36 protein-coding genes and 1 tRNA gene (1 of these 37 running past the window's edge) are annotated in these 43,372 nt (G+C 64.2%); 10 read left to right on the forward strand and 27 right to left on the reverse strand.

Annotation, left to right across the window (positions count from 1 at the left end):
* The 5 genes from gmd to AC1DOQ_RS16885 all read right to left on the reverse strand — a co-directional run.
* On the reverse strand, positions 1–528 hold the beginning of the coding sequence (gene gmd / locus AC1DOQ_RS16865; RefSeq protein ID WP_477366563.1) for a GDP-mannose 4,6-dehydratase. It extends 588 nt beyond the left edge of the window; the window shows 528 of its 1,116 coding nt (coding positions 1–528); it begins with the start codon at positions 526–528; its stop codon lies beyond the left edge, outside the window.
* Between the two features lie 164 nt (positions 529–692).
* Complete coding sequence (locus AC1DOQ_RS16870) at positions 693–2,072, reverse strand: undecaprenyl-phosphate glucose phosphotransferase (protein WP_477366567.1); 1,380 nt, start codon at positions 2,070–2,072, stop codon at positions 693–695.
* Positions 2,073–2,092: 20 nt separating this feature from the next.
* Positions 2,093–3,301: an XrtB/PEP-CTERM-associated polysaccharide biosynthesis outer membrane protein EpsL gene (gene epsL / locus AC1DOQ_RS16875; protein ID WP_477366570.1), complete on the reverse strand. Its 1,209-nt coding sequence runs from the start codon at positions 3,299–3,301 to the stop codon at positions 2,093–2,095.
* Between the two features lie 39 nt (positions 3,302–3,340).
* Positions 3,341–4,066 (reverse strand): CAAX prenyl protease-related protein, encoded by a 726-nt coding sequence (locus tag AC1DOQ_RS16880; RefSeq protein ID WP_477366573.1) that lies wholly within the window; start codon positions 4,064–4,066, stop codon positions 3,341–3,343.
* A 47-nt stretch (positions 4,067–4,113) separates the two neighbouring features.
* Entirely contained in the window at positions 4,114–6,042 is a 1,929-nt protein-coding gene (locus AC1DOQ_RS16885; protein ID WP_477366576.1) for an ATP-binding cassette domain-containing protein, read from the reverse strand.
* Positions 6,043–6,186: 144 nt separating this feature from the next.
* On the opposite strand from AC1DOQ_RS16885, the gene AC1DOQ_RS16890 reads away from it, so the two are divergent.
* Together AC1DOQ_RS16890 and AC1DOQ_RS16895 are read left to right on the forward strand one after the other, a co-directional pair.
* A tRNA-Arg gene (locus AC1DOQ_RS16890) sits at positions 6,187–6,261 on the forward strand.
* Positions 6,262–6,436: 175 nt separating this feature from the next.
* Positions 6,437–6,676: an Arm DNA-binding domain-containing protein gene (locus AC1DOQ_RS16895; protein ID WP_477366579.1), complete on the forward strand. Its 240-nt coding sequence runs from the start codon at positions 6,437–6,439 to the stop codon at positions 6,674–6,676.
* Positions 6,677–6,688: 12 nt separating this feature from the next.
* Here AC1DOQ_RS16895 and AC1DOQ_RS16900 read toward each other — a convergent pair.
* From AC1DOQ_RS16900 to AC1DOQ_RS16955, 12 genes are all read right to left on the reverse strand, one after another.
* A protein-coding gene (locus AC1DOQ_RS16900; protein WP_477366582.1) for an IS3 family transposase occupies positions 6,689–7,812 on the reverse strand; the annotation gives its coding sequence in 2 pieces (ribosomal slippage) (positions 6,689–7,560 and positions 7,560–7,812; 1,125 coding nt in all).
* Between the two features lie 80 nt (positions 7,813–7,892).
* Complete coding sequence (locus AC1DOQ_RS16905) at positions 7,893–8,159, reverse strand: PAAR domain-containing protein (RefSeq protein WP_477366585.1); 267 nt, start codon at positions 8,157–8,159, stop codon at positions 7,893–7,895.
* A 3-nt stretch (positions 8,160–8,162) separates the two neighbouring features.
* Complete coding sequence (locus AC1DOQ_RS16910; protein WP_477366588.1) at positions 8,163–9,650, reverse strand: T6SS immunity protein Tli4 family protein; 1,488 nt, start codon at positions 9,648–9,650, stop codon at positions 8,163–8,165.
* Positions 9,651–9,658: 8 nt separating this feature from the next.
* A complete protein-coding gene (locus tag AC1DOQ_RS16915) occupies positions 9,659–11,419 on the reverse strand; it encodes an esterase/lipase family protein (RefSeq protein ID WP_477366591.1) in 1,761 nt (586 codons plus the stop codon).
* A 19-nt stretch (positions 11,420–11,438) separates the two neighbouring features.
* Positions 11,439–14,189, reverse strand: a complete 2,751-nt coding sequence (locus AC1DOQ_RS16920) for a type VI secretion system Vgr family protein (protein ID WP_477366594.1) — start codon at positions 14,187–14,189, stop codon at positions 11,439–11,441.
* Positions 14,190–14,696: 507 nt separating this feature from the next.
* Positions 14,697–16,808: a hybrid sensor histidine kinase/response regulator gene (locus tag AC1DOQ_RS16925; RefSeq protein ID WP_477366597.1), complete on the reverse strand. Its 2,112-nt coding sequence runs from the start codon at positions 16,806–16,808 to the stop codon at positions 14,697–14,699.
* Between the two features lie 109 nt (positions 16,809–16,917).
* Positions 16,918–17,622 carry a response regulator gene (locus AC1DOQ_RS16930; RefSeq protein WP_477366599.1) on the reverse strand — a complete coding sequence of 235 codons (705 nt, stop codon included), beginning with the start codon at positions 17,620–17,622 and terminating at the stop codon, positions 16,918–16,920.
* A gap of 56 nt (positions 17,623–17,678) precedes the next feature.
* Complete coding sequence (locus AC1DOQ_RS16935; protein ID WP_477366602.1) at positions 17,679–21,995, reverse strand: hybrid sensor histidine kinase/response regulator; 4,317 nt, start codon at positions 21,993–21,995, stop codon at positions 17,679–17,681.
* Positions 21,996–22,056: 61 nt separating this feature from the next.
* Positions 22,057–23,838, reverse strand: a complete 1,782-nt coding sequence (ggt, locus tag AC1DOQ_RS16940; protein ID WP_477366605.1) for a gamma-glutamyltransferase — start codon at positions 23,836–23,838, stop codon at positions 22,057–22,059.
* Positions 23,839–23,969: 131 nt separating this feature from the next.
* Positions 23,970–24,737, reverse strand: a complete 768-nt coding sequence (locus tag AC1DOQ_RS16945) for a 3-hydroxyacyl-CoA dehydrogenase (RefSeq protein ID WP_477366608.1) — start codon at positions 24,735–24,737, stop codon at positions 23,970–23,972.
* A 94-nt stretch (positions 24,738–24,831) separates the two neighbouring features.
* Positions 24,832–25,632 carry a hypothetical protein gene (locus tag AC1DOQ_RS16950; protein ID WP_477366611.1) on the reverse strand — a complete coding sequence of 267 codons (801 nt, stop codon included), beginning with the start codon at positions 25,630–25,632 and terminating at the stop codon, positions 24,832–24,834.
* Between the two features lie 75 nt (positions 25,633–25,707).
* Positions 25,708–26,094: a VOC family protein gene (locus tag AC1DOQ_RS16955; RefSeq protein ID WP_477366614.1), complete on the reverse strand. Its 387-nt coding sequence runs from the start codon at positions 26,092–26,094 to the stop codon at positions 25,708–25,710.
* Positions 26,095–26,231: 137 nt separating this feature from the next.
* Between AC1DOQ_RS16955 and AC1DOQ_RS16960 the strand changes: the two genes are divergently transcribed.
* Both AC1DOQ_RS16960 and AC1DOQ_RS16965 read left to right on the forward strand, forming a co-directional pair.
* Complete coding sequence (locus tag AC1DOQ_RS16960; RefSeq protein ID WP_477366617.1) at positions 26,232–27,530, forward strand: acetyl-CoA hydrolase/transferase family protein; 1,299 nt, start codon at positions 26,232–26,234, stop codon at positions 27,528–27,530.
* Positions 27,531–27,620: 90 nt separating this feature from the next.
* Positions 27,621–28,145 carry a DsbA family protein gene (locus AC1DOQ_RS16965; protein WP_477366620.1) on the forward strand — a complete coding sequence of 175 codons (525 nt, stop codon included), beginning with the start codon at positions 27,621–27,623 and terminating at the stop codon, positions 28,143–28,145.
* Here AC1DOQ_RS16965 and AC1DOQ_RS16970 read toward each other — a convergent pair.
* The 7 genes from AC1DOQ_RS16970 to AC1DOQ_RS17000 form a co-directional block, all read right to left on the reverse strand.
* Positions 28,069–30,243, reverse strand: coding sequence for a sodium-translocating pyrophosphatase (locus AC1DOQ_RS16970; RefSeq protein WP_477366623.1), 2,175 nt, complete (start codon positions 30,241–30,243; stop codon positions 28,069–28,071). The two genes, AC1DOQ_RS16965 and AC1DOQ_RS16970, sit on opposite strands and share 77 nt — an antisense overlap.
* A 143-nt stretch (positions 30,244–30,386) precedes the next feature.
* Positions 30,387–31,043, reverse strand: coding sequence for an adenylate kinase (adk, locus tag AC1DOQ_RS16975; protein WP_477366626.1), 657 nt, complete (start codon positions 31,041–31,043; stop codon positions 30,387–30,389).
* A gap of 180 nt (positions 31,044–31,223) precedes the next feature.
* A complete protein-coding gene (gene kdsB, locus AC1DOQ_RS16980; RefSeq protein ID WP_477366629.1) occupies positions 31,224–31,976 on the reverse strand; it encodes a 3-deoxy-manno-octulosonate cytidylyltransferase in 753 nt (250 codons plus the stop codon).
* 8 nt (positions 31,977–31,984) lie between these two features.
* Positions 31,985–32,158 (reverse strand): Trm112 family protein, encoded by a 174-nt coding sequence (locus AC1DOQ_RS16985; RefSeq protein WP_442124309.1) that lies wholly within the window; start codon positions 32,156–32,158, stop codon positions 31,985–31,987.
* Entirely contained in the window at positions 32,139–33,182 is a 1,044-nt protein-coding gene (gene lpxK, locus AC1DOQ_RS16990; RefSeq protein WP_477366632.1) for a tetraacyldisaccharide 4'-kinase, read from the reverse strand. Before lpxK ends, AC1DOQ_RS16985 begins: the two co-directional genes overlap by 20 nt.
* Before the next feature lie 145 nt (positions 33,183–33,327).
* On the reverse strand, positions 33,328–33,780 hold the full coding sequence (locus AC1DOQ_RS16995; RefSeq protein WP_477366667.1) for an ExbD/TolR family protein: 453 nt from the start codon (positions 33,778–33,780) through the stop codon (positions 33,328–33,330).
* Positions 33,780–34,385 (reverse strand): MotA/TolQ/ExbB proton channel family protein, encoded by a 606-nt coding sequence (locus AC1DOQ_RS17000; RefSeq protein WP_442124307.1) that lies wholly within the window; start codon positions 34,383–34,385, stop codon positions 33,780–33,782. The genes AC1DOQ_RS16995 and AC1DOQ_RS17000 overlap by 1 nt, the downstream gene beginning before the upstream one ends.
* Before the next feature lie 1,252 nt (positions 34,386–35,637).
* On the opposite strand from AC1DOQ_RS17000, the gene xseA reads away from it, so the two are divergent.
* From xseA to arsH, 6 genes are all read left to right on the forward strand, one after another.
* Entirely contained in the window at positions 35,638–37,002 is a 1,365-nt protein-coding gene (xseA, locus tag AC1DOQ_RS17005; RefSeq protein WP_477366635.1) for an exodeoxyribonuclease VII large subunit, read from the forward strand.
* 156 nt (positions 37,003–37,158) lie between these two features.
* Positions 37,159–37,737: a superoxide dismutase gene (locus AC1DOQ_RS17010; protein WP_442124304.1), complete on the forward strand. Its 579-nt coding sequence runs from the start codon at positions 37,159–37,161 to the stop codon at positions 37,735–37,737.
* A 229-nt stretch (positions 37,738–37,966) separates the two neighbouring features.
* The gene (locus tag AC1DOQ_RS17015; RefSeq protein WP_477366638.1) at positions 37,967–38,311 is read left to right on the forward strand and encodes an ArsR/SmtB family transcription factor; all 345 of its coding nucleotides are present in this window, start codon (positions 37,967–37,969) and stop codon (positions 38,309–38,311) included.
* Between the two features lie 40 nt (positions 38,312–38,351).
* Entirely contained in the window at positions 38,352–38,831 is a 480-nt protein-coding gene (locus AC1DOQ_RS17020) for an arsenate reductase ArsC (protein ID WP_477366641.1), read from the forward strand.
* 30 nt (positions 38,832–38,861) lie between these two features.
* Positions 38,862–39,599, forward strand: a complete 738-nt coding sequence (locus tag AC1DOQ_RS17025) for an aquaporin (protein ID WP_477366644.1) — start codon at positions 38,862–38,864, stop codon at positions 39,597–39,599.
* A complete protein-coding gene (gene arsH / locus AC1DOQ_RS17030; RefSeq protein ID WP_477366647.1) occupies positions 39,592–40,311 on the forward strand; it encodes an arsenical resistance protein ArsH in 720 nt (239 codons plus the stop codon). The genes AC1DOQ_RS17025 and arsH overlap by 8 nt, the downstream gene beginning before the upstream one ends.
* Positions 40,312–40,354: 43 nt before the next feature.
* Here the strand turns inward: arsH and AC1DOQ_RS17035 are convergent, their stop codons facing one another.
* The 3 genes from AC1DOQ_RS17035 to AC1DOQ_RS17045 form a co-directional block, all read right to left on the reverse strand.
* On the reverse strand, positions 40,355–40,552 hold the full coding sequence (locus tag AC1DOQ_RS17035) for a heavy-metal-associated domain-containing protein (RefSeq protein WP_477366650.1): 198 nt from the start codon (positions 40,550–40,552) through the stop codon (positions 40,355–40,357).
* A 57-nt stretch (positions 40,553–40,609) separates the two neighbouring features.
* Positions 40,610–42,841, reverse strand: a complete 2,232-nt coding sequence (locus tag AC1DOQ_RS17040; protein ID WP_477366653.1) for a heparinase II/III domain-containing protein — start codon at positions 42,839–42,841, stop codon at positions 40,610–40,612.
* Between the two features lie 106 nt (positions 42,842–42,947).
* On the reverse strand, positions 42,948–43,372 hold a 425-nt coding region (locus tag AC1DOQ_RS17045), incomplete at its 5' end, for an IS1595 family transposase (protein ID WP_477366655.1).

Here is a 43,372-nt window from a genome sequence, read left to right on the forward strand (position 1 = left end):
CATGCCATAGGCTTCGCGGTAATTGACCGTGATCCAGTAGGCGTACAGCTTGGCGACCGCGTAGGGACTGCGCGGATAGAAAGGCGTGGTCTCGCGCTGCGGGGTTTCCTGCACCAGGCCGTAGAGCTCGGAAGTCGATGCCTGGTAGAAGCGGGTCTTCTTTTCCAGGCCGAGGAAGCGGATCGCTTCCAGCAGCCGCAGGGTGCCGATGCCGTCGACGTCGGCGGTGTATTCCGGCGACTCGAAGGAGACAGCCACATGGCTCATCGCGCCCAGGTTGTAGACCTCGTCCGGCTTGACTTCGCACATGATGCGATTCAGGTTCGAGGTGTCCGACAGATCGCCGTAGTGCAGGAAGAAATTCTTGTTCTCGACGTGGGGATCCTGGTAGATGTGGTCGATGCGCCCGGTATTGAACAGCGAGGCGCGCCGCTTGATCCCGTGTACCTCATAACCCTTCGCGAGCAGCAGTTCGGCGAGGTACGAGCCGTCCTGTCCGGTCACTCCTGTGATCAGCGCTTTTTTCATGTTCTCGCTTGCCTTTCAGGTAGCAGTCCGCATGGGGCTGCCCCTTAAATATTGCAATCTCAGCAATTATTCTACGCAGCTCAATCAGTCCCGCAAGCGCCGATCCGATTGAATCCACCCCTTTAAGTCAACCTTAAGTAGACTTAATTTCCCTCAAAACACGCTTAAAATGCGTTTTCTCGCGTCAACACGACTTTCACCGTCCTGAGCACGATCCACAGGTCCAGCCACAGCGACCAGTTGCGCAGGTAGTCGAGGTCGTACTGGATGCGCGCTTCCATCTTGTCCAGCGTGGCGGTTTCACCACGCAGGCCATTGACCTGCGCCCAACCCGTAATGCCCGGCTTGACCTTGTGGCGCAGCATGTAGCCCTTGATCACCTTGCGGTACTGCTCGTTGTGCGCAACCGCGTGCGGGCGCGGGCCGACGATGCTCATGCGGCCCTGCAGGACGTTGATAAATTGCGGCAACTCGTCCAGCGAGGTGCGGCGCAGGAAGCCGCCGATCTTCGTCAGCCGGCCGTCGTTGCGCTGGGCCTGGGTGACGGTGGCGCCGTTTTCCATCACGCTCATCGAGCGGAACTTGTAGACGATGATCTCCTCGCCGTACAGGCCGTAGCGGCGCTGGCGGAAGATCACCGGCCCCGGCGAACTCAGCTTCACGGCAATGGCGACCACCAGCATCAGCGGCGCCAGCAGCAGCAGGATCAGCGCGGCCAGCACGACGTCGGAGGCGCGCTTGATGGTGCTGTTCAGGCCCATGAAGGGGGTCTCGCAGATGGCGATCACCGGCATGCCGCCGACGTTGTCGAAGCGCGCCTGCATCAGGTCGAAGATATAGACGTCGGGCAGGAAATAGACCGAGGCCGTGGTGTCCTGCAATTCGTCGATCAGCTTGCGGATGCGTGGCTGGGCCGAGATCGGCTGGCTGATGAAGATCATCTTGATGCCGTGTTCGCGCACATACTGCGCCAGCTCGCCGGTCTTGCCCAGCATCGGGTGGTGCATGCCGGCCGGGATGCGGTCGTCGGTGCGGTCGTCGAAGAAGCCGCGCACCGCCATGAAGAGGTTCGGGTGTTTCTCGACCACGCCGGCAAACTTCAGGCCGACGTCGTTGGCGCCCACCACGACTACCGAGCGCACTTCCTTGCTGCGGTTCGGGGAGTTCGCCAGGCGCGCCGCGATGTGGCTGGTCAGCAGGATCGCAGGCGTCGCGATCGCCCAGGTGGCCAGCACGCGGGCGTCGTAGAAGTACTTCAGGCCGCTGGACGAACCGAGGAACCACAGCACGGCCAGGGTAACGGCCCAGCCGAACACGGTATCGCGCCCGTAGGCCCACATGCGTCCGCTGCGCCAGGTGCGATAGGGATCGATGTGCTGGTACACGGCCGACGAAATGAAGAAGGCCAGGATCATCAGCACCAGCATGTAGCCCGAGAACGGTTCGTGGAACAGCAGCGCGGACAGGTACAGCGTTCCCATGATGATCAGGGGATCGAGTACCCGCTGGAAAAACGATATCAGTGGTATGTCATTGACCGTCATAGGAACCTGTTGAAACTGCCTCAGAACTGGGCGTTGGCCGTCAGCGTCACGCTGTTCGACTTGAAGCTGCCAGTACCGAGGACCACGGAGCCGCTGCGCGACTGGTGCGCCACCCCGCCCTGCACCTGCAGCAGGGGGCGCGGATGCCAGGTCGCGCGCAGGCTGGTCGTGCGGATCGCATCGCGGAGGTTGTCCGAACCGGCAAAGTCGCGACGCGGGTTGTAGTTGCGGCGCTCATAGCGGGCGTCGGCATTGACCGAGATCTTGGCGGTCGCATCCCACTGGGCGCCGACGCTGGCGCCGGTGTTCTGGGTATAGCTGACCACCGTGCTTTCGAGCGGGGCGAAATCGCGCCACACCGCCGCCGTGTAGGTCATCTTGCCGCGCGGCTGGTAGGTCGCGTTGATCTTGCCGGCGAAGCCGCTGGTCTTGCCCTCGCCGAAGGAAGGCTGGTCGCGGCGCGTGTAGCCGACCAGGGCGTCCAGGGTGGTCGAGCCGGTCGCCAGCCATCGCACGCGCGCCTTCAGCTCGTCCTGGGTGAAGTTGTCGTTGAAGGCGAAGGGACCGACCGGACGCGGGAAGGGATACCTGCCCTTCACATGGCGCGCCACCAGGCCGACCGTGCTGCCGCTGCGCGCCAGGTAGTCGAGTTCAAGTTCGGAAGCGTCCTCGGTGCGGTTGTTGTAGCGGTTGCTGAGGGCTTCGTAGGTGTACTTGTCGCGCTGGAAGCCGGCCCGCACCCGCCAGGCCGAGTGGAAGCGCCAGGCGCCTTCGGCGTAGCTGCTGCGGGTGCGGCGCAGGTTGCGTTCGTTGCTGCGGAAATCGGTGTACGGGGCCAGCACCTGCTGCAGCGAGGTGCCGATCCTGCCTTCGAGGTGATTTCCGAGTTGCCAATTCCAGTTCGCCTGCAAGTCCTTGCCGTCGTAGTCGAGCTGCTTGAAGTGATCGAAGTTGGTCTTCGACAGCTTGGCGACGAGCGTGATGCGCTGCCGGCTGTAAGTCTTATCGAAGATCAAGCCTGCTTCACGCGTCCACCACGAATCGCCGCGCGTGTTGTCAAAGGCGGGCTGGTCTTCGGGAATGCGCAGCAGGTTGTCATCGTGACCGTAAGCCACGCCGCCGTAGACATGCAGCGCATCATTGGGCCCGGCGCCGGCCGGCACGGCCGGGATCGCAGCGAAGGCGGAGCAAATCAGCAGGGCAAGGGGACGCACGCGGGAATTCAACATGATTGTTTGTCTTCTTAAGGTTAAACGCGCTGGACGGATTTACCAGTACGACCAGTTACCGGTACGGACGACCCAGATCCCGAGCAGGCCGTTGGTCACGGCGTGCGCCAGGATCGGCGACCACAAGCTGCGGTGACGCATGTACAGCAGGCTGTAGGCGGCGCCCGCGACGATGCCGGCCAGCCACAGGTTATGCTCGAAGCCGAACAGCAGGACGGTGATGATGAAGCTCTTGGGACCGAGTTGAGATGGCTCAACCGACTCGAAATTGGCTGCGGCAACCCAGCGCATCAGGAAGGAGCGCCAGAACAATTCTTCCATCACGGGCACGACCAGGGCCGCGCCGAGGATGCGGATGGCGACCAGCAGCCAGTCGATCCGGCCCTCGCTGCGCGGATCGAAACCGGCAGGAGAGCCGAAGATCATCCAGCCGGCGTCCAGGCTGACCCACAGGACCAGCACCACGATGCCGGTGGCGAGCGCGGTCAGGACCGCGGGCGTGGCAAGGCGAAAATGCCTGAGTTCGGAATAGTGGCGCCAGAACAGCGCCAGCAGCAGCACGACGGCTGCGATCTTGGCGGGATACAGCCACAGCAGCGCGGAGGGGGCGACGCCCAGGCGTTCGAGGACGTCGCCGGCGACGATGAAGAACAGGTAGGCCGCGAACGGCAGGATGCGGACCCAGGCCGCACGGCTGAACATGGGTGCATCGGCCGGTCGTGTCACCGCGGCGGGTGGAGCGATGCGTTCGTCATGTTCAGTCATGTCTCTCCGTCAGCAGGCGCCTGGCCTGCGCTCTCTAGCGAGCCATGCTACTCCCCCCTGACGCGCGCCTCGAGGCGCTCCCAGCGTTCCAGGGCATCAAGCAGCAAGTCCTCGATCTCCGCGAAACGTCCGTTGATTCTGCGCGCATCGGCGGGATTGGTCTTGTAAAAGTCTGGCGCATTCAGCTGGGCCGTGATCGCCGACTGCTCGTCTTCAAGGCTGGCGATGAGCTGAGGGAGTTCCTCCAGCTCTCGCTGTTCCTTGTAGCTCAACTTTACCTTCTTGCCAGACGCGTTCTGTGCGCTGGATGACATTTCGTTCGCTTTGACCGGGCTGGTCTTTGCGGCCTCGGCCGGCGCCGCAGCGCGCGCCTTGGCAGCCTCGGCTTTCACGCGTTCCCAGTCGCTGTAGCCACCGACGTATTCGCGCCACATCCCCTGCCCTTCGGAAACGATCACCTCGGTGACGACGTTGTCGAGGAAGGTACGGTCGTGGCTGACCAGGAAGACCGTGCCGCTGTACTCGGCCAGCAGTTCTTCCAGCAGCTCCAGGGTGTCGATGTCGAGGTCGTTGGTCGGCTCGTCCAGCACCAGGCAGTTGGCCGGCTTGGCGAACAGGCGCGCCAGCAGTAGGCGGTTGCGCTCGCCGCCGGACAGCGACTTGACCGGCGAACGGGCACGCTCCGGCGCGAACAGGAAGTCGCCCAGGTAGCTCATCACATGCTTGCGCTGGCCGTTGACCTCGACCCAGTCGCTGCCCGGCGAGATGGTGTCGGCCAGCGAAGCCTCTTCGTTCAGCTGCGCGCGCATCTGGTCGAAGTAGGCCACGTTCAGCTTGGTACCGAGCTTGACCATGCCGCTGTCGGCCGTTTCCTCGCCAAGGATAATCTTGAGCAAGGTGGTCTTGCCGGCGCCGTTCGGACCGATCAGGCCGACCTTGTCGCCGCGCAGCACGATGCCGCTGAAGCCGTCGATGATCACCTTGTCGCCATACGACTTGGAGACGTTTTCCAGTTCCGCCACGATCTTGCCGGAGCGTTCGCCGCTGCCGACGTCGAGCCGCACCTGGCCCTGCTGGTCGCGGCGCGCGGCGCGCTCCAGGCGCAGCGCTTCGAGGCGGCGCACGCGGCCTTCATCGCGGGTGCGGCGCGCCTGCACGCCCTTGCGGATCCAGACTTCTTCCTGGGCCAGCACCTTGTCGAACTTGGCGTTCTCGATCTCCTCGATCGCCAGCAGTTCCTTCTTGCGTTCCTGGTACTTGCTGAAGTTGCCCGGGAAGGACAGCAAGCGGCCACGGTCGAGCTCGATGATGCGGGTGGCGACGTTGTCGAGGAAGCGGCGGTCGTGGGTAATGAACAGCACCGAGCCGCGGTACTCGCGCAGCAGGCCTTCCAGCCACTGGATCGAGCTGAAGTCGAGGTGGTTGGTGGGCTCGTCCAGCAGCAGCACGTCGGGAGCGGACACCAGCGCCACCGCCAGCGCGACCCGCTTCTGCATCCCGCCGGACAGCGTACCCATCTGCGCCTCGCCGTTCAGGCCCAGGCGGCCCAGGGTCGTCTCGACCTTGTTGCCGATGTTCCAGGCGTCAAGCGCATCCAGCTTGTGCTGCAGCTCGTGCATGCGTTCCATGAGCGCATCGTCGTTACCCTGGCCGAACTGTCCGGTCAGCGACTCGTACTCGGCCAGCATCGCCTGCTGCTCGCCCAGGCCGCCGGCGACGGCATCGAACACGGTCATGGCCGGGTCGAACACCGGCTCCTGCTCGACGTAGGCGATCTTGAGGCCCTGCTGCATGACCAGCAGGCCGTCGTCGAGTTTCGAGCGCCCGGAAATGATCTTCAGCAGCGAGGATTTGCCGGTGCCGTTACGGCCGATGAGGCCGACGCGCTCGCCGGCCTCCAGGGAAAAATCGGCATGGTCGAGCAGGGCGACGTGGCCGAAGGCCAGTTGCGCGGAGGTGAGGGAGATGACAGCCATGATCGTGTGCAGCAATGAGGGAAAGGCGCATTGTACCGACTGGCGAGGCCGGATTTCCAATATTGTCTGGATCATCGGCTATAATTGCGGTCGGTTCACGATTCCGGCCTGTTCCGCAGGGTCCGCTCGCCGAACCGCTGAGTCCTCCCCGTAGTACAATGGATAGTACACATGCCTCCTAAGCGTGGGATACAGGTTCGATTCCTGTCGGGGGGACCACTTCTTCACATCGCGGTGTTTCACCGCATCTCAACATCCCGCCTCTCCCTATGAGGCGGCGCAACACCACAGTCTCATCAGGAACCATCCTGAGTCCGGTCATCTCAAAATGCTGTTGGTACTTTTGTTGGTACCTTCATGTCGGCCTCGAACGCATACCAACAGGGCGGACCAGATGGCACTCACAGACACCTTCATTCGGCAGGCAAAGTGGAGCGGCACGAAATCCGGCGACAAGCACAGTGACGGCGGCGGGCTGTATCTCTTAGTTAACGGAGTCGGCAAGTATTGGCGCTTGAACTACCGCTTTGCCGGCAAGCAGAAGACCCTTGCTATTGGTGTCTACCCTGCCGTCCCACTGGCTGCCGCCCGCAAGACGCGAGACAGCGCTCGTGACCGGCCCGGGTTTTTGTAGCCAACTTCAGAGTTAGTCGTCGGCCATAAATTTGATGCCGGATTCGAGCTTTCGCCTGTACTGGCGGGCGAATTCGGCAGGTGCTACTTCTCCAAGGGCCCTGTGAGGACGGCTCTCATTGTATTCCTGCTGCCAGGACAGGATCTGGCTTTTTGCATCGCGCAAGGATTCAAACCAGTGAGCGTTCAGGCATTCGTCCCGAAACGTGCCGTTGAAGGACTCGATAAACGCATTGTCGGGCGGCTTCCCAGGACGGCTGAACTCGATCTTGACTTTGTTGTGGTAGGCCCAGAGGTCGAGGATGTGACTGGTGAACTCACTGCCGTTATCGCAAAACAGCGTCCCAGGAACCCGCCCGCTTTGCTTGATACGGTTTAGTACTGCCACGACATCCGTGCCGGATAAGCGCTGCCCCACTTCAATCGCCAAGGATTCCCGGGTAAAGACGTCGACAATGGTCAGGCATCGAAAACGTGTCCCGTTGGCAAGTTGGTCGGCGACGAAGTCCAGACTCCACGCTTGATCGGGACGTAAAGCCGGTTTTCGTTGTGGCCGCGTGACCTGCGCCTTCGATCGGCGCCCGGGCCGGTAGCGTAAGCCCAAGCCTTCCTCCCGGTAGATCCGATATATCACTCCAGTGCTATGCCGGAAGCCCTCTCGCTTGAGCAGCACGCCGATCTTACGGTAACCGTAGCGCATCCTTGTGATCGCCAATTCCTTCATGCGCTGCCGTAGTGCCGTCTGGGGATCCTTGCAACTCTTGTAGCTGTAGACACGGCGCGCCATCCCGACCAGACGACAGGCGCGGCGCTCCGACGTGCTATAGCGGCTCTTGAGGTAGTCCACGATCACTCGTCGCTTATCCGTCCTCACCACTTTTTTTTGATGACGTCAGCCAACATTGCCTTGTCCAGGCTGAGCTCGGCAACGATCTTTTTCAGGCGCTCGTTCTCTTCCTGTAGCTGCTTGAGCTGCCGGGCCTGATCGCTATCGAGTCCTGCGTACTGCTTCTTCCATCGATAGAACGTCTGCTCCGAAATGCCGATACGACGGATCAGGTCGGCAACAGGTAGGCCTGCCTCCGCTTCCTTCAGGACCGCAACAATCTGCTCGACTGCAAATCGTTTTCGTTTCATGCAAAACTCCTTCCATAAGGACAGTTTCGCCGAAAACTAACGTTGTCGCTGGCTACATTTTTTCAGAGCCGATCACTGGATTATTGCCCGCTAAAGTGTCCGATGGACGCAGTCAAGGTAGCGCCACAAGTAATTTTATGCCCATCATAGGCAACGGCGATGCCATCGATGACGTGTGTTGGGTCGCCTTCGGCAATCGTACAATTGTTATGCCCGTTGATGGGACAACTGCATGAATCGCCAACGCGAGCGACCGCGATGCCGCCGACCGTGAAATGCGTGGCGCTCACACTGTCGACCTTGCCGCCGTGGGACGTGGCGTCCCCGAGACGGATCACGTTGCCCATCGCTCAGCCTTTCTTCTCGGGCCCAGCCCCTTCACCCCAGCCGCCTTCGGTCGTGCCGCCTGTGGCATCCTTTGAAGGATCATCCATCGGGGAGGTTTGTGCGATTGTCGGTGGCTGCGCCGCCACATCGGCACGAGCAGGCACATCATCGTAGCCAACCAACTTCCAGACCGTGGCCGTACGGTACGAAGGCCGTTCTCCCTTGAGTTTTTGCCATATCGACGGTTCGCCAAGCGAGACGACATGCGGCATACGTTCGCCGGCCTTGATATGTTGACGCTGGCTACCTGCTCGGTCGTACGATTCGCTGGGCTCCCAGCAACCGGTCTGTGGACAGTTGCGCCCGGTTGCCGCAAGCTCACCAAGCGGACGACGCAATCTTGAATCGGCTTCCGCTGTCTTAAGCGACGCGGCACTCGTCGGGCGCACGCGGATCGTGCTGGTGATCTTGTCCCATACAGCGATGGCCTCTTCGTCGGTGAGGCTGGCCTTGGTGGCGCCAGCGGCGTTGTCGGCAACGCCTGTTTGCATCTGTATTTCTGCATACGGTTTCAGTGCGTCTGCCGGCACACCCCTAAAATCCATTGCGAAATCATGGATCGAGTGTACTTCCGCCCGTTCTGGCGTACGCGATAAGGCTTCAAAGCCGTTTGTCCAATCATGGATCTGGCGCGCTCCCCTTCGCAAGTCTTTAGTCTTGAGCAGTGGATGGTTAGGATCCTGCGCTTTCTCCCCCTGCTCAAGCCGATCAAGTCGCCACAACAGCGAATCGCTTTCGGAGTAATGCGGATTCGACGGCCCGACAAAAATCGACAGATGGGTGTCCGGAAATTCCGTGAGGCGGAAACCGATTCGAATTAGTTCAGCACGCGACTCTTTATTCGCACCCGGTTCATCTGAAAGGAAGGCGTTTTGGATGCAGTTGCCGGGCTCATTAGGAATTTCACCTTCAACATGCCGGCGTAAACGGCGGGCGATACTTGATATTTCTGCTATTGTGCCATCTTTATCATCTTGCAAAGGACGCGCATCGATAACAACGCCATCACCGTTGATTTTGAAGTATCCGTTAATTTTTAGGTCAGTAAGGGCTTCAAAACCATCGTATCCCGTAATTATTTTCCCATCGGGTCGATTTACGTTGTCGACCGATAGCAATAGTGGCACATCGTCGTGATATATTGCCTTTTCGCTTTTTAATTCATCAATGAATTTTTGCGCCAACTCTTGGACGTAGTCTACACCGCCAGGGTAAACAGTGACACCGAGTGGCACATCAACGTTTCCCCATGCGACGATTGCAGATGCAGGCACGTCGACCATAAATCGTCCAAAGCAGACTGTCTTGGTCTTTTCAAACATGGCTTGCAGACGAGGGGTGAGTGCGGTCATATTCGGTGTCTTCCATTCTTTGTGGTTACGGTCACAAGCTGTCAGGAAAAGAACCGCAATGGCGAGCGGAACCAGAAACAGGCGCTTGGTCGTGATCATATGCACGTTCATCCCTTTTCACCGTTCCATGTTGCCTTCTGTGCGATGCGCACAATGCTGTACAACGTCGAGGCTACAGCTCGTGGATCTTTGTAACTGGACTGGTGTTCGTAGCCAAACTGGCGAAAAACACCTCTGAATTTGCCGCTTTTCAACTGATGATCGGCAGATTGGGCAGGCACGGTCTGATCGCCTGGCGCACTAGCTGGACGAAGCGTGGCATAGATTGAATTGGGTACGGCTGCACCGACGCGTGGGGCAAACGCCTTGTCGGGATGATCCCAGTTCCAACGGACTAGTTCTATCTTACCCTGCCGCGTGTCACTAATGATGGGCCAGTTTTTCCATTCATTAGGGTCAGCGCAGTTCTTACTAATCTCCCACACCACTTCCCCGAAGCTACGTCGCTCCGGATCGACACCATAATGCGCGTAGCTGTTCGGGTGAAATGTATCGAGAATCGTGTTATGGAAAATCTGGGCCTTGTCGAGATAGAGACATGTGCGCTGGAATGTGCCGCCGCCATGTCTTGGCGGCAGACCAGAGGGATTGATCCAATCTTCGCGGAACAACGCATACCACTTGCCCCGAAGTTTGTAGATCTCATTGTACGGATCACCTTGCTTCGGCAATGCTTCCAAATCACGCCCGTTGTGCTTTACGCGTAACCAGCCATTTCCATAGGCCTCGGTAGGCAGTAACTGCAGTCCGCCCGGCGCATTCGCCAGCACTGCGGTCACCTCATCGCCATAATTACCGGCCACCTTGGTAGCAAGACTTTCTTGCGGTCCGTGTATCATGCCAGGGTCCTCGAAACCCGCCTTCATTCTTTTGTAGGCAGCCGGGGCGCCGATGGCGGGCATTACACCATGCACGATGCCCAGCACCTTGTCCTGCAAGTTGCCATATTTTGGGTGAACCAGCGCCCGCCCGACCAGGCCGCCCATGGAATGGGTTACGACAATCACCTGATTGCACTCATAACCTGACTGGTTGAAATCATCGATGACCTTGTTGATACGCCTGGCGATAATTTTGGCGCTGTCGCCATTCGATTGCAGCCAGTTATAGCCAAATGCATACACGGCAAACCAGCAGCCGCTTACAACCTTTTTGAGCTCATCCTCAGTCAAAGCCTGCTGCGGCAGAGCAGGATCCGGGCTCCATAAACGAGGGTTAATACCGACGACATCGCGCCACTCCTGCCGGAGCTTGCCTTCCGAAAAAGTATTGTTGAGGCGTGATTCAAGATACTGCAGCAACTCACCATAGCTTTTAAAAAATACTTCACCCCAGCCGCGCGCTCGCGCCTTTTGCACGGCGGTACGCTGGCTCGTCGCAGCACATGAATCTTCCATCAGCAATGGCGACTGGAAGTTCTTGTCGAGTTCGACGTTACCATGCCGTTTATCGCCGCTGACTTCGGATGGGCCGGAGGGATCATAAACATCCACAGTGGTTTGCAGCGGATCTAGCCGTAGCTGGCGGCCTGCCCGGCTGTCATTGGCTGCGCCGCTTATATTCGTCGGACCAAGAATGTCTGGCCGCCAGGCGACGTTTTCATCTTGATGCAATTCCTGTTGCCTCTGCGCACTCATGCGCAAATTCGACCCCATTATCCCCGGCAGAAAAATGATCGGCAGTACCCGCTTGGGTAGAAACTTGGCGCACTGCGGCCGCTTGTCCTGCTTCGGTGTCGCAAACCCTTCAGCCTTGCGCGCGGCGCCGGGATTCAGTTGCGCGGGTAACGGGTGTTCTGCAGTTGCCATCGATTTCGCCCTCCTGTAGTCAGTCGTCGAGTGCCTCGATGCTGTAGCGGCCAAAAGGCACGGCACTGGCAAAGCGCTCTGTCAGCCCGTTCGCATCGGTCCGCCCCTCGAACGTGCGCCCGTCTTCGGTGGTGATGCGATAACGCTGGTTCTTCATCGGCTCGTCAGTTCCCACCCAGCGCAGCACGGTCTGCTGGTCGTGCTGCGTCTCGCCCTTCGGCAGCGTCACGGTGGCGGGAGCGCCGCCGCCCGGCCCGACGTGCGCGAACTTTGACGACTTGATGGTGTGCTCGCCGCTGCTCTGCTGCGTGATGGCGCCACCGCCGATATCCACCTGCGCACCCTGCGCCACGATGCGGACCTTGGGCGCCTGTAGCACGATTTCCTCGGCGGCGGTCAACACGATGCGCTTCGATGACGTGGCCTCGATGTCGTCGCCATGCGTCTGCAGTTCGAGCTTGCCGCTGGCGCCGATGAGCTTGATGCCGAGCCGGTGGGCGAACAGGCTGATGCTCTCCGACACACGCGCCAGCAGTTTTCTGCCGACCGAAAGCTGGGTATTGCCGATACTGACCATATCAACATGCGTTTGCGCCCCGATCGCGATGTTGTCTTGGCTAGTCACTGCAACGCCCGCAGGCGCGGAGAGCGCCACAACGGGCTGGCCGCCGGCGCCTGCTCTATCCTTCTCGGTATTGCTGCCGGCTTCCCACTGCTTCAGGTAGTCGATCAGCTGGGTGAGTTCCTTGCCATCGGTACCGTCCACATGGTGCGTTGACGCCAGTTCGGCCAGTTGCTGCTGCACGCCCTGTAGGGCTTTCGCCAGGCCGATCAGCTCAGCGCGATCGAGAAGTTTGCCGCTGGCGCTCTGGCGAGCGGAGGCACTAATCAGCACCCCTTGCGCTCCTCGCACYGCAACCGCATGGTCGCTGCGCAGCTCCGCCCCTTCACCGCGCGCGTCGCCCTTGCCATCGTTGCGCGGATGGGTAAGCCAACCAAGATTCAATTCACTGTGGCCGTGTTGGGACGACAGTTGCGCATTGATCTGCCCCGGAGTGTCGTCAAGGCGCAGCTGGTTGTAGCGGGTGCCTTCTACTTCCTTGCTCTTGATGCCGGCCAGGTATTTGTTGCCGGGCAGCGCGCCAATGTGGCTGAACGTAGGCGGCGGAGCCATGCGGCCATAGACCCGGGCGACGATAATCGGTTTGTCGGGGTCTCCTCCGAGGAAGTCGACGATGACTTCATCGCCCACGCGGGGCAGCATACTCGCGCCCCAATGATTGCTGGCCCAGGTGCTCGCTACTCGTATCCAGGCAGAGTCGCGATCGCTATCGCTGGCGCCGGTTCCTTGGGCATGAGTGTGGTCTTCCATCCTGGTGCCGGGAAAGCGCACTTTAACCCGTCCATATTCGTCGCAATGTACTTCCTCGTCGGGAGGGCCGACCACAATCGCGCTTTGCAGCTGCGGACGGGGCAAATCGGTACGTGGATCGAACGCGGACACGATCGGAATGCCGCGGCGTACGCAGGCAAAGCGATTCGTGTAGCGCATACCGCGCTCTTCGCTGGCTTGCCGCAGCGCACCGGCGGAACGCCCGTCATCCCATCGATTGAGCGCAAACAGACGCTGCACACGGTCGCTAAGAGTCTTGGGAAGGTTGTTTTCCGCATCCACCTCCAGGCGCGTGATGACGAACTCCCTCTCCTTCGGGGGATGAGTGTCGATTTCGAGATGGCCGCTTAAGGCGATCCATTGCCCGACACAGAGCGCGCGAACACTTCCTTCACCGTAGAAGGACTTGGATTCGTACTCGTGGCGCTTCATGCGCAGCTCGCCGAGATTCCGGTAATCCTCTCCGTCCTCGCCGGCATGCGGGACGTCGATCAGATAGTCATCGAGACTGAATGCGAACCGGTTGCCCATCGTCCCCTGGTCGATGCGCGACGGCGTATGACTGCTCATCGGCCGGCCCTGCATGTAATCCATGGTCAGGCGGCTGGCATTACCCGGCTTGAGCGTGCGGACCGGACTCCACGCGAAAATGGTGTCGCTTGCTTCGGTACCGTCATCGCGGTGGTAGCGGACGGTGCCAGCAGCATTTTGCGGTAGCGTGAATGCGTCGTCGCACAGTACCAGTGCATGGGCTGGCATGTCCTTGCTTTGCGACTGAGTGGCTTGCCCTGACCGGATGAACCACGCAATGCCGCGGCGCTTCCACAAGCGGCGCAAGAAGTCGGCATCCGACTCGTTGTGCTGCATCGTAAACTCCCGGGCGGGATAGCTGCCGACCACATACGACCAGTCCATGTCGAATGCCTTGGCCAGCACGGGATTATTCTGGCGCCATTCGTCCAGGATGACCTGGGTGATATCCAGCTCGTTCAGGTTGCGGAAAACGCGGGTATTGGTACGCTGCTCCATCAGGGCGAGGGCATCGCGCACCACCAGTTCGTAGGTCGCCAGGCCGCCATCGCTCTGGCCGGCGGCGGCCTGCGCCACGATGCCACACACGGCGCGCAGATCGCCGCGGTCGGTCACGAACTGCAGTTCGACCGGCAGCGCGATGAATTCTTTCAGGGGGAGATCGGCGCGTGCCGATACGCACAAGAGCCGGTATTCCAGTCCTCCGCATAGCGTTTCAGTTCCGGTGACACATTTGACCAGCAGGACGTTGCTAAGGACCTGCTGCCCTTGCGACAGTCGCACACGAATGGGGCGATTCGCTTCGGTCAACCCGGCGAATCCTTCGACCAAGCCATGGAAGTTCATTCAGTCGCCATTAAAATATTTGTTGTCGTAACACGTTCCAAAAAATTAATGGTACGTATCTAGAACAACAATATCTTTGACAATGAGCAATCTCTTGCTTGGCGCTATTTGTAGCTTGTTGGTGCCATCTTTCGAACGAACGGTCCGAAACATTTAGTCGAAACGTTCTCACCAAGCGCTGAAGTTGTTAGTACTTTGGTTGGTATCTGACCGACGATTGCTCAGCCCAACCCATGGCTCATGCGGGATTACGCCGGTTTTTCGATTCCTGTCGGGGGAACCACGATGCACGATTGGCTCACCCGATGGATCCAGCCCGGTGTGAGTTTCCGTGACCATGCCAAGCAACTGATCCCGCCCACAGCCGGCAGCAGATCCAGCAAGTGATCGACACCTTCCGCACCTCGCTCATCAAGAAGGACAAGGAAACTTTCCTGCGGCTGTTCCTGAAGGACGACCTCACCTGGACCGGCGTGACGACCGACGGTCCCGCCGCCGAAGAATTCATCAGGCCGGCACCTCGTCGGCGGCGCCGGAGTTCGCGCCGCTGCAGACACTGGCGCCGGCACCCGCCCCCAGCATCCCGCCGACCTTCTCGACCAGCGCCGTCATCGCGAAGGGCTTGGTCAGGAGTTCCATCTGCGCCGGCAGGGTGTCGTTGCGCATCACCGTGCTTTCCGCGTAGCCGGTCACCAGCAGCACCGGAATCTGCGGCCACAGCATGCGCACCTGGTCGGCCAGCTGGCGGCCGTTCATGCCGTTCGGCAGGCCGATGTCGGTGACCAGCATGTCCGGGCGCCCGCCGCGGCCGCGTTCCTGCAGCTGGCGCAGGGCCTGGGGCGCGTCGGCCGCTTCCATTACCGTATAGCCCTGCAGGCGCAGGACTTCGGCCATCACGCAGCGGATCTCGGCCTCGTCGTCGACCACCAGCACCGTGCCCTTGCGGCTGGCGGCCGGCAGCGGGGCGTCGCCGTCCGCGACCTCCGGCAACGGCGCTTCGGCGACCAGGCGCGGCAGCAGCATGCGCACCTCGGTGCCCTTCCCCTGCATGGAATCGATGCGCACATGGCCGCCCGACTGGCGCGCGAAGCCGTACACCATCGACAGTCCGAGCCCGGTGCCCTGGCCCATCGGCTTGGTCGTGAAGAAGGGATCGAAGGCGCGCGCCAGCACGTCCGGCGGCATGCCGGCGCCGCTGTCGCGCACCGTCACCAGCACGTATTCGCCGGGCTTCAGGTCGCCGTAGCGGCCGGCCTGCAGCGGCGAGATCACCGCATTCTCGGTCTCGATCACGATCACCCCACCTTCCGGCATGGCGTCGCGCGCGTTGTTGGCCAGGTTCAGCAGCGCACTCTCCAGCTGGTTCGGGTCGCACAGCGTAGTCCACGGGGTCGAATGCAGCTGGGTGCGCAGGGTGATCGAGGGGCCGGACGAGCGCTTGACCAGCTCGATCATCGACATCACAAGGGCGTTCACGCTGGTCGGCTTCGGGTCGAGGGCCTGGCGGCGCGAGAAGGCCAGCAGGCGGTGCGTGAGCGAGGCCGCGCGCTGGGTCACGCCGAGGGCGGCGTCGATGCGCGCCGGCAGGTCGCCGGTCTGGCCCATGCGCAGGCGCAGCTTCATCAGCTCCAGGTGGCCGGCCACCCCCGCCAGCATATTGTTGAAGTCGTGCGCCAGGCCGCCGGTCAGCTGGCCCACCGCTTCCATCTTCTGCGACTGGCGCAGCGCGTCCTCGGCCTGGCGCAGGGCGTCGGCCTGCTGTTTCTCGGCCGTGATGTCGCGCGCCACGCCGTACAGCAGCTCGCCTTCCGGCGAAATCGTCCACTGCACCCAGCGGTGCGAGCCGTTCTTGTGCAGCACCCGGGTCTGGTAGCCGACCAGGGGCGTGCCCTGGGCCAGGATGCCCATGTGGACGGCGACGTCCTCGCGGTCGTCCGGATGCACCATCTCCATGAAGGGCCGGCTGGTCGCCTCCTCGGCGCTCCAGCCGAAGGCATCCGTGAAGGCCGGGTTGACGGTCAGGAAGCGCCCGGTCGCCAGCGAGGCCGCCGCCATCACGTCCGGCGAGATCCGCCACAGCCGGTCGCGGTCGACGGCGTGGGCGGCCACCTGGTGGCTCAGGTCGTCGTTCAGGCGCCGCAGCTCGTCGATCGCGCGCACCTTACCGGTGGTTTCGAACACCGTGCACAGGATGCCGGCCACCTGGCCGTCCTCGTCACGTACCGGGCTGTACGAAAAGCTGTAGTGATGCTGGGCCGGATAGCCGAGGCGCGTGCTGGTCACCGGCAGGTCTTCGAAATAGCTGGCTTGGCCCGCCCAGGCGCGTTCCGCGATCGGGCCGACCGTGTCCCAGGCCTCGCTCCAGACCTCGCGGAAGGGGCATCCGAGCGCCGTCTTCAGGCCCAGGATGGGAAGGTAGGCGTCGTTGTGGAAACTGATGAACTCAGGGCCCCAGCACAGGAAATTCGGGAACTTGGAATTGAGCACGCTGCCCAGCGCGATGCGCAGGGCGGACGGCCAGGACGTCATCGGTCCCAGCGGCGTCGCCGACCAGTCGTGCGCGGCTATACGTTCTCCCATCAGGCCGCCGCCCGTGAGAAAGCCGAAAGAAGAAGTCACCGTCCTGTCCATCCTGAAGCGCTCATCCGGCCGATTGTAATAAGAAACAATGGCTGGGCGGCGCGCAATTGGCACAGGCTGGCGGTCCCGCTCTGTGCGGTGACGCGCCTTACAGGGGCGCGAGGCGGCGCGCTTCCTCGAGCTTGCGCAGCACCGCGGCGCCGGCGGTCTCGAGTTCGCGTGCGAGCGCAGCCGCCGCCAGCGGCAGTGCGGCCTGGGTCTCCAGCGCGGCGGCGGCGTTCAGCAGGCCGAGGGTGCGGCAGCCTTCGGCCAGGCGCGCGAGCTGGGCGCGGGCGGCGTCGAACTGGCCGGCGCCCAGCAGGCGCTCGACGTCGGCGCCGGCGCTCGCCAGCTGGCGCTGCAGGCCGCCCAGGTAGAGCAGCAGCCGGGCGCCGTCGATGCCCAGCCTTTCCATGGTGGCGTGCGGGCGTTCGTCCGCCTGTTCTTCCTGCCGGGAAAGGCTGTCCAGGTAGCCGCGCACCTTGCCGGCGTCGAAGGGCTTGACGATGTAGCCGTCGGCGCCCAGGCCGATCGCCTGCTCCATGGTGGCGCCGTCGCCGGCGGCCGAGACCAGCACGAAAGGCAGGCCGGCAAAGCGCTCGTCGGCCTTGACCCGGGCCAGCAGCTCCATGCCCGACAGGCGCGGCATGCGCAGGTCGCAGAACAGCATTGCCGGATGGACGCCGGCGTCGAGCTGGCGCCAGGCCTCCTCGCCGTCCTCGGCTTCCAGCACCTCGTAGCTGCCGGCGCTGTCGATCATGTGCATCAGCATCATGCGCGACACCACGTCGTCATCGACTATCAAGACCTTCATGGCGTCTCCGCTGTTGTTATTAAGCAAATTATACCCAGTGCCCGGGCGCGCACGATTCACGCCGTGGTTTCCTCGAAACGCGCCAGCACGGCCAGCAGCTCGGGCAGGCGCGCCCTCACCTCGTCCAGGCGGCCGGCGTCGGCTTCGCTCTCGAGCTCGGTGCACAGCCGGTGCAGCTCGGCCTCGCCCAGGTAGCTGGCGCTGCCGCGCATGCCGTGCAGCAAACGGCCGCAGGCTTCGGTGTCGCCGGCTGCCAGCGCCGCGTCGAGCTCGCTGCGACGGCGCGGCAGGTCGGCGGCGAAGGCGGTGCGCATCTTGCCCATCATGTCGCCGGCGCGGCGGCCGAACTTCGGCGTGATGCCGACCGGCGCCGGCGGGTCGGACAGCGCCGGGCCGCTGGACACGCCGAACATGGCGTCCAGCTCGGCCGTGGTCGGCTTGGCGGCCGGCGCGCGCACTTCCGGCGGCACCATCGGCTGCAGTTCGATTCCGCGCTGCAGCTGGCGTTCGATCGCGCGGCTCAGGTGGAAGTGCAGCTGGATGTCGTCGATCGGCTTGGTGAGGAAGGCGTCCATGCCGCAGGCCAGGTAGCGCGAGCGGTCTTCCTCGCTGGCGTTGGCGGTGAGCGCGACGATCATCAGGTGCTGGTCGAGCACCGGCGCCTCCATCGGGCCGCCGGCGCGGATCAGGCGGGTGGCGGTGGCGCCGTCCATCTCGGGCATGCGGCCGTCCATCAGGATCAGGTCGTAGCGGCTGCGGGCGCAGGCCGCCACCGCCAGCACGCCGTTCTCGACCACGTCGACCTGGTGGCCCAGCTCTTCCAGCATCATGCGCGCGATGATCTGGTTGGTCGGGTAATCCTCGGCGCACAGCACGCGCAGGCGGTGGGTGTGCGGCTCGCGCGCCACCTGCGCCACCACCGGCGGCTGCACGCCGTCGGCCAGCGGCAGCACGAAGCTGAAGGTCGAGCCGCGGCCCGGCGTGCTGGCGGCGCCGATCGTCCCGCCCATCAGTTCGACCAGTTGGCGGCAGATCGCCAGTCCCAGGCCGGTGCCGCCGTAGCGGCGGGTGGTGCCGGCGTCGGCCTGCTCGAATTTCTGGAACAGGCGCGGCAGCGCGTCGGCCTCGATGCCGATGCCGGTGTCCTCGACCGAGAAGCGGATCATGTTGCGCCCCGGCGCGTCGACCTGGTCCTCGGGCCGGCGCTCGACCCGCACCGTCACGGAGCCGCTCTGGGTGAACTTGAAGGCGTTGCCGACCAGGTTGACCAGGATCTGGCGCAACCGGGTCGGATCGCCCACCACGAAGCGCGGCAGGTCGTCATCCAGGCGGACCGCGAAGCCCACGCTGTGGGCGCCGGCCTGCTCCTCGAACAGGGTGAGCACGTGGCCGATGGTTTCGTCGAGGGCGAAGTCGATGTTCTCGATGGTCAGCTTGCCGGCCTCGATCTTCGAGAAATCCAGCAGGTCGTTGATGATCGCCAGCAGCGACTGCGCATTGGCCTGGCCGCGCAGGATCTGTTCGCGGGTCGTGTCCTTCAGCAGGCCGTCGCGCAGGGCGAAGCCGAGCATGCCGATCACGCCGGCCAGCGGGGTGCGCATCTCGTGGCTCATGTTCGCCAGGAATTCGGACTTCTGGCGCGTGGCGTCCTCGGCACGCTGCTTGGCCAGGTACAAACGCTCCTCGTTCTCCTGCAGGGCGCCGTTGGCGCGCGCCAGCTCGTCGGTGCGGCGGCGGACCTGGCGCTGCTGCTCGCGCAGCTCGGCGGTCTGGCGCTCAAGCTGGCGGTTCTGCTGTTCGATGCGCTCGGTACGCGCGCTGACCTGCAGCTCCAGCAACTCCTTCTGGCGCCGCAGGCCGTCCACGCGGATGCGGAACACGCCGTAGCCGATGCCCAGCACCAGCAGGACCACGACGCCGCGGAACCACCATGTCTTCCAGTACGGCGGCAGCACCACGATCTTGAAGGAGGCCGGGGCGTCGCTCCAGACCCCGTCCTTGTTGGCGGCGCGCACCTGGAAGGTGTACGCGCCCGGGTCGAGGTTGGTGTAGGTGGCGAAGCGCTTGCCGGCATCGGCGGCGATCCAGTCCTGGTCGAAGCCGACCAGGCGGTAGGCGAAGCGGTTGCGCTGCGGGGCCGCGAAGTGCAGCGCCGAGAACTCCAGCGTGAACACCGTGTCTTCCGCGGTCAGCGTGATGCCTTTCGCGCTTTCCAGCGGCCAGGACGCCAGGCCCGGATGGTCCTTGTTCACCGGCGCGCCGAAGATCTGCATGCCGGTGATCACGGCGCGCGGCGCGATCAGGTTGTCGTGCAGGGCGCGCGGGTGGAAGGCGGTGATGCCGTTGTTGCCGCCGAAGTAAAGCGTGCCGTCGGGCGCGCGCAGGGCCGAGGCGTCGAAATACGCGCCCTCGATGGTGCCGTCGGCGGCGTCGTAGTTGCGCCAGCTGCCGCTGACCGGATCCAGGCGCGCGATATTGCTCGAGGTGCTGACCCAGATCTGGCCATCCTGGTCTTCCAGCATGGCCGCCACCGCATCGTCGTGCATGCCGTCGCGGCTGGTGTAGCGCTGGAAGCGCGGGGTGCCGTCGCTGCCCACCACCATCTTGTTCAGGCCGACCGCGGTGCCGACCCACAGGTTGCCCAGATGGTCTTCCAGCAGGTAGTGCACCTCGTCGTGGCTGAGGCTGGTGATGTCGGCCGGATCGTGGCGGAAGTGGCGGAACTTGCCGGTCGCGCGGTCGAGCAGGTCGAGGCCGTCGAAGGTGCCGACCCACATCCGGCCCTGGCGGTCCTCGAGCATCGGCCGCACGATGTTGTCGGCCAGGCTGGCGCCCTCGGCCGGGTTGTGCTGGTAGGTGACCAGCTTGCCGCTCTTCGGATCCAGCCGGTGCAGGCCGCCGCGGGTGGCGATCCACAGTACGCCGTCGCGCGCCACCATCAGGTTGCGCACGAAGTTGGCGTTGGCATCGCCGGTGGACAGCGTGCGCCGCGTCAGGCGGCCGCTCTTCGGGTCCAGGTGGACCAGGCCGTTGCGGGCGCCGATCCACAGGCCGCCGTCGCGGTCGACGGCCACCGCGGTGGCCATCGCATCGCCCGACAGCCCGGCCTCACCCGGCGCCAGGCGCCAGGTCTTTTCCTGGCGGGTGAGCGGATCGAAGTGGTGCAGGCCGCCGTTACTGGCCAGCCACAGCTTGCCGCCGGCGTCGGCGACGATGCCGCGCACCTTGTTGTCGTTGAGGGTGATCGGCAGGTCGGGGCCGCGCACGATGCGCGCGAAGCCGCCGCCGCCGAGGTCGGCGCGCGAGACCCCGCCATACCAGGTACCGGTCCAGAAGGTGCCGACGCGGTCGCTGTACAGGGCCGAGACCTGGTTGTCGCCGAGGCTGAAGTTGTCGGTGATGCGGTGCGGATGGTTCTCGAAGCGGCCGGCCGCCGGCAGCCAGCGGTACAGGCCGCTATCGTGGGTACCGACCCAGACCTGGCGCTCGCCGTCCTGGTAGAGCGCGCTGACCTCGCCCGGCGGCATGCCGTTCGCCTCGCCGAACAGGGTCAGCGCTTCCGCCCCGCCCTGCCCCTGGGCTTTGGAATCCAGCGCGCGGCGTTCCAGGCCGCCCATGCTGCCGATCCACAGCCGGTGGCTGGCGTCGAGCAGCAGGGCCTGGACCACGTCGAACTTGCCGCCCTGCGGCGAGCGGTGGTGGTTGAAGCGCATCAGGTCCGGCTCGATGCTGTCCAGCCCGTTCGCCGTGCCGACCCACAGCCGGCCGCCGGGATCCAGCGCCAGCGAGCTCAGATTGTCGGAGGACAGGCTGTCGGCCACGCCGGGCACGTGGTGCCAGGTGGCGAAGCGCTTGCTGGCGATGTCGAAATGCTGCAGGCCGTCGCTGGTGGCCAGCCACAGGCCTTCCTTGCCGTCGTCGGCGATCGCGCGGATGTGGCGGTTGCCGTTGCCGCGCTTGGCCGGCTCGTCCGGCAGATAGCTGGAAAAGCTGCCGCTGTCCGGATGGTAGAGGGCGAGGCCGCCGTCGGTGCCGATCCACAGCCGTCCCTTGCGGTCGACGTAGAGTACGCGTACCCAGTTGTTCACCAGCGAGCTCGGATCGCCGACCACGTTGCGGAAGTTGGTGAAGCGGTAGCCGTCGTAGCGCGACAGGCCGGACTGGGTGCCGAACCACATGAAGCCGTCGCGGTCCTGGACGATGGCCAGCACCGATTCCTGGGCCAGCCCGTCGTCCACCGACAGGTGTTCGAAGCGCAAGGTCGGGGTCGGCGCGCCGGACGCCGTCCCGCCCAGCAGGCACGCCAGGGTCAGCAGCAGCAACGCGCAAAGGCGCTGCAGCGAGCGCCCTGCTAGTTCATGTTTAGTATCCACAAAGCAAGGGTAGCAAAGTCTGCCGCCCCTTTGTTGGATAAATACACTTTTGCTATCGTTTTTAGTCGCCTTTTGCCACACCTTCGCGACGCGGGTCGGCGCCGCCGAACCATAGCGGCACGCCATGGATGTCCATGCGTTCGATGCCGTGCAGGCCGGAGTTCTGGTCGAACACGCGCACCGTGTGGCCGCGCGCCTTCAGCTGCTCGATCTCGGCCGCCGGGAAGCGCCCCGCCTCGAGCTCGGTCGGACCGTTGCGGCTGCCGAAGTTAGGCAAGGCGATCGCTTCCTGCACGTTGAGCCCCCAGTCGAGGGTGCCGACCAGCACCTTGGCCACGTAGTTGATGATCAGCGGTCCGCCAGGCGAACCGATCGCCTCGACGAAGCGGCCGGTCTTCTTGTCGAACACGATGGTCGGGCTCATCGCGCTGCGCGGGCGCTTGCCCGGCTCGACCCGGTTGGCGATCGGGCCGCTGGCGTCGCGCGAATCGAAGGAGAAATCGGTCAGCTGGTTGTTGAGGATGAAACCGTCGACCATCTGGCGCGAGCCGAAGGCATCCTCGACGCTGGTGGTCATCGACAGGCCGGCGCCGTACTGGTCGACGGCCACGATGTGCGAGGTCGAATGCGCCTCGATCGAATTGTCCAGGCCCCAGTTCCAGGCGGTTTCCACGCCCGGCGGATTGCCGGCCTCGGCCTTGCCCATCGAGCGCGGCCCGATCAGGCTTGCGCGTTTGCCCAGGTAGTTCTTGTCCAGCAGGGCCGGGATACCGCGGCCTGGCAGCGGCACGAAATCGGTGTCGGCGGCGTAGCGGTCGCGGTCGGCATAGGCCAGGCGCCCGACTTCCGAGAACAGGTGCACCGCGTCGGCGTTCGGAATGCCGTTGGCCGGTGCCAGCGCCTTCATGTCGCGGGTCTCGAACATGCCCAGCATCTGGGCCACGGCGATGCCGCCCGAGGACGGCGGCGGCATGCCGCACACGGTATAGGCGCGGTAGTCGTTGCAGACCGGCTCGCGCAGCTTCGGCTGGTAGGCGGCGATGTCGGCGGCGGTGAGCAGGCCCGGGTTGGTCGGGTGGCTCTTGACCTTGGCTTCGATGTCGCGCGCGATGCGGCCGGTGTAGAAGACGTCGGCGCCGCCCTCGGCGATCTCGCGCAGGGTGCGCGCCAGCGCCGGGTTCTTGAGGACGTGGCCGACCGGCCAGGGCTTGCCGTCCGGGCCGTAAAAATAGGCGCGCGCGGTCGGATCCTTGCCGATGTAGGCGTCGCCGGCCAGCAGCTGGTGCAGGCGCGGGCTGACCTTGAAACCGTTCTCGGACAGGCGGATCGCCGGCCCGAACAGGGTCTTCCAGGGCAGCTTGCCGTGCTGCTTGTGGGCCAGGGCCAGCATGCGCAGCACGCCCGGCGCGCCGGTCGAACGGCCGCCGACGATCCCCTCGGTGCGCGACAGCGGGCTGCCGTCCGGGTGCTGGAACAGGTGCTCGTCGGCTTTCGACGGCGCGGTCTCGCGGCCGTCGAAGGCCTGCACCTTCTTGCCGTCGTAGTACATCAGGAAGGCGCCGCCGCCGATGCCGGAGGATTGCGGCTCGACGAGGGTCAGCACCAGCTGGGTCGCGATGCCGGCGTCGATCGCCGTGCCGCCCTGCTTCAGCATCTCGTAGCCCGCCTCGACCGCCAGCGGATTGGCCGCCGCAACCATGTAATTGCGCGCGGCCCAGCCGGACTTCTGCTGGTAGCCGGTGGCGGCTTCGGGGGCGCGTTGGAGTGAATCCTGGGCGAGGACAGGGAATTGGATGCTGGCCAGGACGGCCGCGAGGACGATCAGCTTCGACTTCAACTTCATTCGGTTCTCCGGAAAAAAACAGGGCGTGCAGCCGAAGGTGTTGTCGACCCGCACGCCCGATATCACGGAGCATCCTACATCAAATGAACAAGTTGCTCACGGCAAGGCCGCGCTTGCCTATCCTCTGCCGATCATTTCGGCTGCATGCGGATCGCACCATCCAGGCGGATCGTCTCGCCGTTCAGCATGGTGTTTTCGATGATGGTCTTCGCCAGGTGGGCGTACTCGCCCGGCATGCCGAGACGCTGGGGGAACGGCACCATCTTGCCCAGCGCATCGCGCACTTCCTGCGGCATGCCCATCAGCATCGGGGTCTCGAAGATGCCCGGCGCGATGGTCATCACGCGGATGCCGCTGCGCGACAGGTCGCGCGCCATCGGCAAGGTCATGCCGGCCACGCCGGCTTTCGAGGCGCCGTAGGCGGCCTGGCCGATCTGGCCGTCGAAGGCCGCGACCGAGGCGGTGTTGATGATGACGCCGCGCTCGCCGTGCTCCAGCGCCTCCAGCTTGCCCATGGCGTCGGCCGCCAGGCGGCACATATTGAAGGTGCCGACCAGGTTGATGTTGATGGCGCGCTGGAAGGCGTCCAGCGGGTGCGGGCCGTCCTTGCCGACGGTCTTGATGGCGGGCGCCACGCCGGCGCAGTTGACCAGGCCGCGGACCGTGCCCATCGCGGTGGCGGCCTCGACGGCGGCGATGCCGTCCGCCTCGAGGGTCACGTCGCATTTCACGAAGCGCGCCTTGCCGTTGCCGAGTTCGGCGGCCAGCTTTTCGCCCGCGTCGAGCTGCACGTCGGCCAGCACGACCATGCCGCCGGCTTCCACGATCATGCGCGCGGTGGCTGCGCCCAGGCCGGACGCGCCGCCGCTCACGATGAATACATTGTTCTGAATCTGCATGCTGCTGTCTCCTCCAGTTTCGAGTCAGTTCGAGTAACGTTTACGTAAACGTCAACTACTGGATTGTAGCGAGCTTCAGCGATCAGCGCCATGTTTATAAGCATTGAACGGTCGTGCCGACGCGGCTGCAGGGGCGTCCGCTGCTGCTGACGCCGGCGCCGGTGGGGCCGAGGTTGTAGGTGGCGCCGGCGGCGTCGCGGCAAGCTCCGCCGACGCAGGAATTCAGCGGCGCCGACCGCGGCACCACGGGCTCGGGCGCCGTAGCGGGCGCCGGCACCGACACCGCGCCATAGCCGATCGCCGCCGCCTCGCTGCCGTCCAGCGGACGCGGCGCCAGCGGACCGGCCGGCTGCCAGGCTTCGCGGCGGCGCTGGGTCCGGCTCGACTGCTTCTGCTGCTTCTGGCGCTGCTGTTGCGATTGTTGCGGCTGTTGCGACTGCTGGGGCGACGCCTGGCGCGTCAGGCTGTCGGCCTCGTCATGCACCTCGGCCGGGTCCTTGCGCGCCGGATCGGCGGCTTGCGGCTGGCGCGGATTCAGGACCGGGCCGTAGCTGGGTCCCTGGCTACCGCTCGGCATCGTCGAGGGCGGCGCCGCAGTCGGATTCGTACTGCGCGCGGGCCGGGCGGCATCGCTGTGGCCGGCCGCCTCGTCGGCCACGCCGGCATCCTGGTTGGCCCGGTCGGTGCTCTGGGTACGGGCCCCGGTGGCGGCGCGCTCCTCCTTGCGCAAATAGGATTCGGCCTGCTGCCGGGCTTCCTGGGCCTGCCGCGTCTGCTGCGGACTCTCGACCTGGGCTTGGGGCTGGGCCTGCGACTGGCGCGCCTGGGCCGCAGGAACCGTGCCGGCAAGCAGGGCGGACAGCGCCATCGCGCCGCATATTCCGATCTGTTTCATGGCTCACCTCGATTGGCTGGATGAGGCCATTATCGGCGCGCGCAGTGACGGGAGGCGCGCGCCTGCATGACAGGATTACTGCCCCGGCGGCGGCTCCCACAGCTCGACCTTGTTGCCCTCGGGGTCGATCACCCAGCCGAACTTGCCGTACTCGCCGTCCTCGGTCTTGTCGAGCACCTGGCAACCCTCGTCGCGCAGCACCTGCAGCAGCGCGGCCAGGTCATGGACCCGGTAATTGATCATGAAGGGCGCCGTGCTGGGCGCGTACAGCGTCGTGTCCGATGCGTTGATCGACCAGACCGTCATGCCGCCGGTCGGCTTGCCTTCGTCATCGCTCCAGCTGAAGGCCGTGCCGCCCCAGTCCATCACGTCGATGCCGAGGTGTTGCTTGTACCAGGCGCGCAAGCTCACCGGGTCTTTTGCGTTGAAGAAAATGCCGCCGATGCCAGTTACCCGTTTCATGCGCTCTCCCGTCTCCAAAAATTGTCGGTATAAAACTATTTCACTTTAGCAGGCCGTCAACTCCCTGTCAGCATCCAGGCGTAGCCTGCTATGCTGGACAGGCATACGGCACCACACGATAACGACAGGAGACGGCAATGCAGAATCTGCAGGAGATGTACCAGTCGAAACGCGGCAGCGCCCTCGACGCCCTCGATCACTTGCTCGACGGTGACATGATCATCGTGCCCACCGGGGTCGGCGAGCCCCCTTCCCTGCTGCACGCGCTATCCGAACAGTACCGGCGCTTCAATGACGTCAAGGTCGCGCAGATCCTGGCGATGCGCAAATACGGTTATTTCGAGAAGGCGTGCCGGCCGCACGTGCGCCACGCCGCCCTGTTCTTCGGCGGCGCCTCGCGCGCCGGCGGCCAGGGCGGCTGGTGCGACTTCATCCCGAACTATTTTTCCGAGATTCCGACCCTGATCGAGCGCGGCCTGATGCCGGCCGACGTCGTGTTCGCCATGGCATCGACGATGAGCGCCTCCGGCCACTTCGCCCTCAGCCTGGGCGCCGACTACACGATGGCGGCGGTCGCCAAGGCGCGCGCGGTGGTGCTCGAGGTGAACCCGAACGTGCCCTTTACCCATGGCCAGTGCCACGTCCACCTGTCGCAGGTAACGGCGATCGTCGAGAGCGACGACCCGATCATGGAAGTCGGCCTGCCGAAGATCGGCCCGGTGCAGGAAGCCATCGGCGCCCTGGTCGCCGAGCACATCGAGGACGGTTCTACGCTGCAGATCGGCTACGGCGGCATCCCGGACGCGGTGGTCATGCAGCTGACCGGCAAACGCGACCTCGGCATCCATACCGAGATGATCGGCGACGGCATCCTGACCCTGGTCGAATCCGGCGCCGTCAACAACAGCAGGAAGACCCTGTTGCCGGGCAAGATGGTGGCCACCTTCGCGCTCGGCTCGCGCAAGCTCTACGAGTTCATGCACCACAACCCGATGCTGGAGATGCATCCGTCGAACTTCACCAACGACCCGTATATCGCCGGGCAGAACGACAAGCTGGTGACGATCAACGCCAGCCTGCAGGTCGACCTGCTCGGGCAATGCGGCAGCGAAAGCATCGGCCACCTGCCCTATTCCGGCACCGGCGGCCAGGTCGACTTCGTGCGCGCCGCCAACCGCTCGCGCGGCGGCAAGTCCTTCATCGTGCTGCCTTCGACCGCCAAGGACGGCACGGTGTCGCGCATCGTGCCGACGCTGTCGCCCGGCACCCACGCCACCACCAGCAAGAACGACGTCAACTACGTGGTGACGGAATGGGGCGTGGCACAACTGCGCGGCAAGTCGGCCAAGCAGCGTGCCCAGGCGCTGATTGCGATCGCGCATCCGGATTTCAGGCCGTGGCTGCGGGAAGAGGCCGACAAGATGTGCGTATTTTGATTCGGCGCTCCTCTTGATTCCTGCCCGAAACTCGCGGCGGTGTTGGCGTACGCATGCCATGATGCGGCCATCGCGAACACAGGAGGATCAATGAACCGAGTAGACGAAATCGGCCAGGACGAACACGTGCGCGGCCCGCAGGATGCCGCGCTGACCTTGATCGAATATGGCGACTTCCAGTGCCCCTACTGCGCGCGGGCGCATGCCGGCCTGACCGCCCTGGCGGACGAGGTCGGCGGCATCCGCCTGGTGTACCGCCACCTGCCGCTGGCCGACTTCCACCCGCTGGCCGAACTGGCGGCGGAGGCGGCCGAGGCCGCAGGCAGCCAGGGCAAGTTCTGGGACATGCACGACCTGCTCTTCGAACAGCAGCGCACGGTCATGGACAAGCAGGACCTGGCCGTGCTGGCGGAGAGCCTGGACCTCGACATCGAGCGCTTCCGCACCGACGTGCTGGAGCGCCGCCACCGCCCGCGCGTGCAGCAGGATCTCGCGCGGGCCCACCACGACGGCGCCACCGGCACGCCGACCTTCTTCATCAACGGCGTGCGCTATCGCGGCGATTCGGATCGCGATTCGCTGCGACGGGCCCTGGAAGAGGCGCTGGGACGCTGACGGCGCGTGCGGCCACGGCGGCGGCCGGGCGCATCATGGCGGGCTCGGTTACCGCCAGCCAGCCGCCACCCGCCGGCATCAGCGGCACCAGCATCAGCGCGACGATATTGATGATCTTGATCAGCGGGTTCACCGCCGGCCCGGCCGTGTCCTTGTAGGGGTCGCCGACCGTATCGCCGGTAACGGCCGCCTTGTGGGCATCCGACCCCTTGCCGCCGAAGTGATTGTCCTCGATATACTTCTTGGCATTGTCCCAGGCGCCGCCGCCGGTGGTCATCGAGATCGCCACGAACAGGCCGGTGACGATGGTCCCCATCAGCATGCCGCCCAGGGCGATCGGGCCCAGCAGCATGCCGACCGCCACCGGCACCACCACCGGCAGCAGCGAGGGCAGCACCATCTCGCGGATCGCCGAGGCGGTCAGCATGTCGACGGCCTTGTCGTATTCCGGCTTGCCGGTGCCGGCCATGATGCCGACGATGTCGCGGAACTGGCGCCTCACCTCGACCACGACGGCGCCGGCGGCCCGCCCCACCGCCTCCATCGCCAGCGCGCCGAACAGGTAGGGCACCAGGCCGCCGATGAAGAGGCCGACGATCACCATCGGATTCGACAGCTCGAAGCTGATGCGGGTGCCGCCCGCCTCCAGCGCATGCGTGTAGTCGGCGAACAGCACCAGCGCCGCCAGCCCGGCCGAGCCGATCGCATAGCCCTTGGTGACGGCCTTGGTGGTGTTGCCAACGGCATCCAGCGGATCGGTGACGGCGCGCACGCTGTCCGGCAGGCCGCTCATCTCGGCGATGCCGCCGGCGTTGTCGGTGATCGGCCCGTAGGCGTCCAGGGCGACGATGATGCCGGCCATCGACAGCATGGCGGTGGCGGCGATCGCGATGCCGTACAGCCCCGCCATCGCAAAGGCCAGCAGGATCGCGGCGCACACCGCCAGCACCGGGTAGGCGGTCGCCTTCATCGAGACGCCCAGGCCGGCGATGATGTTGGTGCCGTGGCCGGTGGTGGAAGCTTCGGCGATGTGGCGCACCGGGCGGAACTCGGTGCCGGTGTAGTACTCGGTGATGTAGACCATCGAGCCGGTCAGCAGGATGCCGACCAGGGCGCAGCCCAGCATGCGCCAGCGCATGGCATCGTCCGGCCAGACCAGCCAGGTGACCACCGCAAAGCCGATCAGCGACAGCCCGGCCGACCACCACAGCCCCGTGTACAGGGCCGACATGATCTTGTGTCCCGGCCGGTTCTTGACCAGCGAGCAGCCGATGATCGAGGAGATGATCGACACCGCGCCCAGCAGCATCGGGTAGATCACCGCCGTGCCCCCCATCGCCGGCACCATGAGGGCCCCCAGCAGCATGGTCGCCACCAGGGTCACGACATAGGTCTCGAACAGGTCGGCCGCCATGCCGGCGCAGTCGCCGACGTTGTCGCCCACGTTGTCGGCGATGACGGCAGGATTGCGCGGATCGTCCTCGGGAATGCCGGCCTCGACCTTGCCGACGAGGTCGGCGCCGACGTCGGCGCCCTTGGTGAAGATGCCGCCGCCCAGGCGCGCGAAGATCGAGATCAGCGAGGCGCCGAAGGCCAGGCCGACCAGGGGCTGGATGGTGTCGTGCGGCGACAGGGCCGGGTCGGCGCGCGCCACCAGGAACCAGTAGAACAGCGAGACCCCGAGCAGCCCGAGCCCGACCACCAGCATGCCGGTGATGGCGCCGCCGCGGAAGGCCACGTGCAGGGCCTGGTCCAGTCCGCGTGAGGCGGCCTGGGCGGTGCGGACGTTGGCGCGCACCGAGACGTTCATGCCGATGAAGCCGCAGGCGCCGGACAGCACGGCGCCGGCCAGGAAGCCGGCCGCGGTCAGGCCCCCAAGGAGGAAGAAGATGGCGATCAGCAGGACGACGCCGACGATGCCGATGGTGCGGTACTGGCGCGCCAGGTAGGCCGACGCGCCCTGCTGGATGGCCAGCGAGATTTCCTGCATGCGGCCGTTGCCGGGATCCTGTTGCAGGACCCAGCTGCGCGACCACAGCCCGTAAAGTACCGCGATGACGCCGCATGCGACGGCGAAGCCCAGCTGTGTGGATGCCATATCGTCCCTCCCCCATTGTCCTTCGATCAAGTACTTCTATTACGCGAGTAATGCGAACTTTGATCCAAAAACCTGGACGGATGGCACGACGTCATCCGGAGCCAACGGGCGGCCGCGATCTGCGGGCGCGCCCGGACAAGCGCTTAGTCTGCCAGTGCGGCGAACGCGGCTTCGCGTACCTGCTCGACCGGGCCCACGCCCGAGATCTTGCGGTACTTCGGCGCGCCCGGCAGGCCCGACTGCGCCCACTTGTTGTAGTAGCCGAGCAGGACTTCGGTCTGGTTGTGGTAGACCGCCAGACGCTTCTTGACGGTTTCTTCCTGGTCGTCGTCACGCTGGACCAGCGGCTCGCCGGTGACGTCGTCCAGGCCTTCGACCTTCGGCGGGTTGAACTTGACGTGGTACACGCGGCCCGAAGGCTGGTGGGTGCGGCGGCCGGTCATGCGCTCGACGATCATTTCGTCCGGCACGTCGATTTCCAGCACATAGTCGATGTTCACGCCGCTGTCCTTCATCGCGTCCGCCTGCGCGATGGTGCGCGGGAAGCCGTCGAACAGGTAACCGTTGGCGCAATCCGCCTCCTTCAGGCGCTCCTTCACCAGGCCGATGATGATGTCGTCCGACACCAGCTGGCCTGCGTCCATGACCTTCTTCGCTGCCAGGCCCAGCTCGGTGCCGGCCTTGATGGCTGCACGCAGCATGTCGCCGGTGGAAATCTGTGGAATATTGTATTTTTCTTTAATGTAATTCGCCTGAGTGCCTTTACCGGCGCCGGGGGCTCCTAACAGAATGAGACGCATGAAGGATTTCCTAAAAGGTGTTGAAGACGGTCATCATTTCTGATGGCCGAGTTTGATGCATATTTGACTAGCTTGATCCGAAAGTTACCACAAAAGCAGGCCGCGGCGCCACTGCCGGGGGGCCATCGCAGGGGCTGCTTGACATGGCGCAGACCGCTAGCGCCATGGTTTCCATCAGGATCAAGATGCGAAGTAAGAACGTACCCGCGCCAGGTCTTCCGGGGTGTCTACCCCAGCCGCAGGGGCGCTGTCGGTGACATGGACCGCGATCGGCACGCCATGCCAGAGCACGCGCAACTGTTCCAGCGCTTCGATCGTTTCGAGCGGAGAGGGTTCCAGTTGCGGATACTGTTGCAGGAAAGCGTTGCTGTAAGCATACAAACCGATGTGGCGCAGCGGCAGGTAGCCGGCCGGCAAGGCGTCGCGGTTCTGGGCGAAACCGTCGCGGTGCCAGGGGATGGTGGCGCGCGAGAAGTAGAGGGCGCGGCCGAGCTTGTCGAGCACGACCTTGACCACGTTCGGATTGAAGGCGTCCGCCGCGTCGTGCAGCGGGTGGGCGCAGGTGGCCATCGGCACGTCGGCGCCGATGCGGGCCGCGCAGGCGGACAGCAGGGCCGGGTCGATCAGCGGCTCGTCGCCCTGCAGGTTGACCACCACGGCATCGGCGGGCAGGCCGAGGGTGCGCGCCACTTCGGCGATGCGGTCGGTGCCGGACGGATGGCTTGCTGCGGTCATGCAGGCTTCGATGCCATGCGCGGCGCAGGCGGCCAGGATGTCGGCATGGTCGGTGGCGACCACGATGCGCGCGGCGCCGGATTCCCTGGCGCGCTCGGCCACGCGTACCACCATGGGCTTGCCGCCGAGGTCGGCCAGCGGCTTGTTCGGCAGCCGGGTCGAGGCCAGGCGCGCCGGGATGATGACGATGAAGCTCATACGGCGATTCAGACGGCCGGTTCGACCTTGCGGGCCTGGTCGGCCCACATGATCGGGATGCCGTCGCGGATCGGATAGGCCAGGCGGTCCGGGCGGCAGATCAGCTCCTGCGCTTTCTTGTCATATTCGAGCGGGCCTTTGCACAGGGGGCAGACCAGGATATCAAGCAGTCGGGCGTCCACGACATTTCTCCACGATTTGAGCGGCCAGCGCAGGGTCGATCTGCGCGGTGACCGGGACGACCCACAGACGCGGGTCGTTGTTCAGGTGTTCAAGTTGCCGACATTTTACTGCATCCTTCTCCGTAATCAGGATGAGTGCGGCGTCCAGGTCCCGGAAAGGATCGTCCAGGAAGTCGTGGTGGTCGGGCAGCGGCAGCTCCTGCGGCGCCAGGCCGGCATTGCGCAGCATGGCAAAGAAGCGTCCCGGATTGCCGATGCCGGCCGCGGCCACGATGGGCTTGCCGGCCGCGATGCCGGCCAGCCCGGCCAGCGGCAGGCGCCGCGCCGGATCGCAAAGCTGCTCGGCATAATCCCCTGCCAGCCGCATCTGGTAAGGCCGGCCGCCCACCGCCAGCGCCAGCGCGGGCGTCAGTTCGGGCGTGTTGACCACCGTGAAATCGCGGCGGCGCGAAGGCGGTTCGCGCAGCGGCCCGGCCGGAAGTAGCCAGCCGTTGCCGACGCCGCGGCCGTCGAACAGCACCAGCTCGACGTCGCGCCGCAGCGCGTAATGCTGCAGGCCGTCGTCCGTCACCAGCACGTCGACCCCGGGATGGCGCGCCAGCAGGTGGCGGCCGGCCTCGGCGCGGCGGCGCCCCACCACCACCGGACAGCCGGTGCGGGCGGCGATCAGCAGCGGCTCGTCGCCGACCTCGCGCGCGCTCGAGCCGGCCAGCACTTCGCGCGGACCGCTGTCGGCATCGCCGCCATGGCCGCGCGAGATCACGCCCGGGCTCAGGCCGGCGGCGCGCAATTGCTCGACCAGCCAGATGGTCAACGGGGTTTTACCCGTGCCGCCGATGAAGATATTGCCGACCACGACGACGGGCACCGGCAGGCCTTCCGACTTCAGGACGCCGGCGCGGAACAAGCCGGCACGCAGGGCGGCCAGCAGGCGGAACAGCAGCGACAGCGGCCACAGCGCCAGGGCCAGCGGGCCGCGGCGCAGCCAGGCGCGGGTAAGGGTTGATTCGAGGGAGGATGCCATATTGTTGCCGCATAAACGTCGTTCCCGCGAAAGCGGGAACCCATGCAGAGCAACAGAATTCGGCATGCCGGAAGCACCTTGATGCTTCAGAAATACCGACTTCGGAGCTTCAGTATGGATTCCCGCTTTCGCGGGAATGACGAATCTATTTCTGCCCGCCGCTCTGCGCCGCAAACGTCAGCTTGTCATACCCCGCCATGCGCGCTGCTTCCAGAACATTGATCACCATCTGGTGCATGGCAAACTGGTCGGCATTCACGATGATCACCGGATCCTTGACCGGATTGGCCAGCGGCTGGCCGTCCGGGCCGGTGCTTGCCGCACGCTTGAGGTCGTCGGCGAGGCCGGCCACGCCGTGGAAGGAGACCGGCGCGTTATTCACAGTGTAATTACCCTTGGCATCGACGGTGACGTTGATCTCGAAGGGCTTGTCGATCGCCTTCTCGGCGTCGGCGGTCGGCAGGGTGATCTGCAGCTCGGTGAACTTGCTGTAGGTGGTGGTGACCATCAGGAAGATCAGCACCACCAGCAGCACGTCGATGAACGGGATCAGGTTGATCTCCGGATCCTCGCGCTTGCGGCCGCGGCGGAAGTCCATCATTTGCGGGCACCGTGGACGACGTCGACGAATTTCACGGCCTTCAGCTCCATGTCCATGATGAAGCTGTCGACCAGGGCGCGGAAGTGGCGGTAGAACACCAGCGCCGGCATCGCGATCGCCAGGCCGAAGCCGGTGTTGTACAGGGCCACCGAGATGCCGTGGGCCAGCTGGGCCGGATTGGTGCCGGACGCATTCTGGGCGCCGAAGATCTCGATCATGCCGACCACGGTGCCGAACAGGCCCATCAGCGGCGCCAGCGAGGCGATCGTGCCCAGGGTGGTCAGGAAACGTTCCAGCACATGGGCCACGCCCCTGCCCGCTTCTTCGATCGACTCCTTCATCACGTCGCGCGGGGCGTCGACGTTGCGCAGGGCCGCGGCCAGCACGGCGCCGAGCGGCGAGTTGGTCTGCAACTTGTCGATGATGTCCGGCGTGACCTTGCCGCTGCGATAAACCTGGATGACTTCGTCGAGCAGCTGACGCGGCAGGATTTTTTCGCGGCGCAGGTAGATCAGGCGTTCGATAATCAGCGCCAGCGCGATGATCGAGGCAATCAGCAACAACCAGATGGGCCAGCCGGCGGCTTGGAGAATGGCGAGCAAAAGGAACTCCCGGGTGAATGGAAAACGGTGCGTATGTGTATAGAAAAACTATACGTGAACGAATTCCGCAATGTAACGTGTTGCCCGCTTTGCGGCAAGTAGAGTTCTGCACACTTTCTGTGGATAAAAGTGTGCGCAAGCCTGCCCCCGGCAGGCAAGCGCCTTGATTCTTAAAGGATATTTTTCCATGCGTAAAAACACGGCATGCTCACCAGGGGGATTTCCAAGACGCAACAAAGCCGCATTGTGACAACGGTACTTGCCCACAATTTCTGTGGATAAATTTGTGCGAAATAGCCTTTCCTCAAGGTAAGTCATTGATTCTAATCAGGGAAATTTTCTCGATGAAAATTTTAGCAGCGCAGTGCCTGGATTCCTGCCCTTCAGGCCACTGCGCTTCTTCACATTTTTTGTGGACAAAATTGTGCGCAAGCACACATAGCTGCCGTAAACCCCTTGATTCATAAGGGAAAAATGCCCAAGCACGTTTTTTAGGCAGGGCGGGTTCTCCACACCCGCGCCCATCTTTGCACACAAATTGTGGAAAACAATGTGAGCAAGGCCGCTCAATCAAGCCTAAGCGATTGAATTCAAAGCAAAAAGGCCATCAAGCCTAAAATTTGGGCAGAACCGCAGGCTTCCCGGTGCTGGTATAGTCGCATCCCTGGCGATCCCGAGGCCGGGATGCCGGAACATCGGCTCGATGTGCGCCGATGCGAGGGCACGCCACGACGGACCTCCACAGCCGGGCAAGCTTCTGCACAAATTTTGTGGAAAAGATTGTTAGCAAGCGCCTTGATCGATATCAAAGTGTTTGAATTTAAAGGACAATTTATCTGTGCAGCATTTTTAGGCAGGCGCCGGCTTGTGCACAACACCCTGCCCTGGCCACCGGGACAGCCCAGGTGTGCACATAAATTGTGGAAAACGATGTGAGCAAGGGCCTGAACAGCAGCCTAAGTGCTTGATTGCCTTAAGAAAACATATGCATGCCTCATTTTTGCGCAGGGTGGATCGCCAAGGCGCTTATCCACTTCCTCACAGATTCTGTGGATAAGATTGTGGCCAAGTGCCCACCGGACTCGACAAGTCTTTGATCCGTAAGGAAATTTTGTTTCTGCATCGAAATCAGGCAGCCAAAATAAACATTAAAAATCAACTGTTTACAAAAACAATTTGTTGTACACCCTGAGATATGGCGCCCGCATCAGGCCGCCCTATTTTTGTGGACAGTTCCATTTAGCTCATCCATATGCTGACTCCCTCCGACACCGATCCGGCCTATGCCGCCCCGCCCGTCCTCACCGTCACCGCGCTCAACCAGCAGGTCGCGCGCCTGCTGGAACGCTCGTTTCCGCTGGTGTGGATCGGCGGCGAAATCTCGAACTTCACCCGCGCGGCGTCCGGCCACTGGTATTTCACGCTGAAGGATGATGCCGCCCAGGTGCGCGCCGTGATGTTTCGCGGCCGCGCCCAGTACGCCGGCTTCACGCCGCGCGAAGGCGACAAGGTCGAGGTGCGCGCCCTGGTCACGCTGTACGGCGCGCGCGGCGATTACCAGATCAACGTCGAGGCGATCCGCCGCGCCGGCGTCGGCGCCCTCTACGAAGCTTTCATGCGCCTGAAGGACAAGCTGTCGAACGAAGGCCTGTTCGACCAGGAACGCAAGCGCCCGCTGCCGCTGTTCACGCGCGCCATCGGCATCGTCACCAGTCCCCAGGCCGCGGCCCTGCGCGACGTCCTCACCGCGCTGCGGCGCCGCGCCCCGCACGTGCGGGTGGTGCTCTACCCCGCCCCGGTGCAGGGTCAGGGCGCGGCCGAGAAGATCGCCGAGGCCATCGCCACCGCCTCGCGCCGGCAGGAAGTCGACGTGCTGCTGGTCTGCCGCGGTGGCGGTTCGATCGAGGATCTGTGGAGCTTCAACGAGGAAGTGGTGGCGCGCGCCATCAACGCCGCCGCGATGCCGGTGATCTCGGGCGTGGGCCACGAGACCGATTTCACCATCGCCGACTTTGCCGCCGACCTGCGCGCGGCGACGCCGACCGCCGCCGCCGAGCTGGCCGCCACCGCCCGCGACGAGTGGATGAGCTCACTGGAAGCGGATGCGGACGACCTGCGTCGCGCCATGGAGCGCATCCTGTCCGAGGCGAACCAGGGCCTGGACAACCTGAGCCGCCGGATGGTCAGTCCCTCGGACCGCATCGCCAACCAGCGCCTGAAACTCCTGGGCATGGCCAGTGGTCTGACGCATGCGGTGCGCACGCCCATCAACCGGAATGGCGTGCTGCTGGCCCAGCTGCAGCAGCGCTGGGCCCGCCACCTGCCGGATGTGCGCTCGCTGCGTGCCCTGCTGGCGTCGGAGCGGCGCCAGCTGGTGTCCGGCATGACGAGCCAACTGCGCCAGCGCCGCGAAGCGCTAGCCGCGCTGTCGGCGCAACTGGAGCTGCTGAACCCGCAGCGCACGCTCGAGCGCGGCTATGCGATCGTCAGCAATGCCAAGGGCAAGGTGCTGCATTCGCCGGGCCAGATCAAGCCGCGCGACACCATCGTGGTGCGCCTGGCCGAGGGCAGCGCCGAGGTCGGCGTGGCGAGCGTGCAAGATCTGCTAAGTACTTGAAGAACCGGATGCGGTGCAAGGCGCCGGTTCTGGCAGCCAAAAACACATTTAGTCCTGGGCGAGTACTTGATGAAATCTGCAACCTTTTCACATCCGGTTTAGAATAGCGACCGTTTCGGAAGAACGACCCGTTTCCAACCAATCAAGGAATAAGACATGGAACATACTCTGCCGCCGCTGCCGTACGCCAAGGATGCCCTCCAGCCGACCATGTCGGCTGAAACCCTGGAATTCCACTATGGCAAGCACCACCAGGCCTACGTGACCAACCTGAACAACCTGATCAAGGGCACCGAGTTCGAAAACCTGTCCCTGGAAGAAATCATCAAGAAATCGCAGGGCGGCGTGTTCAACAATTCCGCCCAGGTGTGGAACCATACCTTCTTCTGGAACTGCATGGCCCCGAACGCCGGCGGCGCCCCGACCGGTCCGGTCGCCGACGCGATCAACGCCAAGTGGGGTTCCTTCGACAAGTTCAAGGAAGAGTTCCAGAAGTCGGCCGTCGGCAACTTCGGTTCGGGCTGGACCTGGCTGGTCAAGAAGCCGGACGGCACCGTCGACATCGTCAACACCTCGAACGCCGGCACCCCGCTGACCACCGAGAACAAGGCCCTGCTGACCGTCGACGTCTGGGAGCACGCCTACTACATCGACTACCGCAACGCCCGTCCGAAGTTCGTCGAGTCGTGGTGGAACATCGTCAACTGGGACTTCGTGAACAAGAACTTCGCGTAATCCAGGCAGTACTGTTTCGTCATCATCAAGTATTCATGGCCCGCCTCGTGCGGGCCATGTCTTTTTGAGCGTCACTCCGGCTCAGCCTTGGGCTGCTTCGCGCAAACGTCTGGCAGCGCCACCGCTGCCATGGCGCATTCCTTTGCAGTCGACCCGGGCTCTACTCGACGTTGCGGACTCACCAACAATTCGACTATACTCGAAATATCGAATTAAAGGATGGATATCCATGGAGAACAAGGATGCAGTGGCAGCGCTGGCCGCGCTCGCACAGGAATCGCGGCTGGCGACTTTCCGGCTTCTTGTGGAGGCTGGGCCCAACGGGCTTGCCGCGAGCAGGATTGCCGAAGCACTTGGCATGCCGCCCTCTTCGCTCTCGTTCCACCTGAAAGAATTATCCAACGCGAATCTCATCCTGTCGCGCCAGGAAGGCCGGTTCGTCATCTATGCCGCGCAGTTCGGCACGATGAACGCACTGCTTGGTTTCCTCACCGAGAACTGCTGCGGCGGCAATCCTTGCTCCTCAACCGGCAGCCCGGCCTGCGAACCGGGCACATCCTCTTGCGCCTCGTGAGCGACGGCCGATCAATTCATTTCCGACTCCGCGACCTGACGTGAACCTACTTTTCCTCTGCACCGGCAACTCCTGCCGCTCGCTCATCAGCGAAGCCGTCTTCAACCACTTGGCGCCCGCCGGCTGGCATGCCATCAGCGCCGGCAGTCAGCCGACCGGCAAGCTGAACGAGCGGGCGCTGGCCCTGCTGGCCAGCAAAGGCATTCCGACCGAGGGCTACTACAGCAAGTCCTGGGACAAGCTGCCCGTGACACCGGACATCGTGGTGACTGTCTGCGGCAGTGCCGCAGCTGAAACCTGCCCGGCATATCTTGGCCCGGTCTTGCGCACGCACTGGGGTGTGGACGACCCAAGCCATGTTGTCGGCACCGACGACGAAATCCATGCCGCCTTCGAGCAGGCCTACGCGACCCTGCGAACGCGGATCGAGGCTTTCCTGGCCCTGCCGCTGGAAGAACTCAAAAACGACAAAGCGCTTTTGAAGGCGGAGCTGGATCGCATCGGCTGCCTGTCCGCGTGATGTCCTGAAGACTGACGGAGGAATCGAGCAATGACATTTGCCAGACGAATCGTCGCCGAAGGCCTCGGCACGGCGCTCCTGCTGGCCGTGGTGGTCGGCTCGGCCATCATGGCCGAGCGTCTGGCCGGCGGCAATGTTGCGATCGCACTGATGGCCAACGCGATCGCGACCGGCACCGGTCTCGTGGCCCTGATCCTGATGTTCGGGACCATCTCGGGCGCACACTTCAACCCGCTTGTCACGCTGTCGGAAGCGTGGCAGAAGAACCTGCCGGTAGCCGACGTCATCCCTTACATCGTTGTGCAGATCGCCGGCGCCTTTGCCGGCGTGGCGGCGGCACACCTGATGTTCGACGTCCCGGTATTCGTCGCGTCGGAACACGCACGCACCGGCGCCGCGCAGTGGTGGAGCGAATTCGTCGCCAGCTTCGGCCTGATTGCAGTGATCATCGGCTGCTCGCGCAGCCGGCCGGCCGTGACGCCGTTCGCGGTCGCCGCCTACATCACGGCCGCCTACTGGTTCACCTCGTCGTCCTCGTTCGCCAACCCCGCGCTCACCCTGGCCCGCTGCGCCACCAATACCGTCGCCGGCATCCGTCCCTCCGATGCCCCCGGATTCATTCTGGCGCAGCTTCTCGGTGCCGCCGCCGCGACGCCACTGTTCTGCTGGCTGTACCCGGCGGCGCATCGCGATGCGACGGTGGCCGGTACCGTGGCGCAGAGCGACTTCGCTGTTATGGAAGAGAACCCGGAGATCAAACATGGTTGAGCCGTTATCGAATCTCCCCAACATCAAGCCGGAACTGCTGGACTTGCCCACGGCCGGGAAGCTGGAGCCGACCGGCGACCTGAACCACCCGCCGCGCATCCTGATGCTGTACGGCTCCCTGCGCGAACGCTCCTTCAGCCGCTTCCTCACCTGGGAGGCGGCACGTATCCTCGAACACTTCGGCGCCGAGGTAAAAATCTTCGATCCGATGGAGCTGCCGATGGTCGGCAGCGTGGCGGACACGCACCCGAAGGTGGTCGAGCTGCGCGAGCTGTGCCTGTGGTCGGAAGGCCAGGTATGGTGCAGCCCGGAGCGGCATGGCGCGATCACGGCGGTGATGAAGAACCAGATCGACTGGATTCCGCTGGAGATGGGCGCGATCCGGCCGAGCCAGGGGCGTACCCTGGCGGTGATGCAGGTCTGCGGCGGCTCGCAGTCGTTCAACGTGGTGAACACCTTGCGCCTGCTGGGACGCTGGATGCGCATGTTCACGATACCGAACCAGTCGTCGGTGCCGATGGCGTACAAGGAATTCGACGACGCGGGGCGGATGCGCCCTTCGGCCTACTATGACCGCGTGGTCGACGTCATGGAAGAACTCTACAAGATGACGCTGCTGATGCGTGGCCGCACCGATTACCTGACCGACCGCTACAGCGAACGCAACGAGCGCGCACGCAAGGCGATCGACCGGCAGATCGAAAAATTGTAGGCCCCGCCACCCGCGGCCCCGCCAACCGAAGCCGGTTTCCGAATCAGCCGACGGGTGCAAGCGCCTGCAAATACGCCACTGCACGCTCAATGGTACGTAGATCGTCATGGCGTCCGACGACGACCCGGCCGCTTCGAAGATCGACCTTGACCTCCAGCGCCGGATCGATCTTCCGGATCGCCGTCTTCAGACGATAAACACAGAACACGCAGCGCAAGCCCGGCACGGGATACTCGACCATGATCGCTCCAAAGAGATGAACAGGGGATCGAGCGTAATCCTTCCAATAATGGCAAGGTCAATCGAATTCGAAAGCCTGCCCGCCAACCGTCACCAGGCGCCGCTGCCCCTCGCTCTTGACCGTCACCGTCGGCCGCTTGCAGCCGACATCCAGCAGCACCAGGAATTCCGCCACCGAACCGCCATCGTTCTTCAGGTAGAAGGCGCCATGGTCTTCCGTTACTCCTTTCTTCGGCCGCGGTCCGTCCCACCTGGCGAATGGGGCGTCGCCGTTCAGGTCGCGCAGGCAGACCGATTGGCGGCCCGAGCCGATCTTCACGCTGGACGGGCTCTCGATCTTCATGAGGACCGGCGCGTGCACGTTGAACTCGTAGGTGTGCGGCGTCTTCGCCGACAGCTTGTCGCGCACCACGAAGGCGTTCGGGCCATGCAGGTACACGACCTGGCGCCTGGCCTGGGTCAGCCGGCCGCCATAGGCCGGCGTCGCGTCGCCCTCCGCGTAGTCGTGGTCCGGCTTCACGGAGAACGCGGTGATGCGGCCGTTGTGCTGCAGCGGCTCGCGGTAGCCGTCCACCAGCTGGCCCTTGCCGCCGTCGAAGGTGATGGCGTTCTGCGACCTGGTCTGGCGGTACCAGTCGGTCCATTGCGGCGAGCCGTACCAGTCGTACCAGCCGGCCTTGACCAATAGCGGCTTGCCCGCCACCGTCAGCAACAGGCCGTTCTGGTCGCCGTGGCTGTGGTTGAACGAACCGTAGGGGCTGGACTTGAAGTAAAACGAGGCATCGCCGCTCGAGCCGATGTCCTTGTGCATCGCCACCCAGCCGATGCTCGGGAACCCGGCCGCGTTATCCGGCGGGATCTTGCGCCGGGTACCGGTCACGGGCATCGGGTAAGGCCCCTCGAGCGTGGACAGCGCATCCTCGTTGGCCTTGACCTTGCCCGCATACCAGGCGGCGCGCGGCGACACCATGCGGTTCGCCAGCGCGCGCAGCACGCGGAAATCGGGTTTGGTTTCGGAGCCGTCGCCGAAGGCATGCACGGCAGCGCCCGGCGGCACGAATTCGATGAGGAAGTTCATGAAACCCACCGTCCACGGCTTGGCGTACAGGTTCACGCCGGTCGCCTGCAGAATCGGATCCCACAGCGCGACCAGGTAGCCGGCCGTGTATTCGGCGTAGGCGGTGCCGTTGGCGTAGCCGCCTTCCTGGTCCGACCAGGGTTCCGGCGTGGCGGCATGGGCGCGGAAGCTGAAGTCGAACCACTGCCGGGCGTCCGGGATGTCGCCCAGCGCCAGGGTCGAGATCAGCGCCATATAGCCTTGCAAGGTCGTCGCGTGTGGATCGAAAGGGTGCTGGTCCAGGCGTCCGCGGTCGGCGGCCAGGTCCTTGAACATCTCGGCGCCGCGCACGCTCACGGTCTTCAGCCACTTCGCCTTGCGGCCGGCGTCCAGGTCGCCGGCCAGCAGGTCGATCGCTTTTACCAGCGAGAGCGCGATCTGGCGCGTCGCCTGGTCCTGGTTGGCATAGCTGGTCGGGCCCGCGGGGTCCAGCGCGGCCAGCTGGTCGCCGCGCTTGAACGCCTCGTTCAGGTAAGCCGGTTCCTTCTTCAGACGCCACAGGATGGCCGCCGATTCCAGCTGGCGTGAGGCCTCGTCGATGCGGTTCGCGACTTCCCTCTGCTGGGCTGCCATCGCTGCCGTCAATGGCGCAGCGATCACGAGCGGCCATTTCTCGTCATCCAGGTCGGGCAGCGCCCCGGTCTGCAGCCTGACCACGTTGACCAGGCGGCTCAGGTAAGGGTCCAGGTCCTTCTTCTTCGAGGCGCTCCAGGCGGCGTAGGGCGTGAACGACGATGGCAGCGAACGCGGCCGGGCCTTCGCCAGGATACGCGCGCGCAGCGCGGCATTGTCCGGCACCTCGAACGTGGTCGACTTGCCGGTGATCGAAAAGGTCCGCGGCGCCGACCAGTCGTTCGAGCCGGACGGGCGCACGCGCCAGCTGTAGTTGCCCGGCGCCAGGGACTTGGCCGGCAGGTACCAGTTGCGTTCGACGGTCGCCCCGAGCGGCGAACCGCCCTCCGGCCTGATCTGGATCTCGTAGCGGGCCGCGCCGCCGGGGTAACGGGCCCAGCTGAAGGTGGGCGGGTTCTGCAACTGGACTTCGCTGTTCGACGGCTTGGTCTGCACGACCAGCGGATCGGCCGATTGCGCCCAGTCGGCCTGTGCGCTGAGCGGCCACAGCAGCGGCATGCAGGCCGCCGCAAGGGCTATTCCTTTCCAGTGCAATGTCATGCGGATGCTCCCGTGAATGGGAACCATGATCCTGGCGCACGACCTTTTCGACTGTGCGCCAGTTAGCGGTACCGGCGAGCGGACTTTTTCATTGGCGCTGTTCGCGCTAAGTGTTGAACCTGCCGAGCGCCGCTCTCAAAAACATATCCGGGCTGGCAATGCGCTGTCCATCCAGCGCCCAGCGCCAGCCGAAGTAATGGCCCAGATAACGGCTGGCAACGCCGCGGAAAGGCAGCAGCCAGGCGCGCATCCTGCTGTGATACGCGTTCACGTTCTGGATGTGCAGCGCACCGCGCCTTCGTTCGCCGGCGCTCGCGTTGATGGCCTCATGTGAGATCCCGAGCTCCCGCGCGAATGCCGGATAGGCGGCGTGGCTATCGGTCACCAGCAGCACGTCACGCTCAAGGCGCGGCCCCAGGTGTTGCAATAGCTGCCGCTTGCTCACGCTGCCCTTGCCGGTCACGGCGTCGATGGTCTGGCCGCTGCGATCGCGTGCGACCAGGATGCACACCTGCTCGTTCGAGATCCCAC

The organism is Massilia sp. 01N417 (assembly GCF_056399645.1).

What these genes read in the sequence shown, in the direction of transcription:
- AC1DOQ_RS16915 (WP_477366591.1), bottom strand. Translation starts at nt 11,419, where the DNA reads ATGGCAACTGCAGAACACCCGTTACCCGCGCAACTGAATCCCGGCGCC.
- AC1DOQ_RS16970 (WP_477366623.1), bottom strand. Translation starts at nt 30,243, where the DNA reads ATGGCATCCACACAGCTGGGCTTCGCCGTCGCATGCGGCGTCATCGCG.
- kdsB (WP_477366629.1), bottom strand. Translation starts at nt 31,976, where the DNA reads ATGAGCTTCATCGTCATCATCCCGGCGCGCCTGGCCTCGACCCGGCTG.
- epsL (WP_477366570.1), bottom strand. Translation starts at nt 3,301, where the DNA reads ATGTTGAATTCCCGCGTGCGTCCCCTTGCCCTGCTGATTTGCTCCGCC.
- AC1DOQ_RS17015 (WP_477366638.1), top strand. Translation starts at nt 37,967, where the DNA reads ATGGAGAACAAGGATGCAGTGGCAGCGCTGGCCGCGCTCGCACAGGAA.
- AC1DOQ_RS16885 (WP_477366576.1), bottom strand. Translation starts at nt 6,042, where the DNA reads ATGGCTGTCATCTCCCTCACCTCCGCGCAACTGGCCTTCGGCCACGTC.
- AC1DOQ_RS16955 (WP_477366614.1), bottom strand. Translation starts at nt 26,094, where the DNA reads ATGAAACGGGTAACTGGCATCGGCGGCATTTTCTTCAACGCAAAAGAC.
- AC1DOQ_RS16910 (WP_477366588.1), bottom strand. Translation starts at nt 9,650, where the DNA reads ATGATCACGACCAAGCGCCTGTTTCTGGTTCCGCTCGCCATTGCGGTT.
- adk (WP_477366626.1), bottom strand. Translation starts at nt 31,043, where the DNA reads ATGCGTCTCATTCTGTTAGGAGCCCCCGGCGCCGGTAAAGGCACTCAG.
- AC1DOQ_RS16950 (WP_477366611.1), bottom strand. Translation starts at nt 25,632, where the DNA reads ATGAAACAGATCGGAATATGCGGCGCGATGGCGCTGTCCGCCCTGCTT.
- arsH (WP_477366647.1), top strand. Translation starts at nt 39,592, where the DNA reads ATGGTTGAGCCGTTATCGAATCTCCCCAACATCAAGCCGGAACTGCTG.
- AC1DOQ_RS16870 (WP_477366567.1), bottom strand. Translation starts at nt 2,072, where the DNA reads ATGACGGTCAATGACATACCACTGATATCGTTTTTCCAGCGGGTACTC.
- AC1DOQ_RS16895 (WP_477366579.1), top strand. Translation starts at nt 6,437, where the DNA reads ATGGCACTCACAGACACCTTCATTCGGCAGGCAAAGTGGAGCGGCACG.
- AC1DOQ_RS16930 (WP_477366599.1), bottom strand. Translation starts at nt 17,622, where the DNA reads ATGAAGGTCTTGATAGTCGATGACGACGTGGTGTCGCGCATGATGCTG.
- AC1DOQ_RS17010 (WP_442124304.1), top strand. Translation starts at nt 37,159, where the DNA reads ATGGAACATACTCTGCCGCCGCTGCCGTACGCCAAGGATGCCCTCCAG.
- AC1DOQ_RS17035 (WP_477366650.1), bottom strand. Translation starts at nt 40,552, where the DNA reads ATGGTCGAGTATCCCGTGCCGGGCTTGCGCTGCGTGTTCTGTGTTTAT.
- xseA (WP_477366635.1), top strand. Translation starts at nt 35,638, where the DNA reads ATGCTGACTCCCTCCGACACCGATCCGGCCTATGCCGCCCCGCCCGTC.
- AC1DOQ_RS16905 (WP_477366585.1), bottom strand. Translation starts at nt 8,159, where the DNA reads ATGGGCAACGTGATCCGTCTCGGGGACGCCACGTCCCACGGCGGCAAG.
- ggt (WP_477366605.1), bottom strand. Translation starts at nt 23,838, where the DNA reads ATGAAGTTGAAGTCGAAGCTGATCGTCCTCGCGGCCGTCCTGGCCAGC.
- AC1DOQ_RS16960 (WP_477366617.1), top strand. Translation starts at nt 26,232, where the DNA reads ATGCAGAATCTGCAGGAGATGTACCAGTCGAAACGCGGCAGCGCCCTC.
- AC1DOQ_RS16945 (WP_477366608.1), bottom strand. Translation starts at nt 24,737, where the DNA reads ATGCAGATTCAGAACAATGTATTCATCGTGAGCGGCGGCGCGTCCGGC.
- AC1DOQ_RS16995 (WP_477366667.1), bottom strand. Translation starts at nt 33,780, where the DNA reads ATGGACTTCCGCCGCGGCCGCAAGCGCGAGGATCCGGAGATCAACCTG.
- AC1DOQ_RS17040 (WP_477366653.1), bottom strand. Translation starts at nt 42,841, where the DNA reads ATGACATTGCACTGGAAAGGAATAGCCCTTGCGGCGGCCTGCATGCCG.
- AC1DOQ_RS16965 (WP_477366620.1), top strand. Translation starts at nt 27,621, where the DNA reads ATGAACCGAGTAGACGAAATCGGCCAGGACGAACACGTGCGCGGCCCG.
- AC1DOQ_RS17025 (WP_477366644.1), top strand. Translation starts at nt 38,862, where the DNA reads ATGACATTTGCCAGACGAATCGTCGCCGAAGGCCTCGGCACGGCGCTC.
- lpxK (WP_477366632.1), bottom strand. Translation starts at nt 33,182, where the DNA reads ATGGCATCCTCCCTCGAATCAACCCTTACCCGCGCCTGGCTGCGCCGC.
- AC1DOQ_RS16880 (WP_477366573.1), bottom strand. Translation starts at nt 4,066, where the DNA reads ATGACTGAACATGACGAACGCATCGCTCCACCCGCCGCGGTGACACGA.